Below are 55,938 nucleotides of genomic sequence, written 5' to 3' on the forward strand. Positions count from 1 at the left end.
CGCCCGGTCCCATTCCGAACCCGGAAGCTAAGCCTGATAGCGCCGATGGTACTGCAACCGAAGGGTTGTGGGAGAGTAGGACACCGCCGAACTTAACTAGAAGAAAGACCCCGGTAGAGAACCAGAAATGGTTCTCCCGGGGTCTTTCTGCATGTCCGGAAACCGGCTAGCCGGCCGGGCGGCGCAAGAGGTACGTGTCCATGATCCAGCCGTGGCGTTCGCGCGCCTCGGCACGCGTCTCCCGGATCCGGGCCGCCAAGGCCGAATCCAGCGTGCCGGAGATCAGGATCTCGTCGGGCGTGCCCACGTAGGCGCCCCAGAAGATCTCCAAGCCCTCGGAAACAAACTGGTCGAACGTCGTGTGGGCGTCCAGCAGGACGAAGACGTCGTCGACCCCCTCGGGCCAGCCCGACGCCAGCCGCCGGCCCGTCGTCAGCTGGACCGCGCGGCCGATCTGGTTCATCGTCGTCCGGTGGCGGGCCACCAGCGCCGAGATGCTGCTGATCCCCGGGATGACCTCGTACTCGAACTCGACGTTCCCCCGCGCCAGCACCGCCTCGATCAGCGCGATCGTGCTGTCGTACAGCGACGGGTCACCCCACACCAGGAAGGCGCCGGCCTCGGCCGGCCCCAGCTCCGTGCGGATCAGCTCCTCGTACACCGAGGCCCGCGCCGCGTGCCAGTCGGCGACCGCGGCCCGGTAGTCGGCCGGGGTGCGGTCGCGCGGCGGGTCCTCCGCCAGCACCACGCGGTACCCCGGCCGCGTGACGAACCGGTCGAGGATCTCCTGCCGCAGCCGCACCAGGTCGGCCTTCTCGGAACCCTTGTCGAGCACGAAGAAGACGTCGACGCGGTTGAGCCGGTCGATCGCCTGCACGGTGAGGTGCTCGGGGTCGCCGGCGCCGATCCCGATCGCGTAGAGCTTCCGCATTCCGCGAGTCTGCCCGGCGGTGCGACCAGCGCCACGACGGGGTCGCTGGAGAACCCCTACCCCCGATGGGTATAAAGGAAAGAGCACGAAGGGAGTTGCCGATGACCGAGACGACCTACTCCGTCGAGGGCATGACCTGCGGGCACTGCGCCAGCTCGGTCCGCGAAGAAGTCTCCGAGCTCGCCGGCGTCCGGCAGGTGGACGTCGACGTCGAGACCGGGCGCGTGACCGTGACCAGTGATTCCCCGTTGGCGGGTGATGCCGTCGCCGCGGCCGTGACCGAGGCCGGCTACCGCCTGGTCGCGTGAGTCCGGCCGAGGTGACCACCGCGGCCCGCGTCGAGCTCGCCATCGGCGGGATGACGTGCGCGTCCTGCGCCGCCCGCGTCGAGCGCAAGCTCAACAAGGTCGGCGGCGTGACCGCGACGGTCAACTACGCCACCGAAAAGGCGCAGGTCAGCTACCCGAGCGAGCTGTCGGTCGGCGACCTCGTGGGTGTGGTCGAAGCCGCCGGGTACTCCGCGCGGCTCCCCGAGCCCGAAGCGCCCGATGAGACACCCACCCTGCGCAAACGTTTGCTCCTCTCCGCGGTGCTCACCGTCCCGCTGGTGGCCCTCGCGATGGTCCCGGCCTGGCAGTTCGACTACTGGCAGTGGGTCTCGCTCGTTCTCGCCGCCCCGGTCGTGACCTGGGGTGCCTGGCCGTTCCACCGCGCCGCCGCCGTCAACCTGCGCCACCTCACCGCCACCATGGACACGCTGATCTCGCTCGGCGTCGTCGCTTCGGTGGTCTGGTCGCTGTACGCGCTCTTCTTCGGTATGGCCGGCGAGATCGGCATGCGCCACGACTTCGAGCTGATCGGCTCCGGGACGGCTGGCGACAGCCTGTACCTCGAGGTGGCGGCCGCCGTCACCACGTTCATCCTGGCCGGCCGCTACTTCGAAGCCCGCTCCAAGCGCCGCGCCGGCGCTGCCCTGCGCGCGCTGATGGACCTCGGCGCGAAGGACGTCGCGGTGCTGCGCGACGGCCGCGAGCTGCGGATCCCGGTCGCCGAACTCGAAGTCGGCGAAATCTTCGTGGCCCGGCCCGGCGAGAAGATCGCCACCGACGGCGTGGTCACCGAAGGCGGCTCCGCGGTCGACTCCAGCATGCTCACCGGCGAGTCCGTGCCCGTCGAGGTCGGCCCGGGTGACGCGGTCACCGGCGCCACCGTCAACGTCGGCGGCCGGCTGCTCGTGCGCGCCACTCGCGTCGGCGGGGACACCCGGCTGGCGCAGATGGCCCGGCTCGTCGAGGCGGCGCAGAACGGCAAGGCCGAGGTTCAGCGGCTGGCCGACCGGGTTTCGGCGGTGTTCGTCCCGGCTGTCGTCTTCGCGGCGCTGGCGACTCTGGTCGTGTGGCTCGCGACGGGCGGCGCGGAGGAAGCCGCGTTCACCGCGGCCGTCGCCGTGCTGATCATCGCCTGCCCCTGTGCGCTCGGCCTGGCCACACCGACGGCGTTGCTGGTCGGCACCGGCCGCGGCGCGCAGCTCGGCATCCTCATCAAGGGTCCCGAGGTCCTCGAGTCGACCCGGCGCGTCGACACCGTGGTGCTCGACAAGACCGGCACCGTCACCACCGGCCGGATGACGCTGGTCGAGGGGGACGGCGAGGTGCTGCGGCTCGCGGGCGCCGTCGAAGCCGCTTCCGAACACCCGATCGGCCGCGCGATCACCGACGCCGCTCGTGAGCGGTTCGGCGTGCTGCCCGCCGTGACCGACTTCCGCAGCACCCCGGGTGTCGGCGTTGAAGGTGTGGTCGAGGGACGCACCGTGCGTATCGGGCGGGCCGAGGGCACCGTGACCACGGTCGGCGTGACCTGGGACGGCGAGGTCCGCGGCACGCTGGCCGTCGCCGACACGATCAAGCCGACGTCCGCCCAGGCCGTCGCCGAACTGCGGCAACTCGGCCTGACGCCGGTGCTGCTGACCGGGGACAACGCGGGGGTGGCCCGGGCGATCGCCGCCGAAGCCGGGATCGACGAGGTCGTCGCCGAGGTGCTGCCGGAGGAGAAGGTCGCCGTCGTCAAGCGGCTGCAGGCCGAGGGCCGCGTGGTGGCGATGGTCGGCGACGGCGTCAACGACGCGGCCGCGCTCGCCCAGGCCGACCTGGGCCTGGCCATGGGCACCGGCGCCGACGCGGCCATCGAAGCCGGCGACCTCACGCTGGTCCGCGGCGACCTGCGCGCCGCGGGTGACGCGATCCGGCTGGCCCGCCGCACCCTCGCCACGATCAAGGGAAACCTGTTCTGGGCGTTCGCCTACAACGTCGCGGCGCTGCCACTGGCGGCGCTCGGCCTGCTCAACCCGATGATCGCGGGCGCGGCGATGGCGTGCTCGTCGGCGTTCGTGGTGAGCAACAGCCTCCGGCTGCGCCGGTTCCGCTGACGCCCCGCCGATACGTGGGGTGGGTATACTGGCGATGAGGGATGCCGACGACGGGGACAGGTGGGCGATGACGGGTTACGGCACCGAGCGGGAGGCCTATCTCAAGCGCCTGCGCCGGATCGAGGGGCAGATCCGCGGGTTGCAGCGCATGGTCGAGCAGGACAAGTACTGCATCGACATCCTGACCCAGGTCTCGGCGGCGACGAAGGCACTGCAGTCGTTCTCGCTGGAGCTGCTGGACGAGCACTTGGCGACCTGCGTGGTCCAGGCGGCTGCGGCGGGTGGCGAAGAGGCGGATCTGAAGGTGCGGGAAGCATCGGACGCGATCGCCCGGCTGGTCCGCTCGTAGGTCCGCGAAGACCGGGGCGGCGCGAGGCACGACTGCCCGGCCCGGACCGGTGCGGACGCCGTGAGATCGCCGCAGGTCGGCGGTGCGAGGCGGCGAGATTGCCCGGCTCGCAGGTCACCGGCCTGGCCCGGCCCGGTCAGCGTCCGCGATCGCCCGGCTGGTCAGCGCGTAGCCACTGAACGCGAGCCGCCTGGCTGAGGCCGCCGCAAGGGGCCGTCTTTCGTGGTCACCGGACTAGCACTGCCAGCGTCAGGCCGCCCGCGATCGCCCGGCTGGTCAGCGCGTAGCCACTGAACGCCGGCCGACTGGCTGAGGCCGCCGCAAGCGGGCCTCTTTTGTGGTCACCGGACCAGCACTGCCAGCGTCAGGCCGCCCGCGATCGCCCGGCTGGTCAACGCGTAGCCACTGAACGCCAGCCGACTGGCTGAGGCCGCCGCAAGCGGGCCTCTTTTGTGGTCACCGGACCAGCACCGCCAGCGTCAGCCCGCCCGCATTCGTCACAAAATGCACGATCACCGACGCGAGCACGCCCCTCCCGACGTGCCGCCACCAGTGCAGGAAGATCCCGGCCACCCCCGCCGCGGCCATGGCCAGCACCTGCAGCACCACCACCGGCGTCGAGCCGAAGACGGCGTGCACCGCCGCGTTGCGGCCGATGGCCAGGGCCGGGAGGGCGTGCCACAGTCCGAACAGCGCCGCCGAGCAGAGGATCGGGGGCCAGCGCCAGCGGTCGTCCGTTGCGCCGAACAGGCCCGGGAGGACTCCGCGGAACGCGATCTCCTCGATGAGGACCGTGCCGAACAGGATCCGGCCGCAGGTCAGCCACAGCAGCTGCCCGATGTCCGGGTCGCCGACCCGGCCGTCCTGGTACACCGTGCGCAGGGCCGGCACCGCCAGCGCGATCCCGAACACCATCGCCATCAGCCCGGCGCCGGCCAAGCCCACCAGGGCAGGGCGCCGGAACGTGCGGAGCCCCAGGTCGGACCACGAGCATCCCGCCGCCCGGCCCAGCGTGACCAGCACCAGCGCGGCGACCAGCCCGCAGACCGGGTACGCCCACCCGGGGAGCACGCGGTTGGCCAGTGTGGTCGACGCGGCCAGCACCACGACCGCCGCCACCAGGGCGAGCACGCGGCGGAGCGGGATCAAGGGATGATGTCCCGCGAGTTCAGCGCGTCGGTCAGCCGTTCACGCAGCTCCGCCGCCGTGGCCGCGGGGTCGATCGCCGACGGCGGCGACAGCACCTTCGAGATCACCGTCGACAGGTTCTGGTACGCCGGGGTCAGCGGCCGGACCGCGGCGTCGGACAGCGCGGCGAGGATGTCCGGCTTCATCGGGAACTTCGCCGCCATCGTCGAGCCGGGGTCGGCCGGGTCGAGCGGCGCCGGGTCGTCGTAGACCGGCCGGGTGGTCGGCGCGAGGCCGTCTTCGATCGCCTGGTACTTCTGGCTCGCCGGGCTGCGCAGGCACAACGCGGCCTCGAACGCCTCGGCCTTGTGCGGCGAATATGTGCTGACCGCCAGGTTGAAACCGCCGATCGTGACGCGGCTCGCCCGCCCCGGGACCACCGACGGGTAGCGGGCCCAGCGAACGTGCGGCAGGTCCTGTGGCTTTTCCTTCGCGTAGGACGCGTAGACGTACGGCCAGTTCAGCTCCAGCGCGCCCTGCCCGCGCTGGAACGCCTGGCGGACCTCGTCCTCCTTGGCGTTGCCCAGCGACGGGTCGGTGATCCCGGCCGTGGTGAGCGTCTTCAGCAGCTCCAGAGCGCGGACCGCGCCGTCGTCCATCAGCACGGACTTGCCGTCGTCGGCCAGGATGTGCCCGCCCGCGGACGCGACCAGCGTGTTGTAGAAGACCACCAGCCCCTCGTACTGGGCGCCGGTGAAGAGGATGTTCGCCGGCTTCCCGGCCGCCTTCAGGGCCTTGGCCTGCGTCATCATCTCGTCGAACGTCTTCGGCGGCGACGGCGTCAGCCGGTCGTCGTACCAGAGCAGCTGGACGTTCGTGTGCTTCGTCGCCGCGTACAGCTTGCCGTTCCAGCGTGCGGTCGACAGCGGCCCGGGCAGCACGTCCCGCGTCGCTTCGGCTTCGGCCGCGCCGGTCCACGGCACCACCCAGCCGGCCTCGGCGAACTCCGGCACCCAGGTGACGTCCAGGCCGAGGACGTCCAGCGACGGATCTTCCGCGGCCAGCCGGCGCACCATCTGCTCACGCTGGCCGTCCGCGCTGCGCGGGAGCTTGTGGTACTCGATCCGGTACCGCCCGCCGGCGGCCGCGGTGCAGGCTTCGACCACGTGCTGGAGGTTGTTCTCCGGCGAGACGTACAGGTTGATCGTGACGCCGGAACTGCCGCCGCACGCGCTGAGCGTGCCCGCGACCAGGGCCGCGGCCAGCGCGGACCGGGTGATCGTCGTGCGCATGGGCGTCCCCTCACCTCGGCCGGGCGATCTCCCGATCTTGCGGGTTGCCCGGCCCGGGGACAAGGGCTAACCGACGGCGTCCGAAAGATCGTCCGCCGGTGATCGCCGCTGGACCGGCACTCTCTTCGACATCGGCAGGGTGGCTTCGGGGTCGAACGACGCGGGCCGGTCGTCGAGGGCAACGGCCGCTTGGGCCAGCAATTCGCGGCAGCCGGTCAGGCTCGCGTGCAGCTTGTCGCGGACTTCGGTGAGCGCCGTGACCTCGCGTTCCGCGGCGCCGACCAGCGCTTCGCCGCGTTGAGCCGCGTCTGTGACCAGCTGATCGGCCTTCGCCCGGGCGGCCGCTTCCTGCTCGGCCAGTTCGCGCATCGCCGCGGCGCGGCGCAAGGTCATCGCGCGGGTGTGATCCTCTTCCTGCCGGGCCCGGCGGTGTGCGGCCGCCTCGTCGAGCTCACGACGGCGCTGCTCGGCCGCACGCACGAATTCCTCGTGCTCGGCCCGCTGCCGCTCGCGTTCGGCTTCGGCCAGGGCGAGGACTTCACGTTCCTTCTCGGTGAGCCGGACGGCCTCGAGCTCCGCCTCACGCTTGATCCGTTCGGCGGTTTCCGTTGCCCGCGCGGTGATTTCGGTCGCTTCCTCGCGGGTGAGCTCGATCATCCGGCGCGAGCGCTCCTGCAGCGCGTCCGGCTCGATCGGGGTCCGGCTGATCCGGTCGATCTTCACCCGGAGCTCACGGTTCCCCTCGGCGAGCGACTCCGCACGCCGCCGCGCCGAGTCGCGTTCGGCGGTGAGTCTGCTGATCTCGGCCTCGGCCCACGCCACGTACTCGGCGACCTGCGCGCGGTGGAAACCGCGCCACGCAAGGTCGAATCCGGGCTCCGTGCGCGCCACGTCCTCGCCACCGCCGGGGGTCATGTCTCACCTCCGAATTGGATGGTTTCTCCTCGGCCGCACGTTTTCCTTGTGGTGCCGGGGATTTCCGTGTGCACCCCAGTGTGCCGCAAACCCGGCCCCGCGCGCCGCCCGGGCGGGTGATCATTCGTCGAGCGGTTCCCCGGGACCGGTGGACGTGCTCCGGACGCCGGGCAGTTCGGCGAGTTCGGCGGCGAGGTCGTAAAGATCACCGCGGCCGTCGAGGCGCAGGGTGACGACCGCGATCCGTTGCCCCTCTTCGGAAACCGACTCGTGGTCGACCTCGACGTGGTGCACCGACCAGCCGCGTCCGGTGCACGCGGCCAGCGCCGCGCGCAGGACGCCTTGGCCGTCGGTGTAACTCAGCCGCACCACCGGCGGCTCGCGGCGGTGCCGGGCGACGAACCGCTGCAGCGGCGGAAGGCCGCGGGTCACCACAAAATGGCCGATCGTCGTGCCGACCGCGAGCACCGGCAGCCCGGCGCCGCACGCGGTGCCGACCGCGGCGGTGAGCCAGATCGTCGCCGCCGTCGTGAGGCCGCGCACGGCGTCACGCCGGACGAAGATCAGCCCGCCGCCGATGAAGCCGATGCCGGACACGATCTGCGCGGCGATCCGCGACGGGTCGAGCGAGACGTGGTCGAGGCCGAGCAGATCGGCGAAGCCGTACTTCGACACCAGCATGAACACGGCCGAGCCGACGCCCACCAGGCTGTGCGTCCGCAGCCCGGCGGCCTTCATGCCGGCCTCGCGTTCGAGCCCGATCGCGACGCTCAGCACCAGCGCGAGCAGGACCGGCGGCAGCAGCTCCCACTGCGCCGACGTGGACCACAGTGTGGGCAAGGTCATCCTCCCTGGAGTTCACCGGCGGCGGGCACGCGGGGAGAACCGCCAGGGCCGCCACCTGGGCATACTGGTCCGACAGGACCGATCGTGCCAGGGTGGGGTGGGACGCGTGACGCCGGACTTCGTGGCTTACCCGGAAGTGCGCCGCGGTGTCCGCGGCCTGCTCGACGGGCGGCCCGGCACGCACCGCCGCCCGGTGCCGGCGTGTCCCGAATGGACGGTCACCGACCTGCTCGGCCACCTCGCCCTGATCGCCGAACGGGTGCTCGAGCGCCACGGCGGTGTGGCGCCGGCGCCGGCCGGCCCGCTCGGGGTGCCCGCCCTGCTCGATCGCTGGGACCACGTCGGCGCGCAGCTGGACCGGCTGCTCGCCGATGCCGGTGGACGCAGTGGCGAGGTCATGGTGATGGACGCCTACACCCACGAGCTGGACCTGCGCGCCGCGCTCGGCGTCGCGCCGCCGGCGGAGCACTCCGCGGCCGCGCCGAGCTTCGCAGTGCTGGTCCGCGGCCTGTCCGGCTCGATCACCGCCCGCGGGCTCCCGGCGCTGCGGCTCCGGTCGGCGGCCGGCGAGGCGTGGACGGCGGGCGACGGTCGCCCGGCCGCGACGGTGACCGCGCCGGCTCATGATCTCTACCGCGCGCTGGCCGGACGGCGTTCGCTCGGTCAGCTGGCGGCGCTCGAGTGGAGTGCGGCGCCGGGGCGATGGCTGCCCGCCTTCAGCTGGGGGCCGTTCGCGCCGCCGCCGGTGCCGGGCGACTGAGTTCGGCCGCCTCCGAACGCAGTGAACGACCCTTTCACGGCGTCAGACGACGTGAAAGGGTCGTTCATGGCGTTCCAGCGGGACGCGGGCCGGGCCTCAGCCGCCCGGTGGGGTCACCGTCAGCAGCGCCGCCAGCGCCAGCACCACCACGCTGAGCACCACCTCCACGGCCACCGCCTGCCGCAGCTTGCGCAGGTTGTTGGTCACCGTCTTCGTAGCTCCCTCTTCCGGCGCGGTCATCCCGCGGCGCACCACCCGCCGCGACCGGCTCGCCACCGCCAGCAGCAGCGCGAACCCGGCGATCTTCAGCAGCACCAAGAGACCGAAAGTGCTGGTCCAGAGGGTGGACAACGACGGCATGATGCGCAGCGCCAGCACCGCGCCGCTGATCGCGATGGCCGTCACCGAGCCGGCCGCGAGGCGGGAGAAGCGGGCGGCCACCGGGGCCGGGTCCTCGTCCGGGCCCGGGCGGAACAGGCAGAGCGCGAGCTGGACCAGCCCGCCCGCCCAGACGGCGATCGCGCCGAAGTGGACGAGGTCCGCCGTGACCGAGACGAACATGATCGGGTCGGTGACCGGGTGGCCGGTGGCCGAGAACGTCAGCAGCACGAGGAAGCCGGTCACCATGGCCAGGTTCTCGTAGCGGGAGCGCAGGCGGTCCGGCAGGCCGGGCCGCAGCAGCCGGGGCAGCAGCACGGCCAGCGCCGCCACCGCGGCCAGCCGGAGCAACAGCAGCTTCCCGTAGGCCACGCGCAGGGTGTCGGCCAGCAGCCCGGGGTCGGTCAGGGCGCCGAGGCCCCGCCCGGCCGCGTACGGCCCTTGCAGCAGGAACGCCGCCGCGGTGGGCACCACGACGAGGCCGGCGCCCCAGTGCAGCAGCCGCCGGGCGCGGCGGTCGGTGCGGGCCGCCGGGCGGCACAGCACCACGAACGCCAGGCCGCCGAGCAGCACGACGCCGAGGTAGGACAGCCAGCGGACCACCGTGGACACGGCGTTGACCCCCGCGTCGGTGCCGGTGGCGGCGGACACCGCGCCCGCCGACGTCACCAGCGGACCGGTGCCGACGACAAAGGCGAACGTGCCGCGCACCGGGTGGGAGTCGGCCGAGACGAAGGCGAATTCGACGAGGTAACTGCCGTCCGGGAGGTTCGGCTGCAGCTTCACCGCGACCTGCTCGGCGACGTCGCCGGGCTGGAACACCGGTCCCGCGACGACTTCGCGGCCGGTGAGGTCGACCACCTTGATCGACCCGGGCTGGATCCCGACGTTCTCCGACAGGGTGACCGACACCTGGGCCGGCGCCGCGCTCAGGCGGGCGCCGTCCCCAGGGGTCGACGAGATGATCTCGACGTGGGCCGAAGCCGGGGTCGCGCCGAGCACCAGCCAGCCGACGAGGAAGGCCAGCAGGGCCAGCGCGCGCTTCACGACGCGGCGAGCGCCGGGTGCTTCGGCAGGCCGCAGGTGCAGCCGGTCAGCTCGTGCTCGGCGACCGAGGCACGCCGGTGCAGCACCATCGCGACGATCATCGGGATGGTGACGATCGTGTTGTAGAACAGGTGCAGCTCCACCCGCGGGATCAGCAGCTGGATGATGCTGGTGGGCACCTTCTGCCCGGCCAGCCGCCAGCCCGACTGGGCCTGGATGAACAGCAGCAGGTGCTCGATGTGGTGCCAGAACTGGATGCCCAGCGCCAGGTTCCACCACTGCCGCGAGCGGCCCGCGAAGCCGTGCCGCAGCACCCACAGGAACACCAGCATCACCAGCGCGTAGCCGTAGTGCAGCCATTCCTGCGAGATCAGCCACGGGAACGGCATCCCGAGGACACCGCGGGCGTCCGGCGTCTTCCAGCCGAGCACGTAGATCTGGAACGCCTGGACGATGTGCTCCGCCCAGTGCCCGATCACGATCACCATGAACACCGTGAGCGCCCGGTTGTGGTACTTCCCGTTCAACGTCCCCAGGAAGCCGGCCGGCCGAACGAGCTCGGAGGTCGACATGTGCTTCTCCTTCACGAAGGACCGAAAAGTCGGCTCCATCGAAGATAGGGGGCCGGGATCCGGAACCGGTTACTCCAGATTGCCCAACTCCGCGGAACCGGTCGTCACCCGGGGCGGGCGGCGACCGTTTCCGTGGTGGCCGGGGTCAGTGCAGGGCCAGGCCGTCTTCGATCTCCGGCTTCGGCGGGATGTGGAACAGCTTGGTGAACAGCTCGAGGTGCTCGAACGGGCCCTCGATCCGCACCCGGCCGGTCGCCATCGCCTCGGCCGCGGTCAGGTTGCCGGTGGTCAGGTCGATCAGCTCCGGCCCCTGCGGCTCGATGACCAGGTCTGCGGCCGGGTGGTCACCGCCGCTCACCTTCAGCGTGCCGTCGTCGATCATCGCGTGGATGATCAGCGAGTCGCTGTGGCGCAGCACGTAGGTCACGTGCACACCCCGCGCGGCCTCCTCCTGGAAGGTCGCGTAGAGCGCGAGGATCGCGGCGTCGTTGGTGAAGACGTCGCCGTCCTTCGGGTAGCCGAGCGAGCGCGCGCCCCACAGGCCGAGGTCCAGCATGATGTGGTCGAGCTCGCTGCCGTACTCGGTGAGCTCGTAGACCAGGCCGGCGTCGAGCTGCGGCAGCACCCGGCGGCGGACCACGCCGGCCTGCTCGAGCTCGTTGAGCCGCGAGGACAGGATGCTCGCCGGGATCCGGGGGAGACCGAGCTGCAGGTCGGTGTACCGTTTGGGGCCGAGCATCAGGTCGCGGATGACGAGCATGGACCAGCGCTCTCCGACGATCTCGAGCGCACGCGCCAGGCCGCAGAACTGTCCATAGGTGCGAGTGGTCGTCATACTCGGTCCTCACTGTGGGTCTCGGTTGGCCGGGCCGGGGTGGGAACCCGCGCGATGCCCCTTCGCGATCCAGAGTGACGAACCACCGGCGACGCCGACCAGTGCGGGACACCCCCGTCAAACGTGTGTTTCCCACGAAAAATCATGTGTTTTGCACATCCGGTTCGGTGCGCCGCGCACTGGCCGCAGGTCGGCGTGCCGGAGCAGAATCCGGGTTCTCGGATCGCGCGCACCGGAAACTGGAGTGCAGATGAGCGGATCAGCCGTCCAGCCCGCCCCGCTCCCGGCGCGAGCCGAGGCGCCGCCGCCCGCCGGAACCCCGGTGCTCGCGTTCAAGCGGCACCTCCGCGCCGAGGTCTCCGCCGGAAAAGGGGCATACCTGTTCTCCGAACAAGGGGTCATCGCGATGCGGGGCGCCCGCATCGAGTCGCTCGCGCCGCTGCTGGACGGCACCCGTGAGCTGGGCGAGGTGCTGCGGGCCCGGCCCGACGGCATGGCGCCCGAAGAGGTCGCCGCGCTGGTGGCCCAGCTGCTGAACGCGGGCCTGGTCTCCGTCCGCCCGGCGCCCGAGCCGGCCGTCGACGAGCGGGAGCTGGCCTACTGGGACGCCTGCGGCATCGACGCCGCCTCGGTCACCTCGCGCGCCACGCGGCCCGGCGTCCGGCTGATCTCCGTCGGCGAAGAGGTCGACACCGGGCCGATCGAGCGGGCGCTGGCCGACGCCGCCTTGGAGGTCGCGCCGCCCGGGACCGCGCCCGACGAAGCGGACCTGAGCATCGTCCTGTGCACCGACTACCTCGACCCGCGGCTGGGCGAGCTCGACGCCGAGCACCGGCGGACCGGCAAGCCGTGGCTGCTGGCCCGGCCGTTCGGCGCGCAGGTGTGGATCGGGCCGGTGCTGCGGCCCGGCGAGTCCGCGTGCTGGCACTGCCTGACCAACCGGCTGTGGGGCCACCGGCACGCCGAGGCCTGCGCCCAGGAGCTGCTCGGCCACGAAGGCCCGGCGCGCCGGCCCGCCGCCGCGCTGCCCTCGCTGACCGCCGCCGCGGCGCACCTGATCGTGCTCGAGGCCAGCAAGTGGCTGGCCGGCTACCGCCACCACGGCCAGCAGTGCGTGTGGGTGCTCGACACCCTCGACCTGCAGGGCAAGCTGCACGAGCTGCGCCGCCGGCCGCAGTGCCCCGGCTGCGGCGACACGACGCTCATGGCCGCGCAGGCCGCCCGGCCGGTCCGGCTCGAACCGGCCCGCAAGACCACCTCGACCGGCGGCGGGCACCGCACCGCGACCCCGGCGCAGACCCTGGAGCGCTTCGGGCACCTGGTCAGCCCGGTCACCGGGATCGTCAAGGAGGTCCGGCGCGACCCGGCGGCCCCGCCGTTCGTCAACGCCTACCGCTCCGGGCAGAACGTCGCCCGCGGTGTCACCGGCATGGCCGGGATGCAGGCCGGGCTCCGTGGCGAGAACGGCGGCAAGGGCGTCACCCCGATCGACGCCGAAGTGGGCGCCCTCTGCGAAGCCGCGGAGCGGTTCTCCGGCAACTATCAGGGTGACGAGCTGCGGATCCGGGCGTCGTTCGACGAGCTCGGCGCCGAGGCGGTGCACCCCAACGACTGCATGCTGTTCGCCGAGCGCCAGTATCGCGAGCGGGCCGTCTGGAACGCCGCGCACGGGCCGTTCCAGCGGGTGCCCGTCCCGTTCGACCCGACGGCCGCGGTCGACTGGACACCGGTCTGGTCGCTGACCGGGCAGCGGCGGCTCCTGCCGACGGCGTACCTGTACTACGGGACGCCCGCCGAATGCGGCGTCCGGGGGGTGCACGCGGACTCCAACGGCGCCGCGGCCGGCAGCAGCCTCGAGGACGCCGTCCTCCAGGGCACGCTCGAGCTCGTCGAGCGGGACGCCGTCGCGCTGTGGTGGTACAACCGCACGCCGGTGCCGGGGGTGGACCTCGGCTCCTTCGAAGACGGCTGGCTCGAGGAGATGATCGGCCACTACGGCGGTCTCGGTCGGCAGCTGTGGGCCCTCGACGTCACCTCCGACCTCGGGGTGCCGACGTTCGTCGCGCTCACCCGCCGCACCGACGGGCCGCACGAGCACATCATGTTCGGCTTCGGCGCCCACCTCGACCCGCGGATCGCGCTGCGGCGGGCGGTGTCCGAGCTGAACCAGATGCTCCCGGACCTCCTCCGGCAGGGACACGGCATCGGCGACCCCGACGCGGCCCGCTGGCTCGAGTACGCGACCGTCGCCAACCAGCCGTACCTGCGTCCCGCGGCCGGCGAGCGGACGCGGACGATGGCCGACTTCGGCTACGTCCACCGCCCGGACGTCCGGGACGACGTCCGGTCGCTGGCCGGCACGCTGGCCGCCGCGGGCAGTGAGCTGCTGGTTCTCGACCAGACCCGGCCCGACGTCGCCGTCCCCGTGGTCAAGGTGCTGGCCCCCGGGCTGCGGCCGTTCTGGGCGCGGTTCGCGCCCGGCCGGCTGTTCGAGGTCCCGGTGCGCCTGGGCCGGCTGGCCCGGCCGACGCCCTTCGAGGGCCTCAATCCGTTTCCCATGTTCCTTTAGCACACTGTGTTCCTCTAGTTTCTCAGGTGCGCTGTGTGCCAGGAACGACGTTTCCGTCGCAGGAGTTCGCGTTGGCTGCCGAGAGCCCGGGAGGGCACGCCGAAACGGTCCGGTTGTGGTCGTTGACCGAGGACACGTTGGTCGAGGCCGGTGACGAGGGTGCCCTCGTCGCCATCACGTGGTGGGGTGAGTTCGAGTTCCCCGGCACGGCCGACGGTGTGCGCGAATCGCTCGCCCGGCTGGCGCTCGGCCCGGTGTCGATGGCCAACCTGATGGTCTCGGGCCGGGCCGGTGAGGACGGGTGGCGGCTGTCGCTGCGCAAGGTGCTCGCCCGGCTGTCCGGCTCGGTGGTGCACTCGCTGGCGCTCAACGACGGCCGTGGGCCGTTGCTCTCGGCGATCCCGGTGACGCAGTCCCCGGTGTTCCCGGACGGGCCGCTGCCGGCCGGGCGGCAGGTCCGGCTGTCGCGGTTCACCGCGCTGCGGGCCGAGGACGGCGCGCTGCTGGCCGAGTCGCCGGGAGCGCCGTACAAGGTGGCGCTGCTGCGCCCGTCCGCGGTGCTGATCGCCTCGTCGCTCGCCACCCCGAAGACGGTCGAGCAGCTGGTCGAGACCACCGGGCTGGCCGAGCCGGTGGTGGCCGGCGTGGTGGGGTTCCTGGTCGCCGCCGGGGTGGTGCTGCTCGCCGACGCGCACGGCCGGTTCACCGAGTTCGGCGACCCGGAGACGACGACCTGGTCGCACCCGGACCTGATGTTCCACTCGCGCAGCCGGACCTGGCAGAAGTCCTCGCCGCAGGAGCCCGGCGGCGGCCGGGCCGGGGCGCAGCCGCCGGTGGTCAAGCCCGGGACCGGCGGTCCCACGTTCCCGCTGCACCGGCCGGACCCGGCCGCGCTGGCGGCGGCGGACCCGACGCTGACGTCCCTGCTGGAAAGCGACCACAGCTGCCCGGACTTCAGCGAACGGACCCTCTCGGCGCGGCAGATCGGCGAGTTCCTGTTCCGCTCCGCGCGGGTGCAGTCCACCGGCCCCGCCCACCTGCCCGGAGGGCCCTCGCACGAAGCGTCCCAGCGGCCCTACTTCAGCGTGGCGTGCCTGTACGAGCTGGAGGTCTACGTCGGGGTCAACCGCTGTGCCGACCTCGCCCGCGGCATCTACCACTACGACCCGCAGTGGCACACGCTCACGCTGATCAACGACGACGCCGCCGTGCTCGACGGCCTGCTGGACATGGCCATGATCGCGGCGGGCAGCCACCGCCGCCCGTCGGCGCTGCTGACGATGACCGCGCGGATGTCGAGGATCGCCTGGGTGCTCGGCGGCGCCGCCTACGCGACGACGTTGCTGCACCTCGGCGCGCTGCAGCAGGTGTTCTACCTGGCCGCGAAGGCGATGGGACTGGCCGCGCACGCGGTGCCGGTGGACGCCGGTGATCGCGTCGACCGGGCGCTCAAGCTGGAGTGGCCGGCCGAGGTCAGCGTGGGCGAATGTGTGCTCGACTTCCCCGGTTGATCGCCGCCGGTGCCGGAAATACCCCATAACGGCGATCCGAAACGTCCCCGTCCGGCTGTTAGATTGCAGTACTGGGTAGCTCGGCGCGTTCTGGGGAGGCGCTGCGTGACAACGACTGCGCGACTGCACGAGGCAAGGCTCCGCTCGCCGGCCACGGGGCCCCCGAAGGGGGCGACGGCCGCCCGCTCGCGGCCGGCCGCGGACCGGCTGCCGGACGACGACTTCCCGGCCTGGCTCGTCGACGCCGTGCACGCCGGTGTCTGCGTGGGGATCGGCGTGCTCGGCCTGCTGGGCCCGCTGCGGGAGACCCGGTCGTGGCCGGCGGCGCTCGCGGCGTGCGGCTACGCCCTGGCCCTGGTCCTGGTGCACCTGGCCTGGTTCCGCCACGGGCACGGCCGGTTCCGCGGCCTCTCGCTGGTGCTGCAGGCGGCCTTGGGCCTGGTGCCGGTGCTGCACCTCGGCGTCACCTGGAGCGCGCTCAGCTGCTTCTTCCTGGGCAGTGTCCTGCTGGTGGCCAAGCCGCTCGTCTCCGTGCCGTTGCTCGTGCTGGTCCCGGGCGGGGTCGGGGTGCTTTCCGCCGGCGTGGGAACCGCGCACGTGTCCGTGGCCGAGGGCCTGCACGCGGTGGCGTTCACGGCCGCGGCCGCGGTGGCGGTGTTCGGCCTCTCCTGGTTCGCCCTGCTGGCCGCCGAACGCGAGATCAGCCGCCGTGAGCTGACCGCCCGGGTGGTCGCCGAAGAGCGGCTGCGGTTCGCCCAGGACACCCACGACCTGCTCGGGCTGAGCCTGTCCGCGATCACCCTCAAGGTCGAGCTGGTCCGCCGGCTGGTCGAAACCCGGCCGGAGCAGGCGCAGCACGAGCTCACCGAGCTGGTCACCATGTCCCGCAAGGCCCTCGCGGACGTGCGGTCGGTGGCGGCCGGGAAGCGCGAGCTCTGCCTGGCGGACGAGGTCCGCGCGGCGGCGGCCGTGCTGGAGACGGCCGGCGTCGGTGTGTGCCCCGGGCAGAAGCTGCCCGAGCACCTCCCCGAGCCGGTCGCCACGACGTTCGCCACGATCCTGCGAGAAAGCGCTACCAACGTGGTGCGGCACAGCAAAGCGACCTGGTGCGAGGTCACCGTCGGGGTGACGAAGGGCGAAGCGTGGCTAAGCGTCGCGAACGACGGTGTGCGGCCAGGGGAAACCGGGGACGACGAAGGCGAACACGGTGCGGGGCTGCGGAACCTGGCGAACCGCGTGAGCCTCCTCGGGGGCGAGCTCACGGCCGGGGCGCAGCCCGGCGGCCGGTACGTCCTGCGTGCTTCCGTGCCGCTGGAGCCGTTCGTGCGGCACCGGCGGGGTCACCTGGTTTCGGGGCCGCTCAAAGCCATTCTGCGTCGGTGGCGATCCGGATCGCGTGGACGCGGTTGCGGGCGTTGAGCTTCGTGACCGAGGCGGCCAGGTAGTTGCGGACCGTCCCGGGGGACAGGAAGAGGTCCGCGGCGATGTCGGCGACGTTGCGCCCGCGGGCGGCGAGCGCGAGGATCTCCAGCTCCCGCGGGGTGAGCGGGCAGTCGTCGGCTTCCCACGCGGACAGCGCGAGCTCGCTGTCGATGACCCGCCGGCCGATCGCGACCGAGCGCACCGCGTTGGCGAGCTTGTCCGACGGCGCGTCCTTGAGCAGGAAGCCGTTCACCTTCGCGTCGAGCGCGCGGCGGACCGTGCCCGGGCGGCCCAGGCTGGTGAGGATGAGGGTGTGCACTTCCGGCAGGTGCTCGTGGAGCTCGGTGGCCGCGGTCAGGCCGTCCTTGCCGGGGAGGTCGATGTCGATGACGGCGACGTCGGGCCGGGTCGACTTGGCGGCGGGCAGGATTTCGTCCCCCGAATCCACCTCGGCGACGACCTCGATGTCGGACTCCAGGCTCAGCAAGGCAACGAGGGCACCGCGGACCATGTCCATGTCTTCGGCAAGCAGAACCTTGATCACGTCGTTCCTCGCATCCCCCAGCCGAATCGATTCCCGTCGGGAATTGTACGCCACCACACGATCTCTTCGGAGGTTTCGCCGTTCGCCCCGCACGGGTGAGAGCAGTGAACCCACCGCTCCGGGACGGCATTTCCGCCGTCCCGGAGTGTCGTTTGTGGTGCGTCGCCGCGCCTGCGCCGACAGCGCCCGCGGACAGCGGCTAGACGGCGACCGCGCGACGGGCCGGGGCGTGGCGCAGGTCGGGCAGCGCCAGCAGGACCGGCGGGTCGAACCCGTGCCGCGGCCGCAGCCGGACGTCGACCAGGCTCGCGGCGACGTCGCGGTGCACGGTCACCGGCCCGGACAGCCCGGTCATCGGCCGCGGGCCGACCTCGTCCTGCGGGCACGAGCCGTAGGCGTGCGCGATGACGTACCACGAGCCCACGGGCACGTCGGTCAGCGTGTACTGGCCCGCCCCCATGAGGATCGTGTACGCGGCCGGCGCGCCTTCGGCGATCTTGGCCGCGAACAACCCGACGAACACCGGACCCGTCTGCACGGCGGGCGGGTGCCAGAGGTGCCCTCGCACCGTCCCGCCGGAGGCGGGCCCGCCGTCGCGGGCGGGAATTTCCGGCTGCCGGCCCCGAAGCTGCCGGTAGCCCCGCGGGGAGTGCCCGACGCTGCCGCTGAAGCGGGCGCTGAACGTCCCCACGCTGTTGTAACCCACCTGGTGGCTGATGTCCGCCACGGAGGTTCCCGTGGTCGCCAGCAGCCGCTTGGCTTCGGCCAGCCGCAACGCGGAGAGGAACCTCCCCGGCGACAGCCCGGTCACCCGCAGGAAGACCCGGGTGAAGTGGAACTTGCTGAACATGGCGGCCCGGGCGAGGTCGTCGATCGTGAGGCGTTCGCCCAGGTTGTCCCGCATGGTCATGATGGCGCGTGCCACGGCCTGCCGCGCGATTTCATCCATGGTGGCCGTCCCTCCGCTCGCCGGTGCCTGCCGGGCGCGAACCCCAGTGATCGCGATCAGCGATGGCAAATGTTGGTATGCCAGAACTGTAGAACCGGAGACGTCTACTTCTTAAGTGCTCACTGCACCGTTCCGAATGTATTTCACAGTGCGAGGACATGCGTTTTGCACATGCGCTTCCCGGCGACGTGTGAATCCTGCCCGAGCGGGCACGCCGGTGGGTGAGATCGGCACGAAGATGTCGCGCAGAGTGCTCGACGACAGCACAGAGTGACCGATTTTCGTCGTCGCGCCCCCGGTCAGCGGCCTTGATAGGCCATTCGAACGCCCGAACGGCGCTGTATGGAGTAGGCATAAAGCATGGCGGCCCGGTGATGCGGACACTGGATCGTGAAGCCCCCTGGGCGCATATTTATGGCAGAGAAAAGTTCATCACCGCCACTGGGGAGTGCAAAATGAGTGCACACATTTCTGCCGATGTCCGCGCGCTTTTCGGTGACCACGGCATCGAATTCGAGAATGCCGCGGCCGTCGAGGCGGGGCTCGTGATCGACCGCTTCGAACTGTGGGGCGACACCGCGGGCACGGTCGTGCCGATGCGCGGCACCATCTGCCGCGTGGACGTGCTCGAAGCCGCCTGAGCTGGCACATTCGACGCCGCGCGGGGTACACAGTGTACTACTTCGCGTAGTTGTCCGGTCGCCAACAGGCATATTGATCTTCGTGAGCCCGTGGCCCGTCCGCATAAGCGCGGGCGGGCCACGGGTCATCACCGAATGGTGCAACCGATTCGCCACCTGGAATGTTTAACTGTGCTTCTGGGGAGTTGAACGCGGAGGCACCCATGATCAGAGTGCTCGTAGCGGAAGACATGCACATCGTCAGGGGCGCACTGGTGGCGCTGCTGAACTTGGAGTCCGACATCGATGTCGTCGCCGAGGTGGCCTCGGGGCTGGAGATCCTTCCGGTGGCCCGCGAGGCGGCCGCGGACGTCGCGGTCATCGACATCGACCTGCCGGGCAAGGACGGGTTGACCGCCGCCGGCGAGCTGCACGAGCAGCTGCCCGCGTGCCGGACCCTGATCCTCACCAGCCTGGGCCGCCCAGGCACCCTTCGCAGAGCCCTGGACGCCAAGGTGGGCGGGTTCCTGCTCAAGGACGCCCCACCGGACCAGCTGGCCAACGCGGTCCGGGGGGTGGTCGCCGGCCGGCGGATGGTCGACGGCGACCTCGCGCTGGCCGCCTGGGACAGCGCGGACTGCCCGCTGACCGGCCGCGAGCTGGACGTGCTCCGGATGACGTCGCAGGGTTACGGGACCGTCGAGATCGCGGCCCGGCTCTACCTGTCCGCGGGCACCGTGCGGAACTACCTGACGACGATCGTCGCGAAGCTCAACGCCCGCAACCGGGTGGACGCGATCCGCATCGCACAGGACTCCGGCTGGCTCTGAGGCGGCTCAGGACGCCGACCCGGCCCAGTGTGCAGTACTCATGCTCCGAGGCGGCGATCCTGCAGCTGGTGGCTGGGCACCGCGGTGCCCAGCCAGGCGGGACCACCGGGGAGCGCGGTGCGGATCTGCGGCCCCGAACCCGGCCACCCGCCTCCCGGGCGCCCGGTGCGGGCCTCAGGCGGGGACGATCGCGCGCAGCCGGAAGCGGCCGTCGGGCTCGACCCCGGCCGTGAGCTCGCCGCCCAGGTCCGCCACCCGGTGCGAGAGGTTGCCGATCCCGCTGCCCGGCGACAGCCGTGACGACTTCGAGCCGTTGCCCTGCGGGGCCGCGACCGACGTCCCGGTGCGGCCGTTGCCGTTCACGCCGTCGTTGACGATCTCCAGGCTGACCCCGCCGTCGACACGGCGCATCGCGATCTCGCAGCTCTCCACGTTGCTGTGCCGCAGGACGTTCGTGACGCCTTCGCGCAGCACCACCGCGAGCACCGTGAGCACCGGGCTGGGGAGCTCCTCCGACAGCGTCTCCATCCGCACCCGGACGTCGGCGGCCGCCAGCACGGACCGCACCGTGCGCGACTCGCTGTCCAGGGACAGCTCGCGGTAACCGCTGGCCACCGAGCGCACGTCCGACAGCGCCTGGCGGGTCAGGCCGAGGATCTCGGCCAGCTCCACGGCCGCGCGGTCGCGGTCGACCGAAAGCATCCGGGAGGTCAGCTCGCTCTTCAGGGCGATCGCCGAGAGGCTCATGCCGAGCAGGTCGTGCAGGTCGCGGGCGAAGCGCAGGCGCTCCTCTGCGATGGCCATCTGGGCCAGCCGCCGCCGCGTGTGGTCCAGCTCCGTCAGCAGCCGGACCAGCCACAGCAGGCCGAACACCGTCAGCCCGGTCATCACCGTCGCGGCGGTGTAGAAGATCAGCGAGTAGTTGCTCGCGCCGGCGGCGTGCTGGATCCACGCGTAGACGGCGACGTTGAGGGCGAAGAACGGCCAACCGGCGAACGGCGGCAGGATCAGCAGGGCGGTGCCGATCAGCAGGCCGGGCACGCTGACCCAGTTCTGTTTCAGCGGCAGCAGCGGCAGGTAGATCAGGCAGGCCTGGACCAGCAGCATCCCGTAGGTCTGGGCCGACCGCAGGGGTGTCGTCGGCCGGTTGAAGTAGGAGAACTGCAGGGCCAGCAGGGCCACGACCGTGCCGACCACCAGCGCGACCTGCCAGGCCTCGGTGGTCAGCTGCAGCACGTGCACCGTCGCGCCGACCCCCATCACGGACATCGTCACCGGCATCAGCCAGCGGATCAGCGTCGACTCGGGCTGGTCCGCGTGGTCCTGGCCGGCCGACGGCCCCTCCAGGCAGGTGGGCACGGGCAGCTCGACGCGCAGCCGGAACCGGCCGTTCGCGTCCGCCTCGGCGGTCGCGGTGCCCCCGAGAGCCGCCACCTCGGCGGGCAGCTTGGTCAGCCGGCTGCCCGGCTCGAGCGCCGCCTCGTCGGCCGCCACGCCGTCGTTGACGATCTCCAGGACGACCTTGTCGTCGAGCTGCCGGACGTCGATGTCGCAGTGCTCGACCTCGCTGTAGCGGAGCACGTTCGTCACGCCCTCGCGCAGCACCTTCGCCAGCATCGTGCGCGCCTGCACGGGCAGGACGCCCGAGTCGAGGTGGACCTGGACGGCGATCTCGGAGGCGGCCAGGAGCGACTCGGCGGTCCTGGACTCCTTCTCCAGCGACAGTTCGCGGTAGCCGTGGGAGACGGCTCGGACGTCGGAGAGGGTGCGCTGCGCGGTTGCGGTCATCGCCGCCAGCTCGGTCTTGGCCAGGTCCGCGGACTTGCGCATCAGGTGGTGCACGAGCTCGCCCTTGAGCGCGATCTCGGACAGGCTCAGGCCGAGCAGGTCGTGCAGGTCGCGGGCGAAGGCCAGCCGCTGTTCGGCGACCGCCCGCTGCGCCAGTTCGGTGCGGGCCTGGTGCAGGTCGTTCACCATCCGCGACAGGCGGGCGAGCTGGTAGAAGACCAGGCAGTAGAAGATCGAGGCGAACGTGCTGTAGATCGTGTTCAGCGGATCGCCGTCGTAGGCCGCGTAGGTCCAGGCGATGGTGGCGCAGACGACCGCGAACGCGGGCCAGGCGTACCGGGACGGCAGCATCAGCAGGACGGCGCCGCCGACGAAGTCCGGCATGTCGGCCCAGAGCAGGCCGAACGCGGGGATCGGCAGGTACGCCAGCAGGATCACGACCACGAGCAGGACCCGGCTGGTCGGCGAGTCCAGCTTGGCGCTGGGCCGGCAGAACCAGAGCAGCTGGATCGCCAGCAGGCCGATGATGCCGAGGACGCCGTAGACCGCGTGGAGCGGGTCGACGGAGTTGGGCACCAGGTTCGCCACGCCGACCACACCGAAGCCGGTGACGACCATGACTATGATGCTGGCAGACAGGAACGTCGCGATCCGCGGTCGGCGGTCGGCTCCCGTGGTACCCCGCGGCTCGGCCGTCGGGGAGAGCGCGGCCGGGGGGTCGAGTGCGGCTCCCGGTGACATCTGCAGCGGTCCTCCGGCGGGTCGGCGACGCACAGGTCCGGGGAGTCCGGGCTGAGCCGTGTCTACTTGCTGACCGGGCGATGTTATCTCATCGCTGCGCCCGGAGCGGGTGCGTCGAGGAGCGGCGGAGCCGCGGGGGTTCCGCTCAGCGGGCCAGTTCGCACCCGCCGGGGGGCGGGTCGCGCGTGACGCCGATGAGGCCGAGGAAGTCCAAATACGGTACGGCGACCGATCCGAGGTAGAACACAAAACGACCGTCCAGGTGGAAAAAACTCAAGCCGGGTGCGTCGTCGCGTTCCTCGCAGCCGGTGCCGTCGAGGTAGCGGGTCGCCGGGAAGTCCGAGCCGAACCGGGTGCCGGCGGCGGAGTAGGCGGGCAGGTCGAAACCGAAGTGGCGGCCGTATTGTTCGAGTTTCGCGTACGGCACGTGCGAAGCGAGCACCAGCCGGGTGTCCGCGGCGTGCAGCACGGCGGTGAGCTCGTCGGCCGCCACCGCGGCGCCGGGGCGGCTGCGGTCCGGCATCATGTGGTGCACGGCGAGCCGGCGGTGCCCGTCGAACAGGTCGGTCAGGCCCAGCTCGCCGGCCGGCCCGACGAACTGGTACTCCTCGGCCGGCACGGCACGGGGCCGCGGCGGCAGCGGGCCGGTGGATTCAGGCAGCACCAGTTCCGTCATGATCGTCTCCCCGGGGGTGACAGCACGCGTTACCGTCGAATTGTGCGGCCCGCCGCCGTCCGGGGTCACCCGTTGAGCGGTTTCTGAGCAAGGTGGAAGACGCCGGGCCCGACCGGGCGGGCCGGCCGCACGGGGCTTAGGCTCGCGCCATGGCCAGGTACTTCGACGTGCACCCGGACAACCCCCAGCGCCGCGCCATCGGCCAGATCGCCGACCTGGTGCGCCGGGACGGCCTGATCGCGTACCCGACCGACTCGTGTTACGCGCTGGGCTGCCGGCTCGACAACCCGGAGGGGCTCGACCGGATCCGGGTGATCCGCAAGCTCGACCGGCGGCACCACTTCACGCTGGTCTGCCAGGACTTCGCGCAGCTGGGTCAGTTCGTCATCGTGGACAACTCGGTGTTCCGCGCGATCAAGGCGGCCACCCCGGGCAGTTACACGTTCATCCTGCCGGCCACCAAGGAGGTGCCGCGGCGGTTGATGCACGAGAAGAAGAAGACCGTGGGCGTGCGCATCCCGGACCACGTCGTCACCCAGGCGCTGCTCGCGGAGCTCGGCGAGCCGCTGGTGTCGAGCACGCTGCTGCTGCCGGACGTGCCCGAACCGCTCACCCAGGGCTGGGAGATCAAGGAAGAGCTCGACCACGTCGTCGACGCGGTGGTGGACTCCGGTGAGTGCGGGGTCGAACCGACCACGGTGGTGGACTTCTCCTCGGGCGAGCCCGAGATCGTCCGCCGCGGGGCGGGCGACCCGGACCGCTTCGCCTGAGTCTCAATCCACTTCGGACGTCCAAAGTGGATTCCGCGGCGGCCGCAGCAGTTCCGTCCAGCGGACGGCTTCACCCTCGGCGGTGACGGCCAGCTCGCCGAGCGGGCGGCGGCCGGTGAACAGCAGGCAGAAGTCCTCGGCGGGGCCGGTGATCCGGTCGGCCGCGTCCTCCGGGCCGAAGTCCCAGCGGGCGCCCGACGGCGCGGTGAGCTCGAACCGGAACGGCCCGGGCGGCGGGGTGTCCTGTCCGGCGTAGGCGTCGTCGCGGGTGCGGACGCCGTAGTAGGAAACGTGCCCGACACTGTCCTCGCGGGCCGGCCGGACGCCGAGGGCGTCGGCGATGTCCTGGCCGCGGGCGAACAACGCGGTCAGCAGGGCGGCCGCGAGCAGGGACGGCCGCAGCGCCCCGCCCGGCCAGCCGACGTCGGTCGTCGCGGCGGCCAGCAGCTCGGTGGCCTTCCGGTGCTCCGATCGCCAGCCGACCACGGCGTCGGCGAGCATCCCGGAGTCGGTGATGCGCGGCGCGGGCGCGCTCGCGTCCCCCTCGACGCTCAGCACGACGCGGCGGGCCACGACCGTCAGTTCGGCGAGGTGCCCGGTGATCGCCCGGCCGACGGGCAGCATCAATTTCCCTTCGTGACGGCGGATGAGGTCGACGAGGGCGTCCGCGTCGGCGGCGAGGTCGGTGAACACGTCTTGCATGGGGCGATGCTGCTCCTGGTGACCGACCGGCGACCACTCGTGGATTGCCTTGCCTGATCAGCTATGTTCGCCCCCAGCGGTACGCGAGCGCGGGGAGACGAAGACGATGAAGTTCCTGCTGGTGATGCACATGAACCCCGACATCTGGGACGGGCTGCCGGAGGCGGACAAGAACGAGGTGATGACCGGGCACGGCGAGTTCATCCGCCGGATCCGGGAGTCCGGCGAGCTGGTCAGCACGCAGGCGCTGGGCGGGCCGGAGCAGAGCGCGGTCGTCCGGGTGAGCGATGGCGTCCCGGCGGTCACCGACGGTCCGTTCGCCGAGTCGAAGGAGTTCCTGGCCGGCTACTACCTCGTCGAGTGCGTCAGCCGGGAGCGGGCGTACGAGGTGGCCGCGATGATCCCGGACGCGAAGATCGAGGGACTCGGCATCGAGGTCCGGCCGGTGGTGTTCTTCGCCGACGCGGAGGCCGAATCCGAGTACACCGGCGGGTGACCGGCCCGGCCGACGTCGGCGCGCTGCTCCGGCCGCTCGTGCCGCGGGTGCTCGGCGCGCTCGTGCGCCGTTACGGCCAGTTCGACGCGTGCGAGGACGCGGTGCAGGAGGCGCTCATCGCCGCGTCCGAGCAGTGGCCGGCCGACGGGGTGCCGGAGAACCCGCACAGCTGGCTCGTCACCGTCGCCGCGCGGCGGCTGACCGACCACTGGCGCAGCGAAAGCGCGCGCCGGCGTCGGGAAGAGACGGTCGCGCTGCGGGAACCCGCGGCCGTGGTGGCGGGCCCGGACGAGGAGCGGGCGCCCGACGAGGACGACACGCTGACGCTGCTGTTCCTGTGCTGCCACCCCGCGGTTTCCGCGCCGTCACAAGTGGCGCTGACACTGCGCGCGGTGGGTGGCCTCACAACCGCGCAGATCGCGAAGGCGTTCCTGGTCCCGGAAGCGACGATGACCCGGCGCATCACGCGTGCCAAGGAGAGCATCGCGGCCGCGGGGTCGGTGTTCGGCGAGCCCGCGGCAGCGGAGTATGCCGAGCGGCTGCGGGTCGTGCTGCAGGTGCTGTACCTGATCTTCAACGAGGGGTACACCGCGACGTCCGGCACCGAGCTGCAGGTGCCGGGGCTCGCGCGGGAGGCGATCCGGCTGACCCGGGCGGTGCACACGCTGCGTCCCGGCGACGGCGAGGTGGCGGGGCTGCTCGCGCTCATGCTGCTCACCGACGCCCGCCGAGCGGCCCGCACCGGCCCCGGCGGCACGCTGGTCCCGCTGGCCGAGCAGGACCGCGAGGCGTGGGACCGGGTGATGATCGCGGAGGGCGCGACGCTGATCGGCGCGACGCTGGGGCGCGGCCCGGTCGGCGCGTACCAGGTCCAGGCCGCGATCGCGGCCCTGCACGACGAGGCGCCCAGCGCGGAGACGACCGACTGGGTGCAGATCGCGCAGCTGTACGAAGTGCTGCAGGAGCTCACACCCAGCCCGGTGGTGACGCTCAACCAGGCGATCGCAGTGGCGATGGTCGACGGCCCGGCCCGGGGATTGGCGCTGCTGGACACGATCGCCGGGGACAGCCGGATGAAGCAGGGCCACCGGTTCGACGCGGTCCGGGCGCACCTGCTGGAGCAGTCGGGGGACCACGACGCCGCCCGGGAGCACTACCGCCGCGCGGCCGAGCGGACGGAAAGCGTGCCGGAGCAGCGTTATCTCGAGGAGCGCGCGGACCGCCTCGGCTGAGCCGCCGTGTCGTCCATCGGGGCACGCGTGTCGTCCGTTCAAGCACGCGGGTCGCGTACCTGGACGGTCGGCCCGCGTACTCAGATGGACGGCTCGCGTACCTGGACGGTCGGCTTGCGTACTCAGACGGTCGGCTCGCGTGCCTGGATGGACGGCACGCGGACGACCCGTCCGGGGCAGAGTGCCGGACGGGTCGCGCGTTCCGTGCTCAGTGCAGGACGACACCCTCCTGGGGGGTCGGGGCCGCCGTCAGGGTGAACAGGCGGGTGAACAGCTCGAGGTCGCGCACGTCGCCCTCGATCGAGACCAGGCCCGTGGCGACCGCTTCCGCCGGGGCGATCTGGCCGCCGATGAGGTCCAGCAGCGCCGGGCCCTGGCCGGCGCGGATGACCAGGTCGGCCGCCGCGTGCCGGCCTTCGGAGACCTTGAGCGCGCCGTCGTCGATCATCGCGTGGACGATCATCGTGTCGTGGTACTGGATCTCGAAGGTCACCTGGACGCCGCCCGCGGCTTCGCTCTGGAACGTCGTGTACAGCGAGAGGATCGCCGCGTCCAGGGTGAAGACGTCGTCCGGGCCGGGGTGGCTCAGCGAGCGCGCGCCCCAAAGGCCGAGGTCGAGCAGGATGTGGTCCAGCTCGGCGCCGTACTCGGTGAGCTCGTACACCAGGCCGGCGTCGAGGTCGGCGCGGACGCGGCGGCGGATCACGCCGGCCGACTCCATCTCGTTGAGCCGCGCGGAAAGGATGCTCGGCGGGATCTTCGGCAGCCCGGCCTGCAGCTCGGTGTAGCGCTTCGGGCCGAACACCAGGTCACGCACGACGAGCAGCGCCCAGCGTTCGCCGACGAGCTCGAGCGCGCGGGCCACGCCGCAGAACTGACCATAGGTGCGGGTTTGTGCGGTCATCGTTCCTCACTTCGTGCGGTGGTGGGTGTTCAGTAGTGATCGCCTTCGGAAATCAGGTCGCGGTGGAGCAGCTGCAGCTCGTCGCACGGCTCGACACCCAGCTCTTCGCTCAGGCGCTTGCGCAGGCTGCGGTAGACGGCCATCGCGTCGGACCGGCGGCCGCTGCGGCCCAGTGCCCGCATCAGCTGGCCGTGCAACGCTTCGTCGAGCGGGTTGCCCGCCGACAGCGAGCGCAGCTCGCCGATCAGCTCGCGGTGGTGCCCGCTGTGGATCTCGGCCTCGATCAGCGAGTGCAGCGTGGTGCGGCGCTGCTCCAGCAGTTCCATCGTGTACGGGACGAGCACCGGTCCACAGGGGACGTTCGCCAGCGGCGGCCCGGTCCACAGGTCGAGCGCCTCGCGGAACCGCTTCACCGCGGTGGGGTGGTCGCCCGCCCGCAGCAGCTCCTGGCCTTCCTGCTGGAGCCGGCCGAAGCGGAAGACGTCCACCTGGGCCGGGTCGATCTGGAAGACGTAGCCGGGCGCCTTGGTGACCAGCATCGTCTCGGTGCCACCGGTCAGGCCGTTCTCCTCGATGCACCGGCGCAAGTGGTATACGTAGGTGTGCAAGGTGGTTCGCATCGTGCGGGGTGGCTTGCTGGCCCAGAGCTCCTGGGCGATCGCGTCCACCTGCACCATCTTCCCGGGCCGCAGCACCAGCAACGCCAGCAGCTGCAGCAGCTTCGGTGTCGTGGGGGCGTAGTCGACCCCGTCGCGGTGCACACCGAGCGGGCCGAGCACCGTGAAGCCGATCGCACTTCCGGGTGTTTCCGCCGGCCGCTCGGTCACACCGACCAGTCCGTCCGTTACCTTTTTGGCGGAGTACATGCCGGGCGCCTCCAGTGTTCCCGCTGCGATGACTCGAGCTCCCCAGTGAAGCCCTGCCGGGCCGAAACTGCGGCCCGTGGCTGTCCAACTTCGAATGTGACAGAGGCGGGGGGCGGTATCCAGTGAGCCGTCCACCAGAGCCGAGATGCGTTTCACCCGGTGGTCCCGTGCGTCCGGCACATCTCGGCCGGACGCCGGCCATGGTCGGCTGCCAGGTCGGGCCGGGCGAACCCGGCAGGCCTGATCTTCCCGGCAGGGCGACGGAGGGAGAAATACCGCCCTGTCACTCGCCGTGCCCGAGCGGATTTCAGAACGGTCCGGTGCACTTCGCACGGTGACCCCGTGCGTTTCTCATACCGGGACCGGGACGCCCGCACTGGCACCGCTCCGGGACTGCGGTCCCTTCCTTCGGGCCTCCATCGGACGTCCAACGGCCTGCAAGGTCCGGCGTCTTACCTGACGAGGAGGGAATTGACGTCGGTAAGGAATTCGAGGTTGGACTCATGATCTTGCGATCGGTTGCGTCCGGGGGCGCCGACGAGACCGAGCCGTCGGCCGGTGTGGAACGAGTCGGGTGGGAGCAGGACCAGAACCCGGAAAGGGTTGTCCAGCCTGCCGTTCTGCGCGCGATCAAGATGATACTGGACCGCTACTTCGAGCCGATCACCCTGTCGGCCCTGGCGGCCGAGGTGTACGTGAGCCCGTTCCACTTCTCACGCATCTTCGCCAAGGCGACCGGCGTGACGCCGGGGCGGTTCCTCACGGCCGTGCGGCTGTTCGAAGCGAAGCGGCTGCTGCTGACCACTTCGCTGACGGTGTCGGACATCGTCTGCAGCGTCGGGTACAGCAGCGTGGGCACGTTCACGAGCCGGTTCCTCCGCACGGTCGGGATGACCCCGACCGAGTACCGCGAACCCGAGGTCGGCGAACTGCTGGTGGCGCACTCGGCGCACTTCCAGCGGCTCCCGTCCCTGCGTTCGCTGCGGGAGGCCGGCAGCTCCTGCGCGGCGCTGAAGCCCGGCTCGGGCCGGCTGACCGTGCAGCTGAAGATGCCGGCGGACGCGATGCCGGCCAACGTGCTCGTCGGCGTGTTCGCCGACGCGGTGCCGCAGAGCGGACCGGTCGCCTTCGGCGGGCTGGCGGACGTGCACTCCTCCGAGCTGACGATCGACGGGGTGCCCGAGGGCACCTGGACGGTGATCGCGGTCGCCGACCACGGCGCGGTGCGGGGCACCCCGGCGGGCCCGGCGTTCACCATCGGCAGCGAACTGGCGACCGTGACGGGGTTCGAGCCGGGTGAGGTGACGTTGCGGCTGCGGCCGCCGTCCCTGACCGACCCGCCGATCGCCATCACGCTCGCCTCGCGGCAGTCGACCGCCGACCAGCGGATGCTCGTCGCGGCCCAGCGGTCGCACCTGCGTTCGGTCGCCTGATCCTCCCCGACGAACCAAGGACGGACGATGTCTACTTTCATCGGAGTGCTGCGCAAGCGCTTCCTGGCTCCTTCGCTCGCTTCGGTCGGGTTCGCCGACCGCGGCTTCCCGGTCACCCCCACCGACGCGACGGCCCGGCTGGAGGCGGTGCCGCAGGCGGTGGTGTGCGGGTTCGAATGGGCCATCGAAGGCGCTTCGCTGTGGGAGATCGAACGGCGCCTGGCGCTGATCGAGCCCGAACAGCGCGGGTTCGCCTACGAGGGCGCGACGATGGGCTACTCCATCCTCGACGCCATGCCCGGCGGTGGCCGGAACAAGACACGCGAGCTGCTGGAAGGCCCGGGCCAGCCGCACATCTTCCTGACCTACATCGGGATCGGCTTCGCGATGGCGCGGCTGCCGCGTCCACTGTGGAAGAACATCCTGCCCGAGCTGTCCGGGGTGGCCTACCACCCGGTGATGAGCTGGCTCGCCGTCGACGGGTACGGCTTCGACCGCGCCTACTTCGACACGAAGAAGTGGGTCGACGAGCAGGCCGACCCGGAGCCCTACCCGTGGGCGGGGCGCCCGGAGTACTTCGGCCGGGCGTTCGACCAGGGGGTCGGCCGGGCGCTGTGGTTCATCAACGGCGGCAACCCGGGTGCGGTGGCCGAAGCGGTCGGGCGGTTCGCCGAAGCCCGCCAGGCGGACCTGTGGAGCGGCGTCGGGCTCGCCGCGACGTTCGCCGGCGGCGCGGACCAGAGCGGCCTGGCCGAGCTGCGCCGGCTTTCCGGTGAGTTCTACGACGAGCTCGCGCTCGGCGTGGTGTTCGCGGTCAAGGCGCGGACGTACTCCTCGTACGTGCCGGCCCACACCCACCTCGCCGCCGGGGTGCTGCTCGATCTTTCCGTGCAGGCCGCGCAGAACGTCGGCGACCGCACCGAGCGGGCGGACGGCGACGACGGGCCGGAGCCGCCCTACGAGCTGTGGCGCGCCCGGATCCGCGCGGAGTTCGCAAGTGGTGCGCAGCGTCTCGCCGGCTGAGCCCGGTGATCGCACGCAACCGTGGAGTAGACCGCTGACCAGCGAATCTGTGACCGTAGAACGGTAACGAGCTGCACCTCATCCAATTCGACCCGTAAGGGGGAGAGTGCGTTGGGCAATGGTTGGCGCGCGCTCAGGCGACGCATCCTGACACCGGACGTCTCGGAGACCTCGCTGGAGAAGCGGGGCTTCCACCGCAAGAGCCCAGCCGCTCAAGAACGACTCGAGACGGTCGGGGAGAAGTTCCTCCTCGGATACGCGCACGCGGTCGAAGCACGTTCGGTCGAGCAGGCCGAGGAATGGCTCGAGCGCATCCCCACGCAGTTCCGCGGTTTCGCCTACGAGGGCGCGGGAATGGGGTACGGCGTCCTCGACGGGCTGCCGTTCGGCAAGAGCACGAACATCGCCGAGTTCCTGGCCGGCCCCGGTGAGAAGCACGACTACATCATCTACGTCGGGGTCGGCTGGGCGATGTGCCGGCTGCCGCGGTTCGCGTGGCCGAAGGCTTCGGCGTTCGACCCGCTGCTGCGCTGGCTGGTGCTGGACGGTTACGGCTTCCACCAGGCGTACTTCAAGACGGACAAGTACATCGGCGGCCAGCACCAGGACCAGAACTTCTCCTGGCCGGACCGGCGTTACGAGGGTTATGCCCTGCGCGCCATCGACCAGGGCATCGGCCGGGCGCTGTGGTTCATCAACGGCACGGACGTTTCCCTGGTGGCCAAGGCGATCGAGGCGTTCCCCGAGTCGCGCCACGGCGACCTGTACGCCGGGGTGGGACTGGCTTCGACCTACGCCTGCGGTGTCACGGCCGAGGAGCTGGGAGAGCTGGTCGACCGGGCCGGCATCCACCACGGGCAACTGGCCCAGGGCAGTGCTTTCGCGGCCGAGTGCCGGGTGCGCTCGGGCCTGATGATCCCCGAGACCGAGATGGCGGCCCAGGCGATCTGCGGGGTGTCCGCCGAACGCGCCGCGGAGATCACCCAGGAGGTCCGCCCGGCCGTCGTCGTCGACGGTGACGACGTGCCGGCGTTCGAGACCTGGCGGCAGCGGATCGCCGAAGAAGTCCTCAAGCACGGAGGGAAGACGAAATGACCGCGACCTTGGGCTGGCTGCGCAAGCAGCTGGCGGGCATCGTGGCGCTGGTGCTGATCCTCGGCCTCTTCACGGTCGCCCAGCTGCCCCGCGTCTCGGCCGCCGAACAGAACCAGATGGCGAGCAAGTTCTCGTTCACCCCGATGACGATCGCGCTGCCGCCGGCGAAGAAGGCGCAGTCGATCCGGACGGTGAACAAGGAGTACGAGCACATCGCCGCGTGGATCTCCTCGGTCGGCGCCGCGATCGCGATCAACGACATCAGCGGCAGCGGCAAGGCCAACGACATCTGCCTGGTCGACCCGCGCAGCGACCAGGTCGTCATCACGCCGACGCCGGACTCCGGCCCGCGGTACGCACCCTTCGAGCTGGACCCCTCGCCGACGCTGGCGACGTGGGACTACATGGCGCCGATGGGCTGCGTCCCCGGTGACTACAACGAGGACGGCCGGACCGACATCCTGGCCTACTACTGGGGCCGGACCCCGGTCGTGTTCCTGCAGAAGGCCGGCGCCACGAAGTTCGACGCCTCGGCCTTCCAGCCGACCGAGCTGGTGCCGGGCAACCACCGCGGTGCGGACGGCAAGTACAACGGCCCGCTGTGGAACACCGACTCCGTCACCATCGGCGACTTCGACGGGGACGGGCACGTCGACGTCTTCGTCGGGAACTACTTCCCGGACAGCCGGGTCCTGGACCCGAACGCCGACGGCGGCATCACGCTGAACCAGTCGATGTCGCACGCGACGAACTCGGGCGCCAAGTACGTCTTCCGCTGGACCGGCGCTACTTCCGGCGCCAACCCGAGTGCGCAGTTCGTGGACGCCTCCCAGGGCATCCCGGAGAGCGCGCGCCTCGGCTGGACGCTGGCCTCCAGCGCGACCGACGTCGACGGGGACAGCCTGCCCGAGCTCTACATCGCCAACGACTTCGGGCACGACCACTTCCTGTACAACAAGTCGACGCCGGGCCACATCGAGTTCGGTGAGGTCACCGGGGTCCGCGGGATCACCGACCCCAAGTCGAAGGTGCTGGGCCACGACTCCTTCAAGGGCATGGGCGTCGACTTCGGCGACCTGAACCACGACGGCCGCTACGACCTGTTCGTCAGCAACATCACGACGTCGTGGGGCATCGAAGAGTCGAACTTCCAGTTCATGAACAAGTCGAAGAACAACCAGGACCTCACCGCGCAGTTCAAGAACGGCGTCGCGCCGTTCGAAGACACGAGCGGTTCGGAGGGCACGGCCTGGTCCGGCTGGGGCTGGGACGTCAAGATCCAGGACTTCAACAACAGCGGCGAGAACCAGATCGCCCAGGCGACCGGGTTCGTCAAGGGCCAGGTCAACCGCTGGCCGAACCTGCAGGAGCTGGCCACGGCCAACGACGGCCTGCTGTCCAACCCGTTCTGGTGGCCGAACGCCCGCGCCGGTGACGACATCGGTGGTGACCAGACGTTCCACTTCTTCGTGAAGAGCCCGGACGGCCGCTACACCGACCTCGGCCCGCAGCTGGGCCTGGCGGTTCCGGTGCCCACCCGCGGCATCGGGGTCGGCGACACCGACGGTGACGGCCTGCCCGAGTTCGCGGTCGCGCGGCAGTGGGAAGCGCCGATCTTCTACCACAACAACAGCCCCAACCCGGGCAAGTACCTGCAGCTGAAGCTGACCACCGACGCTCCGGTGGCCCCGGGCGCGCTGCCCGCGGCCGGCTCGCCGGCGATCGGCGCCCAGGTCACCGTGACGACCTCGGACGGCAAGAAGTACCTCGGCCGGGTCGACGGCAGCAGCGGGGAGGCCGGCCGGCGCAGCTTCGACGTCCAGATCGGCCTCGGCCACGACGTCAAGGGCCCGCTCGACGTGCACCTGCAGTGGCGGGACCGGACCGGGCAGCTGCGGACGCAGAACCTGAAGCTCGAACCCGGCTGCCACATGTACCAGCTCGGTTCCCAGGCGAAGGAAGAGATGTGACGGCATGACCACCCCGACTCTGACCAAAGTGGACGCCGCGCCACCGAAGCGGACGAACAAGGTCGTCACCGCGCTGCGCCGGTTCGCGATCTCGATCACCATCTTCAACATCATCGGCTACACGATCCTCGGCTTCGAGCAGCCGTGGCTGTACCCGTTCGTCGCGCTGGCGACCGCGTACACCACGGAGATCGTCCTCGAGATCATCAACGCCCGGGTGACCGACCGCGAGGTCCGGTTCAAGGGCAACGGGTTCAAGGGGCTCGTGGAGTTCCTGCTGCCGGCGCACATCACCGGCCTGGCGCTCAACATGCTGACCTACGTCAACGACCGGATCCTCGTGATGATCTTCGGGGTCGTCGTGGCGGTCGGCGCGAAGTGGGTCCTGCAGGCGCCGGTGTACGGCCGCATGCGGCACTACATGAACCCGTCGAACTTCGGCATCACGATCATCCTGCTGCTGTTCCCCTGGGCCAGCATCGCCCCGCCTTACCACTTCAGCGAGCAGATCGCGACCTGGGGCGGCTGGCTGATCGTGGCGATCATCCTGATCTCGGGCACGGTGCTCAACGCGCTGCTGACCGGCCGGATGTGGCTGATCGCGGGCTGGCTGAGCTTCTTCGTGGTCCAGGCGTTCGTCCGTGGCTGGCTCTTCGGCACCTCCATCCCCGGCGCGCTGGCGATGGGCACCGGGATCGCGTTCGTGCTCTACACGAACTACATGGTGACCGACCCGGGCACGTCGCCGTCGAAGCGGGGCTCGCAGTTCGCCTTCGGCGCGGGCGTGGCGCTCGCGTACGGCTTCTTCACCGCCGTGCACGTCGCGTACGGGCTGTTCCTGGCCACCGCGACCGTCTGCCTGATCCGCGGGGCCTTCCTGTGGGGCCTGCACTTCTCGAACAAGGCGCGGATCAAGTTCGAGGCGGACCAGGCCGCGCAGAAGGCGAAGCTCGAGCTCGCCCCGCCGGCCGAGTCCTCCGGCGACGGTGACAAGCCGGGAGCGATCGCGGCATGACCGCACCGCAGCACGAAGCCCGGGCGGCGCACACCGCGCCGCCCGGGCCGCCGCGGCGGGCGACGCTCCGGTTGCTGAAGCAGCTCTTCACCGACCGGCTCGCGCTCATGGGCGACAACGCCGAGACCTACGGCGACGTCGTCCGCATCGCCATCGGACCGAAGGCGATGTACCTCGTCAACCACCCCGACCTCGCCAAGCACGTTCTCGCGGACAACGCCGCGAACTACCACAAGGGCATCGGCCTGCAGGAGGCCCGCCGGGCCCTCGGCGACGGCCTGCTCACCAGCGACGGCGACACCTGGAAGAAGCAGCGCCGGACCATCCAGCCGGTGTTCCAGCCCAAGCGGATCTCGCGCCAGGCCGCCGTGGTCGCGTCCGAAGTGGACGCTCTCGTGCAGCGGCTGGCCGCGCACGACGGCCCGGTCGAGATCCTGCACGAGATGACCGGGCTCACCCTGGGCGTGCTCGGGAAGACGCTGCTCGACGCCGAGCTCGGCGGGTACGAGATGCTGGGCCACTCGTTCGAGGCCGTGCAGGACCAGGCCATGTTCGAGGCGGTCACGCTGAGCATGGTGCCGCAGTGGGTGCCGCTGAAGAAGCAGGTGGAGTTCCGGACCGCGCGCGACGAGCTGCGGCGGATCGCCGAGGAGCTGGTGGACCAGCGCCTGGCGAACCCGGTCAAGGGCGGCGAAGACGTGCTGTCGCGGCTGATCGCGTCGGGTGGCGAAGAAGCCACGACCGGCGCGTCGCGCGATCGCATGCGCGACGAGCTGATCACCCTGCTGCTGGCCGGGCACGAGACGACGGCGAGCACGCTCGGCTGGGCGTTCCACCTGATCGACGAGCACCCGGAGGTGGCCGATCGGCTGCACACCGAGGCCGTCGAGGTGCTCGGCGACCGGCTGCCCGAGCACGAGGACCTGCGGCGGCTGACCTACACCGTCGCCGTCGTCGAAGAGGTCATGCGGCTCTACCCGCCGGTGTGGCTGCTGCCGCGGATCGCCCAGGCCGACGACGAAATCGGCGGGTACCACGTGCCGGCCGGGTCCGACGTCGTCGTGGTGCCCTACACGCTGCACCGGCACCCGGAGTTCTGGACCGACGCGGAACGCTTCGACCCGGGCCGGTTCGACCCGGCCAACCCGGCCGGGCGGCCGCCGCGCTACGCCTACGTCCCCTTCGGCGCCGGGCCGCGGTTCTGCATCGGCAACAGCCTCGGGGTGATGGAGGCGGTCTTCGTGCTGGCGATGGCTTCGCGGGACCTGCAGCTGCGCAAGGTGCCGGGCAAGGTCGTCGAGCCCGAGGCGATGCTCTCGCTGCGGGTCAAGGGCGGGCTGCCGATGACCGTGCACCGCCGGGAGCGGGGCCGGCGGGCCGAAGCCGCTTGAGCCCGTCCGTCCAGGAGTGACCATTCGATGAGGAGGTAGGCCGGTGCAACCCGAGGCCACCGAAGAAGAACGCGTCATGAACCAGACCCTCGAGGCCTACGCGGACACGATCGTGCCGGGGGAGAAGCGGTTCCCGGAGGACCGGGCGATCGCCGGGGTGTCACCCGGCCCCGGGTCGGTGGCGGCGGGTGCGCTCGAGCTGCTGAACTTCGACGCGACCGGCGTCACGGCCGGCCTGCCCTACCTCGCGCAGTCGCTCAACGACCACGCGAAGTCCTACGCGGGTGAGGTCGAGCTGGCGCTCGACGACGACGTCCCGCCGTTCGTGGCGCTGCCGTACGAGCACCGCCGCGAGCTGGTGCACCGGCTCACCACGCCCGGGCACCCGGAGAAGGACGGCTGGGTCAGCCTGGCGCTGTTCTGCAACATGGCCTACGACAGCGCGCCGCACCTGCACACCGCGGACGCCATCCGCGACGGGCACCCGGGCCTGCTGGCGCTGGGGTACACCCCGCCGGACGCCGACGGGTTCTGGCGGTTCCCGAAGTACGGCTACGGCCGCAAGCTGGCCGAGATCCACCCCGACACGACACCTTCCGGGAGCCCGGCATGAGCGCGATCGACAAGACCGACGTCGTCATCGTCGGCAGCGGCTTCGGCGGGTCCATCCCGGCCTACCACCTCGCCGCGGGCGGGGCCAAGGTCACCGTGCTCGAGCGCGGTCCGTGGCTGGCCGCCGACGACTTCGAGCACGACTACCTGCTCGGCTCGTCCTACACCCGCGCGTTCGACTTCGTCGTCGGCGACGGGATGAGCGTGCTGGGCGGCAACTGCGTCGGCGGCGGCAGCGTGGTGTACTTCGCCGCGATGCCGCGCGCGCCGCGGTTCGTGTTCGAACGCCACGGCAGCATCGGCCGCCGGATGTGGCCGTCGGTCATCTCCCGCGACTCGCTCGAGCCGTGGTACGACCGCGTCGACGAGTCGCTCCCGGTGTCCCAGCAGGACTGGAACGACGTCTCCTACGCCGGCGGGCTGTGGGCGGCGGCGTGCAACCACTCCGGGCGCACCGCCAACCCGGCGCCGGTCGCAGTGGACAACAACACCTGCGTCAACTGCAACTTCATGATGGCGGGCTGCAAGTTCGACGCGAAGCGCTCGATGCTGACGAACTACCTGCCGGCCGCGCTCTCCCACGGCGCGCAGATCCGTCCACTGCACGAGGTCCAGCGCCTGGAGCGCACGGAGGACGGCGGATACCGCGTCTACTTCGACATCGTGGACGAAGAGGACTACCGGATCCACACCGGCACCGGCGTGATCGAGGCGAAGGTCGTCATCATCGCCGCGGGCGCCGGCGCGACCCCGGTGATCCTGCAGCGCTCGGAGGCCGCGCTCGGCGAGATGCCGCACGGTGTCGGCAGGTACTTCTCCGGCAACGGCGAACGGCTCAACACCGCCATCATCGACGAGGACCGCGTCCGCGAGGTGCTCGGACTGTCCCGTGAGGACGGTCCGGTGTACTCCGCCAACCACATCGGCAAGGGCCCGACCGTCGCGAACTGGGACAAGCTCGACGGGTCGCTGCCGGAGTACGAGCGGTACTCGCTGGAGCAGCTGTACTTCCCGCCGGGCCTGGGCACCATCCTCGCCCAGGTGCCCGGCGGCGAGGAGCCGCGCTGGTACGGGGCGGAGAAGAAGGAAATCCTGAAGCAGTGGGCGAACTGGCTCACGATCTTCCTGATGACCGAGGACGACAACGAGGGTGTCTTCGGCACCCCGCCGCCGACCGGCAACGCCTACCGCATCTCGCAGCAGATGCTCGGCCGCGGCCCGCTGCGCTACGACCCGACCGAGAACACCAAGCACGGCTGGGCGCTCGCGGACGCCGACTGCAAGGCGATCATCGAGAAGGACGGCCTGGCGAAGGTCGCGCCGTGGACCAACGACGTCGTCGGCGCGTACACCGTGCACCCGCTGGCGTCGTGCCGGATCGGGGACGACGCGGCGACGTCCGCGCTGCACCCGAACCACGAGCTGCGCAACCACCCGGGCATCTTCGTCACCGACAGCGCGTCGGTGCCGGGGGCGCTCACGGTGAACCCGGCGATGACCGTCGCCGCGCTCGCCGAGCGGTCGATCCCGGGCATCGTCCGGGAGCTGCAGGCGCGCGGTGTCGACGTCAAGTACGGCGCGCCGGCCCCCGACGGCTCGATCACCGGCCGCCGCGCAGTGTCCAAACTGGACCTCGTGGCCGGCAACTGATGCACGGATCCGAGCTCGCGCCGCCGGCTCCCCGGCGGCGCGAGCTCAGCCGTTTTCGAGGAGGAGACATGGCTCCGGTGCTGGTGCGGCTCGCGCTGCGGCGCACGCTGCGGGACGTGAAGTACGTCGAGGCGGTGCGGCCGCGCCACGCGCGCGGGCTCGTCCGCGACGTCTACCGCCAGGTGGAACGGGACTTCGGGATGCTCGCCCCGCCGATGGCGCTGCACTCGCCGGCGCCGGACGTGCTCGCCGCGGCGTGGTTGATGCTGCGGGAGTCGCTGGTCGCGGGCGGCACGGCGAGCCGGGCGGACAAGGAGGTCGTCGCGGCCGCGGTTTCGGCGGCGAACTCGTGCCCGTACTGCGTCGAGGTGCACGGGATGGCCCTCGGCTCGCTGGGCGACCCGGTCGCCGCGGCGGCCATCCAATCCGGCGCCGCCGCGACGATCCCCGACCACGACACCCGCGCCCTCGCGGCCTGGGCGCGGGGCGCCGGCGGGTTGCCCGCGGGCGTCCCGGCCGGCACCGCGGCGGAGTTCGTCGGGGTGGCCGTGGCGTTCCACTACCTCAACCGGGTGGTGAGCGTCTTCCTCGGGCCGTCCCCGCTGCCGGAGGCGGTGCCGCCGGCGGCCCGGGCGAAAGCCAAGGCGGTGCTGGGCTTCCTGCTCAAGCCGGGCGCGCCGCCCCCGCCGGGCCGGGCGCTGGACCTGCTGCCCGCGGCGTCCGTGAGCGGCCCCGACTGGGCACCTCCGGGCGGGACGCTGTCGGACGCCTTCGCGCGGGCCGCGGCGGCCATCGAGGCGGCCGGGGAGCGGTCGATGCCGACGCGGGTGCGGGACCTCGTCCGCCGTGAGCTCAAGGCGTGGGACGGGGAACCGCCCGGGCTGAGCCGCGCGTGGGTCACCCCGGTCGTCGCGGAGCTGCCGCCGGAGGAGCGGCTCGTCGGACGTGTCGCGCTCCTGGTGGCCAAGGCGCCGTACCAGGTCGACGCGGCCGACGTGGCCGACTGGGTGCCGGGCGATCGTGGCCTGGTCGAGCTGGTCTCGTGGGCAAGTCTCGCCGCGGCCGTGGAGTTCGGTGACCGCTTGCCGCTGCGCGCGTGAAGAGAAGACCCTGACCGGCCCGGCAGGTGATGATCGAGGGGTCGGATCGACCGCCGGAGCGCGCAGCACCGGGACACACCGAAGCCCCCGGCCCGGTTCGCGCAGCCGCTTCGCGCGGCAGCGGATCCGGCGTCCGGCGGCCGCTGCGACGGTGGCTCCCAGCCACTGCCGGGGCGGCCGCCGGCGCACGACCACCAAGTCATAGCGGTGAGAGGAAAACAGGTGACTGACACCACGGGCGTGATCGCCGACCTGACCGCCGAGGGCGCCGAAGTCGACGCGCTCGTCGCCGGTCTCCACGAAAGCGGGTGGGACACCCCCACGCCGGCCCCCGGGTGGGCCGTCCGGCACCAGATCGGGCACCTGGCGTTCATCTTCCGGCTGGCCGGCCTCTCGGCCGCGCAGCCGGCGGCGTTCGTCCAGCTGACGAGCTCCCTTTCCGGTGGCCTGGAAGCGGCGGTGAACGCCGCGCTGGAGGAGTACATCCACGACCCGGCCGAGGTGCTGCTGACGCGCTGGCGGGCGGAGCGGGACGCGGGCATCAAGGCGCTCGCGGCCGTGCCGGGCGACCAGCTCGTGCCGTGGCTGGTCAACCCGCTGCCGCCGTACGTGCTGGCGTGCGCCGGGATGATGGAGCTGTTCGGCCACGGCCAGGACGTCGCCGACGCGCTCGGCGTGCGCCGCGAGCGCACCGACCGCATCAAGCACCTGGTCGGGTTCGCGGTGCGGGTCCGGGACTTCGGTTACGAGGCGCGCAACCTGACGCCGCCGGCCGAGGAGTTCCGGTTCGAGCTGACCGCGCCGTCGGGCGCGCTCTGGACGTTCGGGCCGGCGGACGCGACGCAGCGGATCACCGGCAGCGCCGAGGACTTCTGCCTGCTGGTGACCCGGCGGCGGCACCGCTACGACCTGGACGTGCGGGCCAAGGGCACGCTGGCCGACCAGTGGCTGGACATCGCCCAGGCCTACCGGGGCCCGGCGGGCGAAGGCCGGCGGCCGGGGCAGTTCACCGACTAGAAAATCCTTTGTGGACGGTTAGCGTCCTTGTCCGAGCGTGCTGAAGTGCAGGCCACGGGCAGGAAGGAAGACGACGGTCCCTGCCGTCCGGGAGATGCTGGACCCGGACGGACGGGCGGGACCGAGACGCGGAGGCCGCGGCGGTGCCGCGGCCGGACGGACGGGCAGGCCGCACCCGGGACCGCGATCCCGGGTGCGGACGACAGCGGGACCTGACGGACCCGGTGAGACTGGGCTCGAGAGCCAGTGGGAGTGCGGTGGCATGAGCGTTGAGCGGATTTCGATCGTCGGTATCGGCCTCCGATACCCCGACGCGAGTTCTCCGGAGGAGCTCTGGGAAAACGTGCTGGCCGGGCGCCGGGCGTTCCGCAGGCTCCCCGACGAGCGGATGAACCAGGCGGACTACTACTCGCCCGATCCCAAGGCGCCGGACCGCTTCTACTCGCAGAAGGCGGCGGTGCTGCGGGACTACGAGTTCGACCGCGTCGCGAACAAGGTGGCCGGCAGCACGTTCCGGGCCACCGACACCACACACTGGCTGGCCCTCGACGTCGCCGCGCAAGCGCTGGCGGACGCCGGGTTCGCCGCGGGTGAAGGCGCTCCGCGGACGAGCACCGGCGTGGTCATCGGCAACAGCCTGACCGGTGAGTTCTCGCGGGCCAACATCATGCGGCTGCGCTGGCCGTACGTGCGCCGCACGGTGGCGGCCGCGCTGACCGCCCGCGGCTGGGACGACGAGGAGACCGCGACCTTCCTGCGGGACCTCGAGGTCCAGTACAAGGAGCCGTTCCCGGAGATCAACGAGGACAGCCTCGCCGGTGGCCTGGCGAACACCATCGCCGGCCGCGTCTGCAACCACTTCGACTTCGCCGGCGGCGGGTACACCGTCGACGGCGCCTGCTCGTCGTCGCTGCTGTCCGTGGTGACCGCGGCGAACGCGCTCGTCCAGGGCGACCTGGACCTCGCCATCGCCGGCGGTGTCGACCTTTCCATCGACCCGTTCGAGGTCATCGGCTTCGCCAAGACCGGCGCGCTGGCCAAGCGCGAGATGAAGGTCTACGACGCCGACTCCAACGGCTTCTGGCCCGGCGAGGGCTCGGGCATGCTGGTCCTGATGCGCGAGAGTGACGCGCTCGAGCAGGGCAAGCGGATCTACGCCTCGATCGGCGGCTGGGGCGTCTCCTCCGACGGCAAGGGCGGCATCACGCGGCCCGAGGCTGCCGGGCACCGGCTGGCGCTGCAGCGCGCCTACGACCGCGCCGGCTACGGCGTGGAGACGGTGTCCTACTTCGAGGGGCACGGCACCGGCACCGCGCTGGGCGACGCCACCGAGATCGAGGCGCTGTCCACCGCCCGCCGCGACGCCGACCCGCTGGCCAAGCAGGCCGCGCTGTCGACGATCAAGGGCAACATCGGCCACACCAAGGCCGCGGCGGGTGTCGCCGGCCTGATCAAGGCGACGCTGGCGGTGTACCACCAGGTCATCCCGCCGGCCACCGGGCACTACGAGCCGCACGAGTCGCTGACCGGCTCGTCAGCGCGGATGTATGTCCCGCGTGACGCCTCGCTCTGGCCGGCGGACCAGCCGGTCCGCGCCGGTGTCTCGGCGATGGGCTTCGGTGGCATCAACTCGCACATCACGGTCACCGAGGCGCCGACCGCGCCCCGCCGCCGGGAGCTCGACGAACGGGCCCGCGAGCTCGTCGCCGGGCGCCAGGACGCCGAGCTGCTGCTGTTCGACGCCGACGACGTCGCCACGCTGCGCGGGAACGTCGCCGCGGCGCTGGAGGTCGTGCCGAAGCTGTCGTTCGCCGAGCTGACCGACCTCGCGGCCTCGCTCGCCGGGGACCTGGCGGGCCGTCCGGTGCGCGCCGCGGTCGTCGCGGGCAACCCGGAGCAGGCCGAGCGGAAGCTGACGAAGCTGATCGAGAAGCTCGAAGAGAGCGACTCGGTGTTCGACGCCGCCGACGGCGTCTTCGTGAGCAGCCGGACTTCGGAGCCGAAGATCGGCTACCTGTTCCCCGGCCAGGGATCCGGCCGTGGTGGCGACAGCGCGCTGCGTCGCCGGTTCACCGCCGCCGAGGAGATCCACCGCGCCGCCGGGCTGCCGGTGAGCGGTGACCAGGTCGCCACCGAGGTGGCCCAGCCGCGCATCGTCACCGGTTCGCTGGCCGCGCTGCGCGTGCTGCGTTCCTTCGGTGTCGAGGCGGTCACCGCGACCGGGCACAGCCTCGGCGAGCTGACCGCCCTGCACTGGGGCGGCGCGCTCGACGAGCGGGCGCTGCTCGACCTGGCGAAGGTCCGCGGCAAGGTGATGGCCACGACGAGTGGTGAGGGCACCGGCGCGATGGCCGGCATCGCCGCTTCGCCGAGCCGGGTCGAAGAGCTCGGCCTCGGGTCCGACGTCGTCATCGCCGGGTACAACGCCCCCGAGCAGACCGTGCTCTCCGGGCCGGCCGAGTCGATCGACCGGATCGTCGCCCGGGCCAAGGCCCAGGGCGTCAGCGCCACCCGGATCAAGGTCTCGCACGCGTTCCACTCGCCGCTGGTCGAGCCGGCCGCGGCCGCGATGACCGGCCGGCTGGGCGAGTTCAGCTTCTCGCGGCTCGAGCGGCCGGTGGTCTCGACCGTCAGCGGCGACGTGCTGCACGCGGCCGAGAACCTGCCGGAGCTGCTGCGCGAGCAGATCGTGCTGCCGGTGCGCTTCCGCGAGGCCGCCACCAAGGTGGCCGAGCGCAGCGACCTGGTGGTCGAGGTCGGCCCCGGCCGGGTGCTGACCGGGTTGTTCGAGGAGATCGCGCCGGACACCCCGGTGCTGGCGATCGACTCGGACAACGCGTCGCTGGCCGGTCTGCTGCGAGTCGTCGGCGCGGCCTTCGCGCTCGGCGCGCAGCTCTCGCTGGACACGCTGTTCGAGGGTCGGGTCGTCCGGCCGCTGCCGATCGACGGCAAGTTCTCGTTCCTCGCCAGCCCGTGTGAAGCGGCTCCGGCGATCGACAGCGAGCTGGCCGCCGAGCTGGCGGCGGAGAAGGCGGAGGCCGCCGAGGCCGACGCCGGCGCCGACAACTCCGGCAGCTCGACCCTGGACCTGCTGCGCAAGCTCGCCGCCGAGCGCGTCGAGCTGCCGCTGGAGACCGTCACCGCCGACACCCACCCGCTCGACGACCTGCACCTGTCGTCGATCACGGTCGGGCAGCTGGTCAACGACGTCACCCGGGCGCTGGGCCGGCCCGCCCTGGAGGGCATGCCGAACTTCGCGACGGTGTGCCTCGGGGAGCTCGCCGAGATGATCGACGAGCTGGCGCAGACGGCGAAGCCCGCCGACGCCGGCCCGAACGAGGCCGCGGGTGTCGGGCCGTGGGTCCGGCCGTTCGCGGTCGAGTACGTGCCCGCGCCGCGGCCCACCGCGGACCTCACGCCGGGCATCGGCAACGCCCAGTGGCAGGTCTTCTCGACGCCGCGGCACCCGCTGGCCGAGCCGCTGAAGGCGGCGCTCGCCTCGGCGGGCGCCGGGGACGGTGTGCTGCTCTGCCTGCCGGCGGACTGCGACTCCAGCCACGTCGGCCTGTTCCTCGACGCCGGCCGCGCGGTCATGGCCGCCCCCACCGGCACGCGCTTCGTGGTCGTGCACCACGGTTACGGCGCGGCCGGCCTGGCCCGGACCTTGCGGCTCGAGGACCCCTCGGCGAAGACCACGATCGTCGACCTCGCCGACCCGACGCCGTCGGGTGCCGACGAGATCACCGCGGCCGTGCGGGCCGTGACGGCCGAGGTCGCCGCGACCACGGACTTCACCGAAGCCCGGTACGGCGCCGACGGCGGACGCACGGTGCCGCGGCTGTCCGCACTGCCGGCCGCCCCGACCGGGCCGATCCGCGAATCGCTGGACCAGACCGACGTCCTGCTCGTCACCGGTGGTGGCAAGGGCATCACGGCGGAGAGCGCGCTGGCGCTGGCCAAGGACTCCGGGGCCAAGCTGGCCCTGCTCGGGCGCAGTGACCCGGAGACCGACACCGAGCTGGCGGAGAACCTCGACCGGATGGAGGCCGCGGGCATCCGCTACCGGTACGAGCGGGCCGACGTCACCAGCGCGACGCAGGTCGGCGAGGCGGTCGCCCGGATCCAGGCCGAGCTCGGCACGGTCACCGCGGTGCTGCACGGCGCCGGCCGCAACGAACCGGCCGCGCTCTTCAGCCTCACCGAGGACAGCTTCCGCAAGACCCTCGCCCCGAAGATCGGCGGGCTCAACGCGGTGCTCTCGGCGGTCGACCAGGACCGGATCAAGCTCCTGGTCACCTTCGGCAGCATCATCGGCCGGGCGGGCCTGCGCGGGGAAGCGCACTACGCCACGGCGAACGACTGGATGACCGAGCTGACCCTGCGCTTCGGCCAGGAACACCCGCAGGCGCGGGCGATCGCGCTGGAGTGGTCGGTCTGGTCCGGCGCCGGCATGGGCGAGAAGCTCGGTGTCGTCAGCGCGCTGATGCGCGACGGCATCACGCCGATCCCGCTGGACGAGGGCATCACCATCCTCCGCCAGGTGCTGGCCGACCCGGCCGCGCCGCCGGTGCTGGTGGTGTGCGGCCGCACTTCGGGCCTGGCCACCCTGCCGATCCAGAAGCGCGAGCTGCCGCTCACCCGGTTCGTCGACCGGGCGGTCGTGCACTACCCGGGTGTCGAGCTGATCACCGAGGCGGACCTGTCCGACGGCAGCGACCCGTACCTGACCGACCACCTGCTCGACGGGCAGCTGCTGTTCCCGGCGGTGCTCGGCATGGAGGCGATGACGCAGGCCGCGGCCGCGACGCTGGACCGCACCGGCGCGCCGGTGCTCTCCGACGTCGAGTTCCTCCGGCCGATCATCGTCGCACCGGGCGGGTCGACCACGATCCGGCTGGCCACGCTGGCCCGCGACGCCGACACCGTCGACGTCGTGATCCGCAGCGACGAGACCGGCTTCAGCGCCGACCACTTCCGGGCGCGGCTGAGCTTCGCGCGGCCGGCGGAGCTCGGCGAACGGGTGCCGCGCGACATCGCGCTGCCGCCGGTCCCGGTGGAGCCGATCAGCGAGCTGTACGGCTCGGTCCTGTTCCAGGGCAAGCGGTTCCAGCGGGTTCTCGGCTACCGGCGGGCGAGCGCCCGGCACGCGGTCGCCGAGATCGCGACCACCGCGGACCACGCCTGGTTCGCGCCCTTCCTGCCGCAGGACCGGCTCCTGGCCGACCCGGGCACGCGGGACGCGATGATGCACGCGATCCAGTGCTGCGTCCCGGACGCGACGCTGCTGCCGCAGGGCATCGAGAAGCTGTACCTGGCCGAGCCGGGTGTCCAGCACGACGAGTACGTCCTGCTGGACGCGAAGGAACGCTTCCAGGACGGCGACAGCTACGTCTACGACCTCGACGTACGCAACCCGGACGGGACGCTGGTCGAGCGCTGGGAAGGGCTGAAGCTGCGCGCGGTGCGCAAGCGCGACGGCGCGGGGCCGTGGGTCCCGTCGATGCTCGGGTCCTATGTGGAGCGTGCGTGTGAGCGCCTGCTCGGCGGGACGCGGTCGGTCGTGCTGGAGCCCGACCCCGCCGGCCGCCCGGCCGAGGGCATCGCCGAGCGGAGGGCGCAGACCGCGCTCGCCGCGGGCCGGGCGCTCGACACGCCGATCGAGGTCCGGTACCGCCCCGACGGCAAGCCGGAGTGCGACAACGTGAACGTCACGGCGTCGCACACCTCGCAGCTGACGCTCGTGGCCACCGGTCCCGACCAGGTCACCGTCGACATCGAGACGGCGATCGAACGCACCGAAGAAGACTGGGCCGGGTTGCTCGGCGAAGAGCTCCTCGCCCTCGGCCGGCTGCTGGCCGCCGACACCGGGGAACCGATCAGCGTGGCCAACACGCGGGTCTGGAGCGCGATCGAGTGCGTCCGCAAGAGCGGCTCGATGACCCAGTCCCTCACCGTGCGCCAGGTCGACGCCGACGGGTGGGCGCTGCTCGCCAACGGTGCGGCGCGGATCGCGACCTGGTCGACCACCGTCAACGACCGGACCGACCCGATCGTGTTCGCGGTGCTCCACTCAGAGGGGAACTGAAGATGACCGACTATTTCGAGATCCGCCACACGGTCGGCTTCGAAGAGACCAACCTGGTGGGCAACGTCTACTACGTGAACTACGTGCGCTGGCAGGGCCGGTGCCGCGAGATGTTCCTCAAGGAGAAGGCCCCGGCCGTGCTCGAGGAGGTCCGGCACGACCTCAAGCTGTTCACCCTCAAGGTGGACTGCGAGTTCTTCGCCGAGATCACCGCGTTCGACGAGCTGTCCATCCGGCTGCGCCTGGAAGAGCTGACGCAGACCCAGATCCAGTTCACCTTCGACTACGTCCACCTGCACCCGGACGGCGAGCGGCTGGTCGCCCGCGGCCGCCAGCGCATCGCCTGCATGCGCGGCCCCAACACGGCGACCGTGCCGTCGCGGGTGCCGGAACAGCTCCGCGAGGCGCTGGCGCCGTACCACGCGGCGGGCTCGGTCAACGGCAAGGGGGTCTGATCGTGTCGATCGATCCGGACCGGCCACCGGAGCGGGGGGTGCTCAAGCGGCTGCCGACCTCGGCGGCGCGGCGCGGGCTCTCGGCCCAGCCCGGCCTGCGCCAGGTGATGTCCCAGTTCGCGACCGGCGTCACGGTGCTGACGGCGGGCGGGGACGACGCGCACGGGATGACCGCGAACGCGTTTTCCTCGGTCTCGCTGGAGCCGCCGCTGGTGCTCTGCTGCGTGGCGAAGGCGGCGCGGATGCACACGTCCATCGTGTCCGCGGACTCGTTCGCGGTGAACATCCTCTCCGCCGAGCAGCAGGACCTGTCCAAGTACTTCGCCGACTGGCGCCGGCCCGACGGGATGGCCCAGTTCGACGCGGTGGGCTGGTCGGCGGGCGCCAAGACCGGGGCGCCGTTGCTGGACGGCACGCTGGCCTGGCTGGAATGCGAGCTGGCCCAGGTGCTCGACGGCGGTGACCACTCGATCTTCCTGGGCCGGGTGGTCGCCACCAGCCGGGGCAGCGGCGAGGACGCGCTGGTCTTCTACGGCGGCAAGTACCACGAAGTCGACGGGCGCGCCCGCGCGGCTTGAGAAGGGAAAGGTCATGCTGATCGCGGTCACGGGCGGCACCGGGTTCCTCGGTGCGCACACCGTCGTGGCGCTGCTGCGGCAGGGCCACCGGGTGCGCCTGCTCGCCCGTGACCCGGCCCGCGTGGCCAATGCGCTCGCGCCGCTCGGTGCCGATCCGTCCACTGTGGACGTCGTCGCCGGGGACGTCACGGCGCCCGAGGCGGCCGGGCGGCTGGTCGCCGGGGCGGACGCGCTGCTGCACGCGGCGGGCGTCTACACCTTCGACAGCCGCCGCCGCGCCGAGCTGGCGCGGGTGAACGTCCACGGCACCGAGGTCGTCCTCGACGCCGCGCGCCGGGCGGGCACCGGGCGGATCGTGCACGTCTCCACCGTCGGGGCGCTCTACCCGACGCGGGAGCCGTCGATCGGCCCGGCCAGCCCGGTCGGCGAACCGCGGGAGGCCTACCTCGCGTCGAAGGCCGCCGCCGAGCGGATCGCCCGCGGGCACCGCGACGCCGGCGCGCCGGTCACCATCACCTACCCGCCGGCGCTGCTCGGCCCGCACGACCCGCACCTGGGCGACCAGAACGCGCGACTGCGGGACCTGCTGCGCGGGCTGATGCCGATCTGGCCGTCCCGCGGGCTGCCGATCGGCGACGTCCGCGACTCGGCGGACCTGCACGCGCGGCTGCTCGGCGGGACGCCGGAGCCGGCCGGCGGCGCCTACTTCGGGCCGGGACACTTCCTGGCCACCCGCGAATACCTCGCGACGGTCCGCGCCGCGACCGGGCGGCGGCTGCCCGCGGTGTTCCTGCCGCCGCGGTCGATGTACCCGGTCGGCCGGGGCGCGGACCTCCTGCAGCACGTCTGGCCGTGGCACATCCCGGCCGAATACGGCGCGATCTACGTCTGCGCCACCGCCGTGCCCGTCGACGACGCCGCGCCGCGCGCGGACGTCCCGGCGCGCCCGGCGCTCGAAACGGTGCACGACACGGTGGCCTGGTTGCACACGACCGGGCGGCTGACCGACCGGCAGGCCGGCATCGCGGCCGGGCCGGCCACTGCGTTCACTGCGTCCAATTCGGACGCCGGTCCCGGCGCGCCCGGGGCCGCAGAGATCGAGGAGGCCCTGTCATGACCGCCAGCGACGCCACCGAACCCACCCGCATCGCCGCCGCACCGGCACCCGCCGCCGCGGCGCTGGACGCACCCGCCGAATGGCCGGTCCGGCCGATGCCCCGGCTCGGCCGCGGCATCGTGTGGTCGGACATCGTCGCCGAGATCGAGCGGGACAACGCCGCCGGCGCCGGATCCCGGATGCGAGACGCCGCGTGAGCGGTCGGCACGAGTCCGGGGCGCAACGCGCCGACGACACCGAAGTGGTGCCGGTTCCGGAAGCGCTGCACCCGGGCCGTCGCCGGTTCGCCCGCGTGGACGACGGCGACGCCCAGGTGATCGCCCTGGCCAGGACGGCCGAGCCGGTGGCGCCGGAGCCGGCGGAGATGCCGCTCCTGCGCCAGCAGCGCGAAGAGCTGCGCGCCCACATCGTCGAGGGCAAGCTCGAGGCGGTCCGGCGCCAGCACTCGCTGGGCAAGCTGACCGCCCGCGAACGGCTCGACCTGTTGCTGGACGAGGACTCGTTCGTCGAGGTCGAGCCGTACCGCCGGCACCGGGCGAGCGGCCCGGGGCTCACCGGCAACCGGCCCTACACCGACGGTGTCGTCGCGGGCTCGGGCACGATCGACGGCCGCCGGGTGTTCGTCTACGCCCAGGACTTCACCGTCTTCGGCGGTTCGCTCGGGGAAGCGCACGCGAAGAAGATCCACAAGGTGCTCGACCTCGCGGTCGCGAACGGCGCCCCGGTGATCGGGCTCAACGACAGCGGGGGCGCGCGCATCCAGGAGGGTGTGCTCGCGCTCGACGGTTACGGCGGGATCTTCCGCCGGCAGGTCGACGCCTCCGGGGTCATCCCGCAGATCAGCGTGATCCTCGGGCCGTGCGCCGGCGGCGCCGCGTATTCCCCGGCACTGGCGGACTTCGTGTTCATGGTGCGGGACACCGCGCGGATGTACCTGACCGGGCCGGACGTCGTCGAGTCGGTGACCGGCCGCCGGGTGACCCACGACGAGCTCGGCGGCGCGGACGTGCACGGCTCGATGTCCGGTGTGGCCACGGTGGTGCACGACGACGAGGAGAGCTGCCTGGCCGACGTCCGGTACCTCGTCTCGCTGCTGCCGTCGAACTACCTCGACGTCCCGCCGGGCGTCGCGGAAACCGGGGCGACCGACGACTACCGGCCGCGGCTGGCCGAGATCGTCCCGGTCCAGCACAACCAGCCCTACGACATGCGCGAGGTGTTCACCGAGGTCGCCGACGACGGGGAGTTCTTCGAGCTGCACGAAGGCTGGGCCCGCAACGTGCTGTGCGCGCTCGCCCGGATCGACGGGCGGGTCGTCGGCTTCGTCGGCAACCAGCCGGCGGTGTTCGCCGGTGTCCTCGACGGTCCCGCGTCGCAGAAGGCCGCGCGGTTCGTGCGCTTCTGCGACGCCTTCAGCATTCCGCTGGTCAGCTTCGTCGACGTGCCCGGCTTCCTGCCGGGGGTCGAGCAGGAGCGCGGCGGGATCATCCGGCAGGGCGCGCAGCTGCTGCACGCCTACTGCGAGGCGACCGTGCCGCGGATCCAGGTGATCGTGCGCAAGGCCTACGGCGGCGCGTACATCGTGATGGACTCGCGATCGATCGGCTGCGACCTGTCGCTGGCCTGGCCGACGAACCAGATCGCCGTGCTGGGCGCGGAAGGCGCGGTGAACATCCTGCACCGGCGGGAGCTGGCGGCGGCCGACGACCCGGAGGCCCTCCGCGCGAAGCTCACCGACGACTACACCCGCGAGTACCTGAACCCGAGCTACGCCGCCGAACGCGGGCTGGTCGACGACATCATCGACCCGGCCGAGACCCGCGCGGCGCTCGCCAGGGGCCTGGCCATGCTGGCGGACAAGCGGAAGCCGGGCCCGGCGCGCAAGCACGGGAACCAGCCCATCTAGGAGAAGTGCGATGGACGAGCTGAGGGTGGTGCGCGGTGACCCGGACGACTTCGAGCTGGCCGCGCTGATCATCGTGCACGCCGCCCTGCGCACCCGCCGCCCCGCGGCGGAACCCCGCCGGTCGTCGTGGGGCCGTCCGCACGGCTGGGCCGGGGCGCCGGCGGCCTGGCGGCGTTCAGGCCTGCCCTGACTCCCGGCACACCGAAGAGGCCGTGAACGACTCGTTCACGGCCTCTTTTGTTTGCCACGAAGGGCGCCCTCATGGCTTTTGAGTCCATCAGGGCGCCCTTCAGGGCTTTGCGAGCGGAAGCCCGCCGGGGCAGCAGAAGGGCCGCCGCCGGCGGATCACGCCGGGCGGCGGCCCCTGTTCCCGCGGTTCAGGCAGCGCGATCCGAGCGCGCCCGTTCCGCCTCCTTGGCGGCCGCGACGGCCGCGTCGTAGTCGGGCTCCTGCTCGATCGCCGGGACGTACTCGGCGTGGACCACCGCGCCGTTCGCGTCCACCACGAAGACCGCGCGGGCCAGCAGGCGGAACTCCTTGATGAGCACGCCGAACGCCTGGCCGAACGCGACGTCGCGGTAGTCCGACAGCACGCGGACCCCGGTGACGCCGGCCGCGCCGCACCAGCGGGCCTGCGTGAACGGCAGGTCGACCGAGATCGTCAGCACCGAGGTCTCGCCGAGCTCGGTGACGGCCTCGTTGAAGCGGCGCGTCTGCGTGTCGCAGACCGGCGTCTCGAGCGACGGCACGACCGAGATCACCCGCGTGCCCGTCAAGGTGGAGAACTGCACCGGCGACATGTCGCCGGCCAGCACGGTGAAGTCCGGCGCCTGGTCGCCCACGGCGATCTCCGGGCCCACCAGGGTCACCGGGTGTCCGCGGAAGGTCGTGACCCCCGCGCGTTCGGTCGTCGTCATCTCGCCTCCGCTCAGCCCTTGACCGGGCTCGTCTGCTGCGAAACGAGCAGCCATTCCTCGCCGACCCGGGTGGTGACCCAGCTGCCGCGGACGACCTGCTCCTCGGGCACGGCCGTCTCGGCGCCGTACAGGACACCGCCGTCGGTGAGCACCACGGCCACACCCGGCTCCAGCAGCTTGATCTCGATCGGCTCGGTGTGCAGCCGCGTGCCGGCCAGCGGGCCGCCTTCGCCGAACGCGCGGGCGAAGTACTCGCGGATGGCTTCGCGGCCGTTGATCTGCTCGTCGTCGACGAGGATGCTGCCGTTCTCGGTGAACGTGTCAGCGAACGCGTCGGCGTCGTTGGCGTCCCACGCGGCGCGGGCGCGCAGGGGCGCGGTCAAGGCCACGCTCTCGTCACCCTGGGTGAACTTCCCGTAGTACGTGGCCCACTGCTTGGCCCCCGCGACGAGGGACGATGCCTTCTCGGACATCCGGCTCTCCTGACTGACTCTCCGGGGCTGGCTTCCGGGTGCCGCTACGGACTCCCGCTGTCCGTGTCAGGATGCCGCGAACGGGGGTACCGCAGCGTCTCCTCGACTGCGCGGGGCCCGGCCCGGAAATGCGCCGTCGGCAACGGAGAAGACGTTCCCGGCGCGCCGTTCCTGCGACCATTTTCGCGTATGCGCTGATCGTATGACACCCGTGGTCGGCCGACTTAGCGAAGGAGATGCACAGTGTCCGGAACCACTTCCGCCGAGGAGCAGGCCAAGTTGGACGCCTACTACGGTGGGTTCACCTCGGAACGGGAAAAGGAAGCTCTCGACGTTCCGCTGCGGCTGATCGCGGCGTGGACGAAGAACGACGGTTACGGCGTGGCCAAGTGCTTCACCGAGGACGGGATCCTGATCCTGCCCGGTGACGTGCTGAAGAAGGGCCGCGACGCGGTCGGCTCGTTCATGACCGCCGCGTACGCCGGTCCGTTCAAGGGTACCGGTGTCACCGGCCGCCCGGTCGACGTCCGGTTCGTCTCCGACACCGTGGCGCTGCTGCGCACGCACGGCGGCATCCTCGCGCCGGGCGAGACGGAGATCGACGAGGAGCTGGCCGTCCGCTCGACCTGGGTCGTCGTCAAGCGGGACAACGAATGGCAGCTCGCCGTCTACCAGAACAGCCCCCGCGGCGCCGGCGCGACCTTGCGCTGGTGACCAGACAGGAGATCACTGTGTCGGACAATTCGTGGGGCAATGCCACGGAAATCCTCGCGGCGCACGGCGTCGAAGAGGACACGTCGTTCTACCGCGAGTTCGTCAGCGACGACGAGAAGGCCGCACTGACCGTGCCGCAGCGCATCCAGGACGCCTGGCTGCAAAACGACGCGGACGCCTTCGCGGACGTCTTCGCGGAGAACGGCAGCCTCCTGCTGCAGGACAACCAGCTGGTCAGCCGGGAGGAGATCCGGGGTTACCTGCGGGCGTCCTTCGTGGGCGTGCTCAAGGGCGCGCACGTCCGCGGCTGGCCGCTGGAGGTCAAGTTCCTGACCCCGGACGTCGCGATCGTCGTGACCGAGGGCGGGATCATCCGCCCGGGGGAGTCGGAATCCGCTCCGGAGAACCAGATCCGCGCGGTCTGGGTGATCGCTCGCCGGGCGACCGGTGAGCTGAGCCTGATCTCGCACCAGAGCAGCCCGATCAAGGGCTGACGCCGGCCGGAAACCCGCCGGCGCGGTGCCGGCGGGTTTCTTGGCGCGTGCGGCTACGTGTCCACAAAGGACTGTGGGTTATTCGTCGAGGAACTTCGCCAGACCGGCGTAACCGACCTCCGCGAGCCGCTCGCCGGACTCCGTGGCGTAGGCGGCGTCCGCCTTGATGCCGATGCCTTCGACCATCCGGTTCATGAAGTTGAACAGCGCGCAGACGAGCACGGCGTCGTGCAGCGCGTTCTCGTCCCAGCCCGCCGCGAACACGGCCTCGGCATCGGCTTCGGTCATCCGCGACGGCGTCCGGGTCAGCTTGCCGACGTAGGCCAGCACCGGCTTGAGCTTGTCGGACACCGGAGCGTTGTCCAGGTCGGCGACCGCCGCCTCGAGCAGCCCGGCCGGCACCCCGAAGGCCTCCGCGGTCACCGTGTGGATGCCGTGGCAGTAGTCGCAGCTGTTCAGCCCCGAGACGTAGGCGGCGATCATTTCGCGTTCCCCGGTGGTGAACGGCGAATCCCCGCGCAACAGCGTCTCGTGGAAGGCCAAGAGGTGCTTGGCCGGCTCGGGGTGGGCCCGGAAGACCTGCAGCAGCGTCGTTTCAGCCGGCAGGGACTTCAGGTACGACATCGTGGAGTTCCTCTCGATCGCAGAGCCGCTCGATTTCGTCACGACGGATCCAGCAGGCGGTCAGGTAGCTCCGCAACGCCGGACCCGCACCGGAGACGGCCAGGGCGACCCGGTCGGCGGTGTCCCGCCACTCCCGGCGCATCCCGCCGGAGGGCGTCTTCCCGGGCACGGCTTCGACGGCCGGCCGCAGCCGCCGCCACTGCTTCGCCCCACTGGTGACCAGCTCGGCGTGCCCGGTGCTGAACACGCCGTGGCGCGCCCGGTCGACCGCCTGGGTGACCAGGGCCGGATCATCGGCCAGCCCGGCAAACCCCAGACCGGCGAGCAGCCGGTCCGGGTCCAGGCCGAGCAGGATGACGCCGGCTTCCTCCTCGGCCGAGGAGTCGAGGTCGGGCAGGTCGAAGCGCGAGTCAGGCATCGGTCGTCACCTCCGCGAGGTCGCTACGGGGTCCCGGCCCGAGCGCCCCAATGTGGCCTTCGGTGCGTGAGACGCACCCAAGGCGGCCTTCGGTGCGTCTGACGCAACCAAGGCCGCCTTGGGGCGCTCGGGGCCGGGCGAGGCAAGGCCGGGCATCGGCGCCTCCGGTCGGCCGGAGGCGAGCCCAGGCAGGCCGGAGTGGTTGTCCGGTCCCTGCCCCAGCCCTGCTGCCGAGCGGGTGAAACGGGCGAGGTGTGGGTCAGACACCGGCGCCCACCTTGTTCAGGTGCCGCGCGTCCACCGCCGCGCCGTCGTGGCGCAGGCTGCGGGCGACCGCGTCGGCTACCCGTGCCGTGGCGACCCGGTGGCCGTCGATGTTGCGGGCCGCGGGTCCGAGGACCATCCCGGCCGCCGCGCCGACCACCGACACCCGCGGGGCGTGCGTGTAGGCGAGAGTGCGCTCGTCCAGGTCGGGCCAGCCGTCGCGCTCGCCGACGGCGAACGCCGGCAGCAGCCCGCGGCCGGTCTCCGGTGTGGTGCCCAGCGCGAGCACGGCGTGGTCACCGCTCACCCGGCGGCCGCCGGCGAGCCGCAGCACCGCCGTCCCGCCCATCCCGGCCGAAAGCCCGGTGATCGTCTCGCCGCGGTGCACGACCAGGCGTCCTTCGGCCTCGGCCCGCTGCAGCGCCGGCCGGAACTCGAACATGACCGACGCCCGCCGGTACTCGGCGAAGAGCCGGAGCCGGTCGGCCCACCGGACCCCGCCGATCCGGGCGCGGCCCTCCGGCCGGAAGAACTTCGAGTTCACGTCGGCGCACTGGTAGTGCTCGCCGGTCGCGCGGACCACCCAGTGCACTTCACGCCCGGCCTCGAGCGCCGCGGTGATGAGGTGGGCCGAGCTCAGCCCGGCGCCGACGACCACCTGGCGGCCGCCGATGCCCGCCGGCAGCCGCTCGTCCCAGTACGTCACCCCGGGTGGCGCGGCGCCGCCGCCCCACCAGGATTCCGGCGCCTCCCGGCGTTCCTCGCCGGGGCACAGCACGACGTGGCGGGCGGTGACACTGCCCCGGTCGGTGTGCACGACGACCTCGTCGGCCCCCGGGCGCACCTGCCCGGCGGTGGCCCGCCAGGTCTTCTCCGCGACTCCGTGCGTGGCGACGAGGTGCTCGCAGTAGGCCTCGAAGACGTCCACCGGCACAACCGAGCGGTGGCCGGCCTGCGACATCCGCACTTCGCGCCGTTCGGTCGGCGTCAGCCGCCCCCAGTGCAGCCGCGCGAAGTCCAGCAGCTCGCAGTCGCGGTACCCCTCCACCCCGGGGTGGTGTTCGTACGGCGACCGCAGCACCCGCTGGCCGAGCAGGTCGATCCGGCCGAAGAACCGCCCGCACGCCCGCCCGCCCCGGTCCAGGACGACGACGTCGCGCACCCCGTGGTGCCACAGCGCCGACGTGACCGCGAGCCCGGCGGGGCCCGCTCCCACGACGACGACGTCGGCGCGGGCCGGCAGCTCGTCCCGCAGGGGCACGGGGGTGGCCGGCAACCGCGGCCAGTCCCGGCCGCGGGGTGAATCGAGCAGGTGCGGCTCCGGGACGAACGACGTGCTCGTCAAGGTCCCCGGGGCGCCGGCGGGCGCGGAGGTCATCCGATCACGGTGACGGGGACGACGATCTCCACCATCGGCCGCCGGGCCATGCCGTTCGTCACGAGCTCTTCGAGCGTCTGCTCGGACTGCTCGAGGGTGTCGGTGGCGACG

Annotated in this window: 52 protein-coding genes and 1 rRNA gene (1 of these 53 only partly in view); 32 read left to right on the plus strand and 21 right to left on the minus strand. The window is 71.8% G+C overall.

What is annotated here, in order from left to right; genetic code table 11:
- Window positions 1–92 (plus strand): 5S ribosomal RNA (gene rrf, locus ACIA5G_RS23395); the annotation flags it as partial.
- Between the two features lie 74 nt (window positions 93–166).
- On the opposite strand, the gene cobF is transcribed toward rrf, so the two are convergent.
- Window positions 167–931: a precorrin-6A synthase (deacetylating) gene (gene cobF / locus ACIA5G_RS23400; RefSeq protein WP_395926536.1), complete on the minus strand. Its 765-nt coding sequence runs from the start codon at window positions 929–931 to the stop codon at window positions 167–169.
- Between the two features lie 101 nt (window positions 932–1,032).
- On the opposite strand from cobF, the gene ACIA5G_RS23405 reads away from it, so the two are divergent.
- The 3 genes from ACIA5G_RS23405 to ACIA5G_RS23415 all read left to right on the plus strand — a co-directional run bounded on the left by ACIA5G_RS23405 (window position 1,033) and on the right by ACIA5G_RS23415 (window position 3,705).
- Entirely contained in the window at window positions 1,033–1,239 is a 207-nt protein-coding gene (locus ACIA5G_RS23405) for a heavy-metal-associated domain-containing protein (RefSeq protein WP_395926538.1), read from the plus strand.
- Window positions 1,236–3,356: a heavy metal translocating P-type ATPase gene (locus ACIA5G_RS23410; protein WP_395926540.1), complete on the plus strand. Its 2,121-nt coding sequence runs from the start codon at window positions 1,236–1,238 to the stop codon at window positions 3,354–3,356. The genes ACIA5G_RS23405 and ACIA5G_RS23410 overlap by 4 nt, the downstream gene beginning before the upstream one ends.
- A gap of 67 nt (window positions 3,357–3,423) precedes the next feature.
- Entirely contained in the window at window positions 3,424–3,705 is a 282-nt protein-coding gene (locus ACIA5G_RS23415) for a metal-sensitive transcriptional regulator (protein ID WP_086678475.1), read from the plus strand.
- A 456-nt stretch (window positions 3,706–4,161) separates the two neighbouring features.
- On the opposite strand, the gene ACIA5G_RS23420 is transcribed toward ACIA5G_RS23415, so the two are convergent.
- The 4 genes from ACIA5G_RS23420 to ACIA5G_RS23435 form a co-directional block, all read right to left on the minus strand.
- Window positions 4,162–4,854, minus strand: coding sequence for a CPBP family intramembrane glutamic endopeptidase (locus ACIA5G_RS23420; RefSeq protein ID WP_395926542.1), 693 nt, complete (start codon window positions 4,852–4,854; stop codon window positions 4,162–4,164).
- Window positions 4,851–6,125 (minus strand): ABC transporter substrate-binding protein, encoded by a 1,275-nt coding sequence (locus ACIA5G_RS23425; protein WP_395926544.1) that lies wholly within the window; start codon window positions 6,123–6,125, stop codon window positions 4,851–4,853. Before ACIA5G_RS23425 ends, ACIA5G_RS23420 begins: the two co-directional genes overlap by 4 nt.
- Window positions 6,126–6,191: 66 nt before the next feature.
- Window positions 6,192–7,040 (minus strand): M protein, encoded by an 849-nt coding sequence (locus ACIA5G_RS23430; protein ID WP_395926546.1) that lies wholly within the window; start codon window positions 7,038–7,040, stop codon window positions 6,192–6,194.
- A gap of 120 nt (window positions 7,041–7,160) precedes the next feature.
- A complete protein-coding gene (locus tag ACIA5G_RS23435; protein ID WP_395926548.1) occupies window positions 7,161–7,886 on the minus strand; it encodes an MgtC/SapB family protein in 726 nt (241 codons plus the stop codon).
- A gap of 106 nt (window positions 7,887–7,992) precedes the next feature.
- Here ACIA5G_RS23435 and ACIA5G_RS23440 point away from each other — a divergent pair, with 106 nt between their 5' ends.
- A complete protein-coding gene (locus ACIA5G_RS23440) occupies window positions 7,993–8,646 on the plus strand; it encodes a maleylpyruvate isomerase family mycothiol-dependent enzyme (RefSeq protein ID WP_395926550.1) in 654 nt (217 codons plus the stop codon).
- 96 nt (window positions 8,647–8,742) lie between these two features.
- Here ACIA5G_RS23440 and ACIA5G_RS23445 read toward each other — a convergent pair whose 3' ends face one another.
- The 3 genes from ACIA5G_RS23445 to ACIA5G_RS23455 form a co-directional block, all read right to left on the minus strand.
- Window positions 8,743–10,071 carry a copper resistance CopC/CopD family protein gene (locus ACIA5G_RS23445; protein ID WP_395926552.1) on the minus strand — a complete coding sequence of 443 codons (1,329 nt, stop codon included), beginning with the start codon at window positions 10,069–10,071 and terminating at the stop codon, window positions 8,743–8,745.
- Complete coding sequence (locus tag ACIA5G_RS23450) at window positions 10,068–10,643, minus strand: hypothetical protein (protein WP_395926554.1); 576 nt, start codon at window positions 10,641–10,643, stop codon at window positions 10,068–10,070. Before ACIA5G_RS23450 ends, ACIA5G_RS23445 begins: the two co-directional genes overlap by 4 nt.
- 145 nt (window positions 10,644–10,788) lie before the next feature.
- The gene (locus tag ACIA5G_RS23455; RefSeq protein WP_395926556.1) at window positions 10,789–11,478 is read right to left on the minus strand and encodes a winged helix-turn-helix transcriptional regulator; all 690 of its coding nucleotides are present in this window, start codon (window positions 11,476–11,478) and stop codon (window positions 10,789–10,791) included.
- A gap of 250 nt (window positions 11,479–11,728) precedes the next feature.
- On the opposite strand from ACIA5G_RS23455, the gene ACIA5G_RS23460 reads away from it, so the two are divergent.
- The 3 genes from ACIA5G_RS23460 to ACIA5G_RS23470 all read left to right on the plus strand — a co-directional run bounded on the left by ACIA5G_RS23460 (window position 11,729) and on the right by ACIA5G_RS23470 (window position 16,977).
- Complete coding sequence (locus tag ACIA5G_RS23460) at window positions 11,729–14,047, plus strand: TOMM precursor leader peptide-binding protein (RefSeq protein WP_395926558.1); 2,319 nt, start codon at window positions 11,729–11,731, stop codon at window positions 14,045–14,047.
- Window positions 14,048–14,118: 71 nt separating this feature from the next.
- A complete protein-coding gene (locus ACIA5G_RS23465; protein ID WP_395926560.1) occupies window positions 14,119–15,558 on the plus strand; it encodes a SagB/ThcOx family dehydrogenase in 1,440 nt (479 codons plus the stop codon).
- 105 nt (window positions 15,559–15,663) lie between these two features.
- Window positions 15,664–16,977, plus strand: coding sequence for a sensor histidine kinase (locus ACIA5G_RS23470; protein ID WP_395926562.1), 1,314 nt, complete (start codon window positions 15,664–15,666; stop codon window positions 16,975–16,977).
- Here the strand turns inward: ACIA5G_RS23470 and ACIA5G_RS23475 are convergent.
- Window positions 16,919–17,524, minus strand: a complete 606-nt coding sequence (locus ACIA5G_RS23475; RefSeq protein ID WP_395926564.1) for a DNA-binding response regulator — start codon at window positions 17,522–17,524, stop codon at window positions 16,919–16,921. The genes ACIA5G_RS23470 and ACIA5G_RS23475 overlap by 59 nt on opposite strands.
- Before the next feature lie 199 nt (window positions 17,525–17,723).
- The gene (locus tag ACIA5G_RS23480) at window positions 17,724–18,473 is read right to left on the minus strand and encodes a helix-turn-helix domain-containing protein (protein WP_395926566.1); all 750 of its coding nucleotides are present in this window, start codon (window positions 18,471–18,473) and stop codon (window positions 17,724–17,726) included.
- A gap of 371 nt (window positions 18,474–18,844) precedes the next feature.
- Between ACIA5G_RS23480 and ACIA5G_RS23485 the strand changes: the two genes are divergently transcribed.
- Window positions 18,845–19,114, plus strand: coding sequence for a hypothetical protein (locus ACIA5G_RS23485; RefSeq protein ID WP_395926568.1), 270 nt, complete (start codon window positions 18,845–18,847; stop codon window positions 19,112–19,114).
- Window positions 19,115–19,317: 203 nt separating this feature from the next.
- Window positions 19,318–19,923 (plus strand): DNA-binding response regulator, encoded by a 606-nt coding sequence (locus ACIA5G_RS23490; protein ID WP_395926570.1) that lies wholly within the window; start codon window positions 19,318–19,320, stop codon window positions 19,921–19,923.
- Window positions 19,924–20,097: 174 nt separating this feature from the next.
- Here ACIA5G_RS23490 and ACIA5G_RS23495 read toward each other — a convergent pair whose 3' ends face one another.
- The gene (locus tag ACIA5G_RS23495) at window positions 20,098–22,329 is read right to left on the minus strand and encodes a sensor histidine kinase (protein ID WP_395926572.1); all 2,232 of its coding nucleotides are present in this window, start codon (window positions 22,327–22,329) and stop codon (window positions 20,098–20,100) included.
- Window positions 22,330–22,597: 268 nt separating this feature from the next.
- Window positions 22,598–23,128: a DUF899 family protein gene (locus ACIA5G_RS23500; protein ID WP_395926575.1), complete on the minus strand. Its 531-nt coding sequence runs from the start codon at window positions 23,126–23,128 to the stop codon at window positions 22,598–22,600.
- 149 nt (window positions 23,129–23,277) lie between these two features.
- Here ACIA5G_RS23500 and ACIA5G_RS23505 point away from each other — a divergent pair, with 149 nt between their 5' ends.
- Window positions 23,278–23,898 carry an L-threonylcarbamoyladenylate synthase gene (locus ACIA5G_RS23505; protein WP_395926577.1) on the plus strand — a complete coding sequence of 207 codons (621 nt, stop codon included), beginning with the start codon at window positions 23,278–23,280 and terminating at the stop codon, window positions 23,896–23,898.
- A gap of 3 nt (window positions 23,899–23,901) precedes the next feature.
- Here ACIA5G_RS23505 and ACIA5G_RS23510 read toward each other — a convergent pair whose 3' ends face one another.
- Window positions 23,902–24,600 (minus strand): maleylpyruvate isomerase family mycothiol-dependent enzyme, encoded by a 699-nt coding sequence (locus tag ACIA5G_RS23510; RefSeq protein WP_395926579.1) that lies wholly within the window; start codon window positions 24,598–24,600, stop codon window positions 23,902–23,904.
- A 106-nt stretch (window positions 24,601–24,706) separates the two neighbouring features.
- Between ACIA5G_RS23510 and ACIA5G_RS23515 the strand changes: the two genes are divergently transcribed.
- Window positions 24,707–25,096: a YciI family protein gene (locus ACIA5G_RS23515; protein ID WP_395926581.1), complete on the plus strand. Its 390-nt coding sequence runs from the start codon at window positions 24,707–24,709 to the stop codon at window positions 25,094–25,096.
- Window positions 25,093–26,328, plus strand: a complete 1,236-nt coding sequence (locus ACIA5G_RS23520; RefSeq protein WP_395926584.1) for an RNA polymerase sigma factor — start codon at window positions 25,093–25,095, stop codon at window positions 26,326–26,328. Before ACIA5G_RS23515 ends, ACIA5G_RS23520 begins: the two co-directional genes overlap by 4 nt.
- Before the next feature lie 208 nt (window positions 26,329–26,536).
- Here ACIA5G_RS23520 and ACIA5G_RS23525 read toward each other — a convergent pair whose 3' ends face one another.
- Window positions 26,537–27,232 carry a winged helix-turn-helix transcriptional regulator gene (locus ACIA5G_RS23525; protein WP_395926586.1) on the minus strand — a complete coding sequence of 232 codons (696 nt, stop codon included), beginning with the start codon at window positions 27,230–27,232 and terminating at the stop codon, window positions 26,537–26,539.
- 29 nt (window positions 27,233–27,261) lie between these two features.
- On the minus strand, window positions 27,262–28,098 hold the full coding sequence (locus tag ACIA5G_RS23530; protein WP_395926588.1) for a BTAD domain-containing putative transcriptional regulator: 837 nt from the start codon (window positions 28,096–28,098) through the stop codon (window positions 27,262–27,264).
- A gap of 503 nt (window positions 28,099–28,601) precedes the next feature.
- On the opposite strand from ACIA5G_RS23530, the gene ACIA5G_RS23535 reads away from it, so the two are divergent.
- The 17 genes from ACIA5G_RS23535 (at window position 28,602) to ACIA5G_RS23615 (ending at window position 50,735) form a co-directional block, all read left to right on the plus strand.
- Window positions 28,602–29,531: a helix-turn-helix domain-containing protein gene (locus ACIA5G_RS23535; protein ID WP_395926590.1), complete on the plus strand. Its 930-nt coding sequence runs from the start codon at window positions 28,602–28,604 to the stop codon at window positions 29,529–29,531.
- Between the two features lie 27 nt (window positions 29,532–29,558).
- Window positions 29,559–30,554, plus strand: coding sequence for a DUF1702 family protein (locus ACIA5G_RS23540; RefSeq protein WP_395926592.1), 996 nt, complete (start codon window positions 29,559–29,561; stop codon window positions 30,552–30,554).
- A gap of 111 nt (window positions 30,555–30,665) precedes the next feature.
- The gene (locus ACIA5G_RS23545; protein ID WP_395926594.1) at window positions 30,666–31,649 is read left to right on the plus strand and encodes a DUF1702 family protein; all 984 of its coding nucleotides are present in this window, start codon (window positions 30,666–30,668) and stop codon (window positions 31,647–31,649) included.
- Complete coding sequence (locus ACIA5G_RS23550; protein ID WP_395926596.1) at window positions 31,646–33,619, plus strand: CRTAC1 family protein; 1,974 nt, start codon at window positions 31,646–31,648, stop codon at window positions 33,617–33,619. Before ACIA5G_RS23545 ends, ACIA5G_RS23550 begins: the two co-directional genes overlap by 4 nt.
- 4 nt (window positions 33,620–33,623) lie before the next feature.
- On the plus strand, window positions 33,624–34,634 hold the full coding sequence (locus tag ACIA5G_RS23555; protein WP_395926598.1) for an enediyne biosynthesis protein: 1,011 nt from the start codon (window positions 33,624–33,626) through the stop codon (window positions 34,632–34,634).
- The gene (locus ACIA5G_RS23560; RefSeq protein WP_395926600.1) at window positions 34,631–36,025 is read left to right on the plus strand and encodes a cytochrome P450; all 1,395 of its coding nucleotides are present in this window, start codon (window positions 34,631–34,633) and stop codon (window positions 36,023–36,025) included. The genes ACIA5G_RS23555 and ACIA5G_RS23560 overlap by 4 nt, the downstream gene beginning before the upstream one ends.
- A gap of 76 nt (window positions 36,026–36,101) precedes the next feature.
- Complete coding sequence (locus ACIA5G_RS23565) at window positions 36,102–36,638, plus strand: DUF5987 family protein (RefSeq protein WP_395926602.1); 537 nt, start codon at window positions 36,102–36,104, stop codon at window positions 36,636–36,638.
- A complete protein-coding gene (locus ACIA5G_RS23570; RefSeq protein WP_395926604.1) occupies window positions 36,635–38,287 on the plus strand; it encodes a GMC family oxidoreductase N-terminal domain-containing protein in 1,653 nt (550 codons plus the stop codon). Before ACIA5G_RS23565 ends, ACIA5G_RS23570 begins: the two co-directional genes overlap by 4 nt.
- A gap of 68 nt (window positions 38,288–38,355) precedes the next feature.
- Window positions 38,356–39,387: a carboxymuconolactone decarboxylase family protein gene (locus tag ACIA5G_RS23575; RefSeq protein ID WP_395926606.1), complete on the plus strand. Its 1,032-nt coding sequence runs from the start codon at window positions 38,356–38,358 to the stop codon at window positions 39,385–39,387.
- Between the two features lie 222 nt (window positions 39,388–39,609).
- Window positions 39,610–40,404, plus strand: coding sequence for a TIGR03084 family metal-binding protein (locus tag ACIA5G_RS23580; RefSeq protein WP_395926608.1), 795 nt, complete (start codon window positions 39,610–39,612; stop codon window positions 40,402–40,404).
- Between the two features lie 262 nt (window positions 40,405–40,666).
- Window positions 40,667–46,489: an SDR family NAD(P)-dependent oxidoreductase gene (locus ACIA5G_RS23585; protein WP_395926610.1), complete on the plus strand. Its 5,823-nt coding sequence runs from the start codon at window positions 40,667–40,669 to the stop codon at window positions 46,487–46,489.
- A 2-nt stretch (window positions 46,490–46,491) separates the two neighbouring features.
- Window positions 46,492–46,944, plus strand: a complete 453-nt coding sequence (locus tag ACIA5G_RS23590; RefSeq protein ID WP_395926612.1) for an acyl-CoA thioesterase — start codon at window positions 46,492–46,494, stop codon at window positions 46,942–46,944.
- 38 nt (window positions 46,945–46,982) lie between these two features.
- The gene (locus tag ACIA5G_RS23595; protein WP_395927980.1) at window positions 46,983–47,522 is read left to right on the plus strand and encodes a flavin reductase family protein; all 540 of its coding nucleotides are present in this window, start codon (window positions 46,983–46,985) and stop codon (window positions 47,520–47,522) included.
- Between the two features lie 13 nt (window positions 47,523–47,535).
- The gene (locus tag ACIA5G_RS23600) at window positions 47,536–48,639 is read left to right on the plus strand and encodes an SDR family NAD(P)-dependent oxidoreductase (protein ID WP_395926614.1); all 1,104 of its coding nucleotides are present in this window, start codon (window positions 47,536–47,538) and stop codon (window positions 48,637–48,639) included.
- Window positions 48,636–48,836, plus strand: coding sequence for a DUF6222 family protein (locus ACIA5G_RS23605; protein ID WP_395926616.1), 201 nt, complete (start codon window positions 48,636–48,638; stop codon window positions 48,834–48,836). Before ACIA5G_RS23600 ends, ACIA5G_RS23605 begins: the two co-directional genes overlap by 4 nt.
- Window positions 48,833–50,545 (plus strand): acyl-CoA carboxylase subunit beta, encoded by a 1,713-nt coding sequence (locus ACIA5G_RS23610; protein ID WP_395926618.1) that lies wholly within the window; start codon window positions 48,833–48,835, stop codon window positions 50,543–50,545. Before ACIA5G_RS23605 ends, ACIA5G_RS23610 begins: the two co-directional genes overlap by 4 nt.
- 10 nt (window positions 50,546–50,555) lie before the next feature.
- On the plus strand, window positions 50,556–50,735 hold the full coding sequence (locus ACIA5G_RS23615; RefSeq protein WP_395926620.1) for an acyl-CoA carboxylase subunit epsilon: 180 nt from the start codon (window positions 50,556–50,558) through the stop codon (window positions 50,733–50,735).
- A 187-nt stretch (window positions 50,736–50,922) separates the two neighbouring features.
- On the opposite strand, the gene tpx is transcribed toward ACIA5G_RS23615, so the two are convergent.
- Entirely contained in the window at window positions 50,923–51,462 is a 540-nt protein-coding gene (gene tpx / locus ACIA5G_RS23620) for a thiol peroxidase (RefSeq protein WP_395926622.1), read from the minus strand.
- An 11-nt stretch (window positions 51,463–51,473) separates the two neighbouring features.
- The gene (locus ACIA5G_RS23625; RefSeq protein WP_395926624.1) at window positions 51,474–51,935 is read right to left on the minus strand and encodes an SgcJ/EcaC family oxidoreductase; all 462 of its coding nucleotides are present in this window, start codon (window positions 51,933–51,935) and stop codon (window positions 51,474–51,476) included.
- Between the two features lie 243 nt (window positions 51,936–52,178).
- On the opposite strand from ACIA5G_RS23625, the gene ACIA5G_RS23630 reads away from it, so the two are divergent.
- Window positions 52,179–52,649 carry an SgcJ/EcaC family oxidoreductase gene (locus ACIA5G_RS23630; RefSeq protein ID WP_395926626.1) on the plus strand — a complete coding sequence of 157 codons (471 nt, stop codon included), beginning with the start codon at window positions 52,179–52,181 and terminating at the stop codon, window positions 52,647–52,649.
- Entirely contained in the window at window positions 52,646–53,143 is a 498-nt protein-coding gene (locus ACIA5G_RS23635; RefSeq protein ID WP_395926628.1) for an SgcJ/EcaC family oxidoreductase, read from the plus strand. Before ACIA5G_RS23630 ends, ACIA5G_RS23635 begins: the two co-directional genes overlap by 4 nt.
- Window positions 53,144–53,221: 78 nt before the next feature.
- Here ACIA5G_RS23635 and ACIA5G_RS23640 read toward each other — a convergent pair whose 3' ends face one another.
- From ACIA5G_RS23640 to ACIA5G_RS23655, 4 genes are all read right to left on the minus strand, one after another.
- Complete coding sequence (locus tag ACIA5G_RS23640; protein ID WP_395926630.1) at window positions 53,222–53,767, minus strand: carboxymuconolactone decarboxylase family protein; 546 nt, start codon at window positions 53,765–53,767, stop codon at window positions 53,222–53,224.
- The gene (locus ACIA5G_RS23645; RefSeq protein WP_395926632.1) at window positions 53,739–54,185 is read right to left on the minus strand and encodes a DUF6187 family protein; all 447 of its coding nucleotides are present in this window, start codon (window positions 54,183–54,185) and stop codon (window positions 53,739–53,741) included. The genes ACIA5G_RS23640 and ACIA5G_RS23645 overlap by 29 nt, the downstream gene beginning before the upstream one ends.
- A 259-nt stretch (window positions 54,186–54,444) precedes the next feature.
- Complete coding sequence (locus tag ACIA5G_RS23650; protein ID WP_395926634.1) at window positions 54,445–55,827, minus strand: NAD(P)-binding protein; 1,383 nt, start codon at window positions 55,825–55,827, stop codon at window positions 54,445–54,447.
- Window positions 55,824–55,938 carry the 3' end of a DUF6423 family protein gene (locus ACIA5G_RS23655; protein ID WP_395927982.1) on the minus strand. 371 nt of this gene lie beyond the right edge of the window, so 115 of the gene's 486 nt are visible here — the last part of the coding sequence; its start codon lies beyond the right edge, outside the window; the stop codon is at window positions 55,824–55,826. Before ACIA5G_RS23655 ends, ACIA5G_RS23650 begins: the two co-directional genes overlap by 4 nt.

Origin of the sequence: Amycolatopsis sp. NPDC051758, from assembly GCF_044453095.1 — a bacterium.
Taxonomy (GTDB): domain Bacteria; phylum Actinomycetota; class Actinomycetes; order Mycobacteriales; family Pseudonocardiaceae; genus Amycolatopsis.

Bases quoted from the DNA above. Each gene is read 5' to 3' on its own strand.
- ACIA5G_RS23615 (WP_395926620.1), top strand. From the start codon at position 50,556: ATGGACGAGCTGAGGGTGGTGCGCGGTGACCCGGACGACTTCGAGCTG.
- ACIA5G_RS23515 (WP_395926581.1), top strand. From the start codon at position 24,707: ATGAAGTTCCTGCTGGTGATGCACATGAACCCCGACATCTGGGACGGG.
- cobF (WP_395926536.1), bottom strand. From the start codon at position 931: ATGCGGAAGCTCTACGCGATCGGGATCGGCGCCGGCGACCCCGAGCAC.
- ACIA5G_RS23590 (WP_395926612.1), top strand. From the start codon at position 46,492: ATGACCGACTATTTCGAGATCCGCCACACGGTCGGCTTCGAAGAGACC.
- ACIA5G_RS23575 (WP_395926606.1), top strand. From the start codon at position 38,356: ATGGCTCCGGTGCTGGTGCGGCTCGCGCTGCGGCGCACGCTGCGGGAC.
- ACIA5G_RS23500 (WP_395926575.1), bottom strand. From the start codon at position 23,128: ATGACGGAACTGGTGCTGCCTGAATCCACCGGCCCGCTGCCGCCGCGG.
- ACIA5G_RS23570 (WP_395926604.1), top strand. From the start codon at position 36,635: ATGAGCGCGATCGACAAGACCGACGTCGTCATCGTCGGCAGCGGCTTC.
- ACIA5G_RS23415 (WP_086678475.1), top strand. From the start codon at position 3,424: ATGACGGGTTACGGCACCGAGCGGGAGGCCTATCTCAAGCGCCTGCGC.
- ACIA5G_RS23435 (WP_395926548.1), bottom strand. From the start codon at position 7,886: ATGACCTTGCCCACACTGTGGTCCACGTCGGCGCAGTGGGAGCTGCTG.
- ACIA5G_RS23455 (WP_395926556.1), bottom strand. From the start codon at position 11,478: ATGACGACCACTCGCACCTATGGACAGTTCTGCGGCCTGGCGCGTGCG.
- ACIA5G_RS23460 (WP_395926558.1), top strand. From the start codon at position 11,729: ATGAGCGGATCAGCCGTCCAGCCCGCCCCGCTCCCGGCGCGAGCCGAG.
- ACIA5G_RS23405 (WP_395926538.1), top strand. From the start codon at position 1,033: ATGACCGAGACGACCTACTCCGTCGAGGGCATGACCTGCGGGCACTGC.
- ACIA5G_RS23605 (WP_395926616.1), top strand. From the start codon at position 48,636: ATGACCGCCAGCGACGCCACCGAACCCACCCGCATCGCCGCCGCACCG.
- ACIA5G_RS23495 (WP_395926572.1), bottom strand. From the start codon at position 22,329: ATGGTCGTCACCGGCTTCGGTGTGGTCGGCGTGGCGAACCTGGTGCCC.
- ACIA5G_RS23550 (WP_395926596.1), top strand. From the start codon at position 31,646: ATGACCGCGACCTTGGGCTGGCTGCGCAAGCAGCTGGCGGGCATCGTG.
- ACIA5G_RS23585 (WP_395926610.1), top strand. From the start codon at position 40,667: ATGAGCGTTGAGCGGATTTCGATCGTCGGTATCGGCCTCCGATACCCC.
- ACIA5G_RS23490 (WP_395926570.1), top strand. From the start codon at position 19,318: ATGATCAGAGTGCTCGTAGCGGAAGACATGCACATCGTCAGGGGCGCA.
- ACIA5G_RS23530 (WP_395926588.1), bottom strand. From the start codon at position 28,098: ATGTACTCCGCCAAAAAGGTAACGGACGGACTGGTCGGTGTGACCGAG.
- tpx (WP_395926622.1), bottom strand. From the start codon at position 51,462: ATGACGACGACCGAACGCGCGGGGGTCACGACCTTCCGCGGACACCCG.
- ACIA5G_RS23525 (WP_395926586.1), bottom strand. From the start codon at position 27,232: ATGACCGCACAAACCCGCACCTATGGTCAGTTCTGCGGCGTGGCCCGC.
- ACIA5G_RS23480 (WP_395926566.1), bottom strand. From the start codon at position 18,473: ATGGATGAAATCGCGCGGCAGGCCGTGGCACGCGCCATCATGACCATG.
- ACIA5G_RS23510 (WP_395926579.1), bottom strand. From the start codon at position 24,600: ATGCAAGACGTGTTCACCGACCTCGCCGCCGACGCGGACGCCCTCGTC.
- ACIA5G_RS23430 (WP_395926546.1), bottom strand. From the start codon at position 7,040: ATGACCCCCGGCGGTGGCGAGGACGTGGCGCGCACGGAGCCCGGATTC.
- ACIA5G_RS23650 (WP_395926634.1), bottom strand. From the start codon at position 55,827: ATGACCTCCGCGCCCGCCGGCGCCCCGGGGACCTTGACGAGCACGTCG.
- ACIA5G_RS23540 (WP_395926592.1), top strand. From the start codon at position 29,559: ATGTCTACTTTCATCGGAGTGCTGCGCAAGCGCTTCCTGGCTCCTTCG.
- ACIA5G_RS23560 (WP_395926600.1), top strand. From the start codon at position 34,631: ATGACCGCACCGCAGCACGAAGCCCGGGCGGCGCACACCGCGCCGCCC.
- ACIA5G_RS23555 (WP_395926598.1), top strand. From the start codon at position 33,624: ATGACCACCCCGACTCTGACCAAAGTGGACGCCGCGCCACCGAAGCGG.
- ACIA5G_RS23600 (WP_395926614.1), top strand. From the start codon at position 47,536: ATGCTGATCGCGGTCACGGGCGGCACCGGGTTCCTCGGTGCGCACACC.
- ACIA5G_RS23425 (WP_395926544.1), bottom strand. From the start codon at position 6,125: ATGCGCACGACGATCACCCGGTCCGCGCTGGCCGCGGCCCTGGTCGCG.
- ACIA5G_RS23505 (WP_395926577.1), top strand. From the start codon at position 23,278: ATGGCCAGGTACTTCGACGTGCACCCGGACAACCCCCAGCGCCGCGCC.
- ACIA5G_RS23565 (WP_395926602.1), top strand. From the start codon at position 36,102: ATGAACCAGACCCTCGAGGCCTACGCGGACACGATCGTGCCGGGGGAG.
- ACIA5G_RS23645 (WP_395926632.1), bottom strand. From the start codon at position 54,185: ATGCCTGACTCGCGCTTCGACCTGCCCGACCTCGACTCCTCGGCCGAG.
- ACIA5G_RS23450 (WP_395926554.1), bottom strand. From the start codon at position 10,643: ATGTCGACCTCCGAGCTCGTTCGGCCGGCCGGCTTCCTGGGGACGTTG.
- ACIA5G_RS23640 (WP_395926630.1), bottom strand. From the start codon at position 53,767: ATGTCGTACCTGAAGTCCCTGCCGGCTGAAACGACGCTGCTGCAGGTC.
- ACIA5G_RS23625 (WP_395926624.1), bottom strand. From the start codon at position 51,935: ATGTCCGAGAAGGCATCGTCCCTCGTCGCGGGGGCCAAGCAGTGGGCC.
- ACIA5G_RS23535 (WP_395926590.1), top strand. From the start codon at position 28,602: ATGATCTTGCGATCGGTTGCGTCCGGGGGCGCCGACGAGACCGAGCCG.